The organism is Pseudomonas sp. D5(2026), from assembly GCF_057766845.1.
On sequence record NZ_CM173421.1, the window covers coordinates 2893233 to 2947985 of the forward strand.

The following is a 54753-nucleotide window of genomic DNA, read 5'->3' on the forward strand; positions in this document are numbered from 1 at the left end:
GCGTACCTGGACGGTACATACACCGAGCTCAACCCATCGGTTGGGCGCAACGCCCTTGGAATGGCCCGGCTCTTTCGGCAGTTTTCCTGGCCCTATGGCATAGGCAGCCATGTCGGCCCCCATGTGCCTGGCTCCATTCACGAAGGGGGCGAACTGGGCTATTCGCTGGCCCATGCCTATGGTGCCGCCCTGGACAATCCGCATCTGATCGTGGCGTGCGTCATTGGTGATGGTGAGGCCGAAACCGGGCCACTGGCTGCCAGCTGGCATTGCAACAAGTTCCTCAACCCCGCCCGCGATGGCGCAGTGCTGCCCATCCTGCATCTGAACGGCTACAAGATCGCCAACCCCAGCGTGCTGTCGATGATCAGCGAGGAGGAACTGACCAGCCTCATGTATGGCTATGGTTATGATCCCTATTTTGTCGAGGGTGACGAGCCGATGGACGTCCATCGTGCGTTGGCCAGGACGCTGGAAGTCATCTACGAGAAGATCAGCCAGATCCAGCGCCTCGCGCGGCATGCCGAAGACCCGCAGGTGATCGACAGGCCATTGTGGCCGGTGCTGATTCTTCGTACCCCAAAAGGGTGGACGGGGCCCAGGTACGTGGATGGGCAACGCGTAGAGGGCACCTGGCGGTCCCATCAGTTGCCGTTGTCGGACCTTGGCAAACCGCCGCACCTGCTGCAGCTGCAACAATGGCTGGAAAGTTACCGTCCCCATGAGCTTTTTGACGCACAGGGCGCGTTGCTGCCTGAGCTGGCCGCACTGACCCCGACTGGCCGGCGGCGCATGAGCGCAAACCCGCATGCCAACGGCGGCCTATTGTTGCGGGCACTGGACTTGCCGCACTACGCCGATTACTGCGTGCCGATGCCGGGCCCGGGTCAGGTGCGGGCCGAGTCGACCAGAGTGCTGGGCGGGTATGTGCGCGATGTGATGAAGAACAGCCTTGCGTCGCAGAATTTTCGCCTGTTCGGCCCTGACGAAACGGCGTCCAACCGGCTGGATGCAGTGTTCGAGGTTACCGACAAGGTGTGGCTGGATGCTCACGCCAGCGATGATGGACACCTTTCGGCACAAGGGCGAGTCATGGAGATCCTCAGTGAGCATATCTGCGAGGGCTGGCTGGAGGGGTATCTGCTGACGGGTCGCCATGGCCTGTTTTCCTGCTACGAAGCCTTCATCCATATTGTCGATTCGATGATCAACCAACATGCCAAATGGCTCAAGACAGCTGCCGAGGTGCCGTGGCGCAAGCCGATCGCATCATTGAATATCCTCCTGACTTCGCATGTCTGGCGGCAGGACCATAATGGTTTCTCGCACCAGGACCCGGGTCTGCTCGATCTGCTGGCAAACAAGAAGGCCAATCTGGCGCGGATCTATCTGCCACCTGACGCCAACTGCCTGCTGTCGGTGGCTGAGCATTGCCTGCGCAGCCGTGGGTACATCAATGTGATCGTCGCCGGCAAGCAGATGGAGTGGCAATGGCTCGATAGCGAAGCGGCCGCCGTGCATTGCCAATCAGGTATCGGACGCTGGGGCTGGGCCTCCCACGATGACGAGATGCCCGACGTGGTGCTTGCCTGCGCGGGCGATGTGCCGACCCTGGAGGTGCTGGCGGCAGTTACACTGCTGCAGGAGCAGGCTCCTGATGTGCGCGTGAGGGTGGTGAATGTCGTTGACCTCATGGCGCTGCAACTGTCACAACAGCACCCTCATGGGCTGTCCGACAGCGACTTCAATGGGCTGTTCACCGAAGATCGACCGGTCATCTTCGCCTTCCACGGCTACCCGGCGTTGATCCATCGCCTGATTTACAAGCGCGCCAATCCGCAACGGTTTCATGTGCGGGGCTTTCGCGAAGAGGGCGCAACCACCACGCCGTTCGACATGGCAGTCATCAACAACCTGGACCGCTACCAGTTGCTGCTCGATGTGTTCGAGCGCGTGCCACGCTTGCAGCCTCAGCTCGAGCAGGCCCGAGCCCGCTATTGGGCAACGATGGAGAAGCACAAGCTCTACCTCATCGAACATGGCGAAGACATGCCTGAAGTTGCGCAATGGCGATGGACTTCCCCCCCAGGTGCCTGACCAAGCGCTACTTGGCCTTCCAGTACTTCTGCATTTCCAGGAACAGGAAGGACGCGGTCCAGGTGATCAGTACCAGGCCCGTCAAGGCCTGCAGGCCGGTCAGGTACTTGAGATGGCCGGTGGGGGCGATGTCGCCGAAGCCTATTGTGGTATAGGTGGTGAAGGAGAAATACACGCAGTCCAGGTCATTCTTGTAGATGATCTTGTGCAGGTGGACTTTCAGGATCGCCAGGCGGCCCTTGCGGTCGGGCCGGTCGCTGACTTTCTGCTGATCGAGCAACTGCAGGAACTGGCTGTAAAGGATGGCGTGCACGGCCGGCTGGCTGAACAGGCCGAACTGCACGGCTGCGAGCACCGCCAGGCCGACTGCCAGTAAGTAGAGCTTCCAGGGCTGATCCTTGTTCATGGCCATCGCCCCTTGGCGCGGCGGCGCTAGGCGATCAACAGATAATCTTCGACCTTGCTGACGCCCGGCACCGACCAGGCCGCACGCTCGACCACTTTTCGAGTTTGTTCAGGCGTACCTCTATTCCCTCGGCCAGGCCGCGCACGCCTTTCATGTCCTTGACCGTGCGCTCGGCACTGACTTTGTGGGCGTAGCTGTTGACGTGCCCGGAGAGGGTGACTACACCGTCACACCGATGCTGGCAGCGTGATAACGGGTTTGAACTCCAGCTCTTCGAGCACAAGGTCTCGCAAGTCAAGGTCGTTCATGATCGGCTCCGGTAGCGGGCAGGGGAGGGGCTGAAGTGCCCTGAGTCCTTGTTTCTACACGTGTACCCCACAGCGCGATTGATAAAGGCCAAACCCGGTGAACAGGCCGCTTGCGGTTGACAAATGTCAGGCTGCGGCGCACGCCGCAATCGATACTCAGCGTGTCTTGGGCATGCACTAGGGTATGGAAATGCGACGTTATGTGCTTTGCGGGTGGGCAAGCCTGCTGCTGATTACCGCGTCCGGCTGCACGGCGTGGCGCGCTGAGGAGTACGATGCGCGCCTGGAATCGGCGGAGAACAATGCCGCCACTGCAAGGTTGCGCGCCGATCAAGTGTGTTACCGCATCGACCTGGTCGAGCAGACCGCCAACGAGGCGCTACGACGGGCAACCCAGGCTCAGGACGAGATGCAGCAATTGGCTGCGGTGGTCGCGCTGATGCTGGCCACCGGACGAGCCCTCGAAGCGTTCAGCGTGCGGCATGCCGAGCGCGAACTGCGCGCGCTGATCGACCGAGCGCCGCAACGTGCGTGGGTGCAGGAACAAGACGGGCTGCACGAGGTAGCGGTGGATCAGGTCAGGCCAGGTCAGACCGTGCCGGTACGCCTGCAGAGTCCCCAGGCCACCCTGGACGAAGCGGCACTGACCGGGGAGTCGTTACCCGTCACGCGCCATTGCGGCGAGCCGGTGGCCAGCGGGGTGTGCAACGCTGGCGCGCCGATGGTGCTGGTGGCCACGCAGACTGCGGCACAAAGCACTTATGCCGGCATCGTGAGCTTGGCCGAGGCGGCACGCCAGTCACGGGCGCCCTTCGTGCGCCTGGCACTTGAAAATGCGGTCTCGGTCGCCAGCATTTTGCTGCTGACCGAAGCCACCATAACCGATATCCCGGAAAAGACCGCACCCCTGATGCAACCCCCAATGCCTGAGTGATCAGGCCGACCCACCGTTGGAGGCAATCATGAGTCACTATCAACGCCTGTTGCTGATCATGCGCCCAATGCTGCACCAGGCGGTCGCCCTGGAGCAGGCCGTTGCACTGGCAAGGTCTGCATCGGCCAGCCTGCACATCGTCGCCTTGCTCGAATCATTGGACAAACTCTGGTTGCTGGAGTCCGGTAAGCATCAAACGGAGCGGGAGGCTTACCGGCAGGCTCAGCAGGAACAGTTGGAAGCCCAGGCAAACGTGCTGCGTGCCTCTGGCGTGCAGGTGACGGCCGAGGTGGCCTGGAGCAACGACCTGCAGGATGACATTCTGCAGCACGTGCTGGAGATGCAACCGAACCTGCTGCTCAAGCAGGTCGAGCATGAGCCTGCGCTCAAGCGCGCCTTCTTCACCCCGCTTGACTGGCAGCTGTTGCGCCACTGTCCGGTCCCGGTCTACTTGCTCGGTGCCAGCCTGCCGGCGTTGCCACGCCAGGTCGTGGCGGCGGTGGATGTGGCTGATACCTCGGATGAGGGGCAGGCCCGAAATGACAGTATCGTCCAGCAGGCCAGTGCATTGGCCTTGCAGACCGGGGCGCAACTGGACCTCCTGCACGCCTGCGATCTGTCGATGGCCTATATGGGCGATATGGGGTATGCCGCCTGGGCCATCGGGGACATTGCCGGGCCTTTGCGCCAAGCGTTGGAGGATGATTTCAAAAAACTGGCCGATCGCTTCGGAGCGCCATCGGAACGCCGCCACTTCGTGCTGGGCCGTCCGGTCGCGGTGCTCAGCGAATACGTCGAATCACAGCCGGTAGACGTGCTGGTCATGGGGCGGCCCATCGCACGGGGGCTGGACCGTCTGTTCGGCAGCACCACCGAGCATGTGTTGTACCAGGTGCCTTGCAATATCCTGGTGGTGTAGGGCTGTACGGCTGACCACGTCACGGCATAAGGCGTTGAGCAACCAGGGCGCTGGTGTCGAAGATGTCCAGCTGAGCCCGGCAAGCGGCGGGCAGGCGAAAGGGCGTGATGCTGTCGGCGACCAGGATGCGTTCGAACATCCCGCTTTCGAACAGCGCTCCTGCAGTGGTGAACAGACCGTGGGCGGCGGCAGCCAGAATGCGGGATGCGCCAGCGCCATGGCAGGCTTGTGCGGCCCGCAACAGTGTCTGGCCGGTACTGATGATGTCGTCAAACAGCACGACCGTGCTGCCAGCCACATTACCCACCAGGCACTCCCCGCTGAGCTGCGTGTGTTGCCGGTGCTTTTCCACCATGGCCATGGCAACCGGGCGCGCGAGCAGCTGGGCCAGTGCCTGGCGAAACTGTTCGGCACGCTTGATGCCGCCCATGTCCGGCGCCACCCGGTCGATGCCGCAGCTTTCCATCAGGCGAGCCACGTGGCGTGTAATGGTCGAGTCCTGAAATTCCACCTTGCGGTCCTTGCGCTCATAGCACAGATAGGGCGTCACCGCTGTCACCTGACTGGCGCCGGCGTCCTTGAGAGCGCCACAGAAGAACAGCAGATGGCACAAGCGGCGTGGCAGCGCTGGGTTTGACGATTATCAAGTGCAGCTTGGCCCATGGACGGACACTGTGCAGGTCAGCGCATGCCAAGGGCTGCGATTTTCACAATCCTTATAGCGAGCACGCCAATGGACAAGTATCAGAAAAGCCACAAGGACAAATTGTTCAAAACCCGTCCCTTCGACCCCTACGCCATACCCCTTCGCCCGGGCGGCAGCGCGCTTTGCCCGCAATGTGGCGCGGTCTATCACGAGGGTGAATGGCACCCGCACGGAGCAAACGGCCTCGGGCCACTGGAGTCAACTGTATGCCCCGCCTGTCGACGTATTGAGGACCATGCCGCGGCGGGCCAGGTGCGCGTGTCGGGCCGTTTCGTCACGACCCATGAGCAGGAGATTCGCCAGCTCATGCAGCATGCCGAACAGCAAGAGCGCCAGACCCACGTGCTCGAGCGGCTGATCGCCATCGACTGCAAGGACGACGAACTGTTGGCGACCACCACGGGCACGCACCTGGCCAACCGCATTGGACATGAACTGGAAGCCGCTTATGACGGCGTCTGCAGCTATCGCTACAGCGACAGTGAACGCTACCTGAGCGTCGATTGGCATCGCGATTGAGACGGGCCGCCGGTTTGCAAGGCACGGAGCATTGCAAACCGGCGGCCAATCAGCCGTGGATTGCCAGGATGCTCGACTGCACCTTGTACAAGGTCTGCTCGGTGGTACTGCCGATGACCTTGGCCAAGCCTTCATGGTAAAGGGTGCCCATGACAACCACATCGAAGCCATGCTGGTTGGCGTATTCGCTGATGACACTCCGGGCAGCCCCGCGTATCAGGTGCAAATGGTCCGGCTTGATGCCGTAGTTGTCCGCGAAGCGGGTCAGGCGTTCCCGTGCTCTACCTGTCACTTCTTCGATCACCTCATCGGTCCATGCCACTGGTGCGGCGGCGTAGGCCATGAAGCTAGGGCTCGGTTCATAGGCCTGGAGCACATGCAGTTGTGCCTTGCAGCGTTGCGCCAGCACCTGTGCAGCTTGCAGGACATGGTCGTTGCATTTGTGCACCGCAGCGTCGTGCTCGACGAGGTCCACGGCCGCCAGCACCCGCGCAGGCAGTGCCGCTTCAGCCTGAGCTACCAAGTGTAACGGTATCGGGCAACGGCGCAGCAACTGCCAGTCCAGCGGCGTGAGAAGGGCACGGCTGACGACAGTTTCGTGGCGGATGTCCTTGATCAGCATTTCCACGCGATGTAACTGCGCCAGGCGGATCAGGTCCTTGAGTGGATCATCGTCATCCAGCGTTTCGGCATAGGCGGTAATGCCCTGCTTGCCAAGCGCCTGTGCCTGTTCATTCAGCCATGCCTTGCGATGCTCGGCGTCTTGTTTGCGGGCGCTGCTGCGCAGTACCTGGTCAAGGGTGGTCAGGCGTGACGGTAGTTGGCTCAGCACCACCAGGTGCAAGGTGGCCCCTGTGGCCTTGGCCAACGCCTGCGCGCGCGCCAGGGCTGGTGAGGGGTGCAGGTCCGGATGGCAGATGAGTAGCAGTCGCGTCAAAGCGTTCATGATGGCCTCCGCAGCGATGGCCGTCGCAATGACGGCTTACGCGTAGGGTGCCGCGATGGCGCCTGGGGGCCTTGATTTTTATCAAGAACGAACCGGCAACGGCTACGATAATGCCAATCGTACGGCAACCAACAGCCGCGCCGGGAGGTGCCCGACGAACCGGATTCAGGGTTCTCGGTGGGTTGAGTATGGGCATGCAGGAGGCTGAGGTCATCCGCGTAGCGCTTGTCCTTGATCGGGTAGGGCGGTAATGGCGCAGCACCTCAGACGCAGGCAGGCCATGGCCGTTGCCGGCACGTGAGATCTTTATTACCTGCATTGTTGACCTAGGATAACTTCTGCCGCCTTTCAGATCGTCGCGTTGCGCGCGCAGTGATAGCGTTCGTATATACGCTTTTCATCCCGAGGCGTGGCCATGTATCAGAACCTGGCTGTTCTGGCCGCCTTGCTGGTGCTGTACGCCAGCCTGGCCGGCGCGCTTGAATCCAAACCTATCAACGGGCCGCTGTTGTTTCTGCTGGCGGGCCTGGTAACAGGTCCCTCCGGGCTTGGATTGTTGAACCTTTCGCTGGACCGCAACGATCTTCGCTTTCTGGCCGAGCTTACCCTTTCAATCGTCCTGTTCAATGATGCCGCCAAGGCCGATCTGGCCCAATTGCGGCAATCCCGTAGCCTGCCCTTGCGCCTGCTGACACTAGGCCTGCCGTTGACATTGATTGCGGGCTGGCTTGCCGCCTGGCTGATGTTCCCACAGATGCCCAGGCTGGAGATGGCGTTGTTGGCGACGATCCTGGCCCCGACCGATGCCGCCCTTGGCAAGGCAGTCGTGAGCAACCCCGAGGTGCCGGCCAATGTACGCGAGAGCCTGAATGTCGAAAGCGGCTTGAACGACGGCATTTGCGTGCCGGTACTGCTCCTGCTGTTGACATTGTTGATGGAGACCCACTCGACGATGCCTTTTGCCTTGGCGGGCTATTTCTTCCTGGAAGAACTGGGAATCGGTGTTCTCTCAGGGGCGGCGCTTGCGCTGTTGGTGGGCGGATTGTTACGTCTGTCACAACGCCATTGCCTGCAGATCGAGGCCTGGCAGCAATTGGTAATGCCCGCGCTGGCATTGCTGAGCTTCGCCTGCGCCCAGGCACTGGGGGGGAGCGGCTTTATCGCCGCCTTCTGCGCAGGGCTGCTGACAGGTTACCTGTTCAACCGGGAAACGCAGCCGTTGCTCGTCACCGGCGAGTCGAGCGGTGAGGCGCTGTCGCTGCTGACCTGGGTGGTGTTCGGAGCCTACGTGGCGCCCAAAGCTTCGCAGATAGTGGCACCCTCGGTCTGGTTCTACGCACTTTCGAGCCTGTCGCTGGTGCGGATGCTACCTGTTTGGCTCAGCCTGGCGGGGAGCACACTCAGCGCCGAGAGCCGCTTGTTCATCGGCTGGTTCGGCCCCCGTGGCCTCGCGTCCATCGTGTTCACGATATTGATACTGGATGCGCCGTTGCAAGAGGGTGGCACGATCATCGCGAGCACTATCGCGTGCGTCCTGCTCAGCGTGGTATTGCACGGCTTAAGTGCATTGCCGGGGGCGCGGAGGATGGGACGCCGCGTTCGGGAATGAGGGTGTGACAGGCGATCGAACGTAAAACACAGCGTTAAGATTAATTCGGCGCACTGATCGGCCTAGTCGCCCGACTGTACGTGGTGGCGAACGGGCGCATTGCCGGTATCAGCGGTCTGCTCGGCTCGCTGTTGCAACGCACGGGAGAAGGGCGAGGAGAGACGCTGTTCCTCTTGCTGGGCATTATTGCGGCGCCACTGTTGTGGCGAGCGGTCTCGGCGGTGCCTCCGGTGCGTTTCAGTACGGCCCCGGGGTTACTCATGGTCGCGGGGCTACTGGTGGGGGCGCTATGGCAGTGGCTGCACCTTGCCTTCGCGCATGGTGACGGCTTGTGTATTCGACGCAAAATCTGTGGCGACCAACGTCTCGGCGGCCGGACGGCGGGTTATTCGCCGATAAAACCAGCACCAGTGAGGCTATCACATGCAAATGCTTAAAACTGTAATATTTAATACGTTTAACGTATTATAATTTCATTTTCTGGCCATTTAGGTCGGATAAGATTTAATTATCAGACCTAAATGGGCGGAGAGTAGGGCATGGCAGTAGGCGTACCAGAAAACGATGTTTTTGCCGCGGCAGACGCAGTCCTTGCCCGTGGAGAGCGGCCTACGGTGGAGCGGGTACGCCTGGAGTTAGGGCGCGGCAGCCCGGCGCGGGTCGGTGCTTTGCTCGATCAGTGGTGGGAACAGCTTGCCGGGCGCCTGCGCGGCGAAACCCGCCTGCCCGGCTTGCCGGCGGAAGTGGCGCAAGCCTTCGTGGCCATCTGGCAGCAGGCCACGCTGATGGCGCAAAGTGTCGCCGAGCAGGCTCTTGATACCCAGCGGCAGGTGCTGGCCGAGGAGCGCGAAGCACTGGGAGCGCTGGAAGCCCGCGCCCGTCTGGAGGTAGTCCAGGCACAGCAGCAGACCGCTGAGGCAGTCACCACACGGCAACGCGTGGAAACCCGTCTAGCCGATCTGGAGCAGTTGCTGGTTCAGCGCCAGGCGCAAATCGACGATCTGCGCGCCCAACGCGACGAGTTGCAGGCGCAGCGTGACGAATCCCACGCGCATCTGGTCGAGGTCCGGCAGCAGTTGCACAACAGTCGGGAGCAGGCCGAGCAAGCGCGGATAGAGCAGCAGCGGTACACCCGCGATGTGGAGGACCGAGCCTATCGCGAGATCGATCGGGTGCGCGAGGAGTACAAGGTGGTCGCGGGCCAACTCAAGGACCTCAATCAGCGCCAGCACGGCCTTCAGCAAACCCTGCTGGCCGGTCAGATTGAGCTGACCGAAACGCGCGAACAGCGGGCCATGGCGCAAGCGCAAATTAAAGCCCTGCAGAGTGAGCAGGAACAGCGGCAACATGTAGTGGACGACTTGACTCAACGCATCGAGGCTTTGCAACAGCAGTTGCAACTGGCTCAGCAGGATTTACTCAGCTCTCGGGAACAGTCAGCAGCGGCTACGGCCCGAGCAGACGCGCTGGCTCAGCAACTCGGCACCGCCCGCACGGTGCCGAGTAAAAAGCGTGCGCCGCGCAAGCCCGCCTGACCGATAGACCTGCCTAGGCAGAGTGTTTGTTTTTTTGATTTTACTGGCAGCGGAAGACTGCCTTGCACTAGGAAGCGACATGGACATCAACTAAGTAAGAAGTTCGTAGCGGTTGGTCGGGGGGGCGTTAAACGACGGGTGACAGAATGAATGAGCGAGAGATTGTGAGGGTGCTGATTTTTAAAGGGTTCGCGGGTTTGTGGAAGCAGCTGCGTAGGTTAGTGGAGACAGACAACACACGTGAGTAATTATGACATGGCATACTATTTAACATAATATGCATTATGAGCACCTGCGTATGGAGTTACCGGGCCGTGGGTTGGCCAGATTGGAAGCCAGTTCGCAGTGCGAATTTCGCAGACGCGAAAAAATGACCAGTTCAGCCGGCTTCAGGTGTTGCTACCAGCAACACGCATCAGCTCCGAAGTAAGTCGCTGCAGACAGCTCTGCCGGTGGTTTTTCACGGTGAAAAAATCCACGGTGAAACTTCAGAGCCCAGATCGCACTACGATTTTCGCGGGCACCGAAATTACGGTCGCCGTTGGCTTTTCGGCCAACGTTGCGTCATTTGACCCAGTACCTCAAGTTGCGACGCGAGGTTCAACACGTCCAAGTCTACGCCTAGAACTGAATCGGCTTCGTACGGATACCGCGTGCCAGAGAACAGATTCGACGCAGTACTTATTCATTTGTCCAACTCAAAGCCTGGTGCCAGGCTCTGTGAATCGCACGAAACTGGCTGGCTAGGTCGCTAGGAATTGCGTTTTACAGATCAGACAAGCAGTGTCCATTACCACGTGGCTTCAGGCGCAGTCGCAGGTGCCCATCAGGATCATATTCAGATCTGGGGAACGCGGGTCAGCCTTAACCAGAAGCGACTTGAGAAACAGCTCTCAAGCGAGCGCCGAATTCCTCACAGCTGGCCAGTAACGCGTTCTATCTGGGGAACTTTTCGCTCTCACCTCAAGCACTTGAGCTGCTTGCAGAAATGTCTGGGCTTCCTCTATAACCCAAGTATTGGGCAGTGGGACGTCATCCTTCATATGGCGTCTTAAGTGGACCTTCGCTTGGAGCTGTGGCTGGTAGCAACAGCCAACGGCCGCATAGCATAGCGGGATAAGCTCTGGTACCCTGCCCTTATAATATGAATTTAAGAAATAACTCTACTAAATATTCATTTAGTAGAGTTGCACTCAGTAAGTGCCTGGTAATGAGTTCGATCAAGACTAATTTGTGTATCGTCAAACCCTGCCCTGACGACTGCGAAAGTTTTCCGCAACATTGAACAACCCCATACCGACGAGCATCGCGATCACGAACAGCCAGGCTTGCCAGTACCCCCCGGCGAGCAACACCAGCGCTGGCCCCGGACAAACGCCGGTAAGCCCCCAGCCTATGCCAAAGACGAGGCTCCCGCCGACAAGTCGACGGTCGATGTCACGCCTGGCAGGCAGCTGTATCTTACCTCCCAGCACAGCAGTGGTGTGACGCCGCGCCCAAGTCATAGGCAGCAGTGCGGCACCTATCGCACCCACCATGACCAGTGCAAGCGACGGGTCCCACTGCCCGGCAATGTCGAGAAAACCTAACACCTTGGCGGGGTTTGCCATGCCGGATAGCAGTATTCCCATGCCGAATAGCAACCCTGCAATGAAGCCACTGATCCGCTTCATTTCACGCTCCTGAAAAAAGATGCCTGACCACAAAGACCGTGGCAAAGCCGGCGGCCATGAAGCACAGAGTCGCCACTGCCGAACGGGGCGACAGGCGTGACAGGCCACAAACGCCATGGCCACTGGTGCAGCCACCGCCATAGCGAGTACCGAGACCTACCAGAACTCCCGCGACTATAAGCAGCCAAGGCGCCATACTGAAGTGAGCCGGAGGCATTGCCGAGAACAGTTGCCATAAAAGTGGCGCTGCAATGAGGCCCAACAAGAAGCACACTTTTTCACCCCGCCCTTCCCCGCCACTTTGCAGGAGAGAACCGAGCAAACCGCTGATGCCCGCGATGCGCCCGTTCGCAACGGCGAACAGCCCAGCGGCCAAACCGATCAGTGCCCCGCCTGCCAATGCCGACCACGGCGTGAAGGCAGCCATATCAACAAACATCTCAGCGCTCCATTGTCGAATTAGAGACAAAAACAGATTCCATCTTAACGCTAGAGAACGACCTCATGACACTTCCCTGCACGCGGTGCCCGCGTTCAAGCCTGCTGCGGAAACGATAGAAGCGAGACAATGAAGTCAGCTGACCGGCGCAGGCTTGATCGTCAGGATACTGCACGGTGCATGGCTTACAAGCCGCTCGGTGGTATCGCCGATCACCTTGGCCCAACGCCTGGCCTGCACAACGCCGACCACCACCACATCGATCTTCAGCGTGGCGATGTAGGACTTGATCACGCGCAGGGGCGCGCCTTCGCTGAAATGCCGTTGCGTATGGGCAACGCCATGTGCATCGGCCAACGCATCGAAAGGCAACTGCAGTGACTCGCGTAACTGGTTCGCCCAGGGGCCGGCAAGGTCAGGGTTGGCCAACATGGCGATGGGCAGGTCGTAAGCCGAGAGCAAGTGCAACTGGCCCTTGCATTGAGTCGCCAGTTGCTGACCTGCCGCGACCAAGGCATGGTTGAGGGCGTCGTTGTGTGGCGACGGGTTGGCGACATCCACTGCGACCAGAATGTTCTGGGGGATGGCTGGGGCATCCGCCGGTACGAACAGCAACGGCGTCTCACTTCCATGCAGCAACACTTGGTCTAGCGAGGTCCGGGCTATCTGGTCGAGCAGGGAATGGCCCGGGCAGTCCTTGATCACCAGATCAGGTGCGTAGCGGGCAATGCAGGCTGGCAGTTCATCGCGCGGATTGGAGGTTTCTACGGCCTCGAAACCTGGCCGAGCCCCAACGAATTGATGCTCATCCAGCAGCGCTTTGAGTTCGGTGCTGAAGTGCACGAATGAGACCGAAGGTAGCGAGTCCTCCTGCAATTCATGACGCAGGCGCAGTTCACCCGATTCGTGGATACCCAGTACTTGCAAGCTCGCCCCCGACGCCGCAGACAATGCCATGGCCCGGGGCAGCGCGGCATTGGCACGGGCCTCGGTCATGATTAGCAGAATCCGGCGATACGGCTTCATGGGACACCTCCCCGGCGCGGCTGTTGGGTTGCATGCGATTGTCATTATCGAAGCAGGTGCAGGTTCGTTTTTGATAAATATCAAGGCTCCCAGACGCCACCTCGCACCTGGTAGTGCTGAGCGTTGCTCTATTGCCATGGGCGGCGTCAAGCGCGCCGGGCTGTTTCGACAGGCACTGATTCAGCGCTTGTCCAGATAGCGATACAACGCTTCTTCCTGGTCGAAGTGCAATTGCGCAAGTGTGTCCAGACGGATGAGCTGGTGCTGGATATCGTCAGCGCTCGGGCTGGCCGCTGCCTGGACAAAATCTTTGCTCATGCGTGACAGCAACTGGATCTGACGGAAAATTTCGCGGTGGCAGTGGCTCATTGCCGAAAGGGGGTCATCACCAGCCATGTAGCGGCTCAACAATGGATACAAGCGTTGTTCATCATCCCGCTCGTGACGCTCCAGTAGCTCATGCAGGGCGGCGACGAGGTGATTCAGGTCGGTCCGGGCCTGCACGGTGGGTCGACTGGAAAAATCCCCGGCCATCTGGCTCAGTTCGGTCAGAAGCCCCTGCAGTTGCCGATGTTCGTCGCTCATGCGCTCCAGGTTCGCTACCCCAAGCCCGTTTCGCCCGTCCCCGGCCAAAGGGCCAAGGGCGCGTAACGCATTGACGATGACCAGCAAGTCGATGCCTTCCTGCAGTAGCGCTCCCATCACCGCTGGCAAGTAACCTGCAGCAGCGGCCAGCATGGCCAGCAACGACAGGGTCATGCCCACCCATACGCCCTGACGGGCGATGTGCACCGCATGCCGGGCGATGTCCAGCGCCTCGATCAAACGGTCCAGGCGGTCAACCAGCAAGACTACGCCGGCTGCCTGCGCCGAGGCGGTGACGCCGGCAGCACCCATGGCAACCCCGACATCGGCAGCAGCCAGCGCAGGCGCATCATTGATGCCATCACCAACCATCAAGGTCTGACCTTCGCGGCAGCCCTGCTGCACCAGCCGGATCTTGTCCCCAGGCGAGAGGCCTGAATGCAGCTCGTCGATGCCTGCCGTCAGCGCGATCATTTCGGCCGTTTGTGGGCGATCGCCCGTAAGCATCACGATCTTCTCGATGCCACGCGCACGGAGCCGACGCAGGGTCTGAGGCGTTTCCTGGCGCACATCATCGGCCAGCCGCAACAGCGCTTTCAATTCACCGTCCACCGCCACGAAACTACCGCTGCTGGCCAGATAGTCCAATTGTTGCAAGCGTGTCCGTGCCCACGCCTCCTCGTCCTTGCCATCCTGTACATAAGCCAGCGCGCCCACGCGCACGGCTTTGCCCTGAACTCGCCCGGCAAGCCCCTGGCCCGGGCTTTCCTGGACGTTTTCCGGCGTTGATAGTGGCAAGCCTCGCGAACGGGCAGCCTCAACGATGGCCTGTGAAATTGGATGGGTGGATGCCTGGGCCAACGATGCGGCCCGCTGCAGAATCTGCAGCGGTACCCCCTCCCCCTTGACCTCGATCGATTGCAGTCGGGCATGGCCACTGGTCAGGGTGCCGGTCTTGTCGAGAAACACCTGGCGAACCCCGGCGAGCGCTTCCAGCACTGCACCATCGCGCACCAGAATGTTCCGCCGTGCCGCACGCGAGATACCCGACAAGATGGCAATCGGCACCGCCAGAATCAGCGGGCATGGCGTGGCGACAACCAGAACGGCCAGTACCCGCTGGATGTCGCCGCTGATCCACCAGGCGAGCGCAGCGACCAGCATCGTCAGCGGAATGAGCGCCAGCGCGTAGCGGTCGGCCAGGCGCACGAAAGGTGCCCGTGACTGGCGTGCCGCCTCGGCCAGGCGCACGATGCCCGCATAAGTGCTTTGTGCCGCCGTGTGCGTGGCCAGCAGCCAAATCGGCGCGCCGGCGTTGCACACCCCGCTGGCTACGTGTTCGCCAGCATGGCGCGTTACAGGTAACGATTCGCCGGTCAGCGCGGCCTCGTCCAGGATGGCCTGGTCACTTTTCAACTGCCCGTCGACCGGCACGATGTCCCCCAGCCGCACCAGCAGGGTCTGCCCAGGCTGAACCTGATCCACCGCAACCTCGCGCAGCCCATCGTGTTCCTGGACCCAGGCACGCTGGGGCGCACGCTGGATCAGCGCGCGCAATTCGCGCTCGGCGTGGCGCAAGCTGAAGGCTTCCAACGCACGGCCGGTGGCCAGCATGAACGCAACCAGCGCGGCGACCAGCATCTGCTCGAGGATCAAGGCTGCGCCTATCGACAGCAGGGCTATCAGATCAATGCCCGCCTCCCCCCTGGCCAGGCGTCTGGCCATTTCCACCACCAGTACCAGTGCCATGAAGGCGCCGCCAGTCGCCCAGGCCAGCGCCGCCCAAGCGGGCTGTTGCGCCAGGTAGGCCAAGCCGCCAGTCAGCAAAGCCAGCACACACACCAACAACAGGCTGGAGTTCAACCAACGCTGTGCCATGGCGGCTACTTGCGTCTGGACTGCTGCAGCAGTTGTTGAACCTGGTCCTGAGCCAGGGTCGCCCTGCGCAGTGCCTCGTTGGCAGTCTGCTCTACCAGATCGATGCGGTAGCACACCTGATCGGCACGCAACCGCGCAGTGGCAGCATTGTCCTCTGCTGACGCCAGGCGCGCATCGTATTCCTCGGTGTGCCAAGGGCTGCAGCCTGACCCCGTCGCCAGTAACAGGCTCGTCAACCCCAAAAGCAGATAGCGTTGCATGTCCATACCCTCGTGCGTGCCAAGTCACCCTGAGTATCGGTAACGCCGCCTGCAGCAGCCTGACATTTGTCAATCGTGTGCTGAGTTCCTGCCGTTGCTGCGGCAGGCCAATGAGCTACCATCCATGCGTTGGTCGACAACTTGAAATGAACCGCCAATCAGGGCAGGAGTACCTGCGATGCTCACTGTCACGCTGATCAACATGCTGGTCGTGATCCTGGTGGTGATCATTCACTACGAATGCCTGCTGCGCCTGAATGACTGGCTACCACGGCTCAAACTCTGGAGCCGGTTTCGCATCGTAGCGGGCGTGTTCGGCGCACTACTGGCCCATGCGCTTGAGGTCTGGTGCTTTGCCCTGGTGTATTACCTGATGGCCCATGCCGACGGCTGGGGCACGCTCAGCGGCAACTTCGACGGGAGTTTCCTGGACTGCGTGTACTTTTCCTTCACCACCTATACCACCATTGGTTTCGGCGACATCACCCCGAGCGGGCACCTCAAGTACCTTACTGGCCTGCAGGCATTGACCGGCCTGGTGTTGATCACCTGGACCGCTTCGTTCCTCTTCCTGGAAATGCAGAAGTACTGGAAAGCCAAATAATGGAGTACCGGGTGCGGCGGTGACCACAAGCCGGCTGCCTGTTTACCATCGGCCAATTGGGCTGTGCGAACCGGTAACATCCGCTCTTCCCTCAAATTGACAGCAAAATCCAGTTGTCAGCCGAGCAATTGACAACTATCAAGTCGGTGCAAGGCCACGCAACGAAACTGTATCTCCACTGTTCATTCCAGACGTGTGAGGATACCGCCATGGCTCCAGTCAACCCCTCCCCTCAACCTGCCCCCACCTCATTTCCGGTGCCCGCCGGCGAGCATTGGATCGATGCTTTGGACAATGGTACCCATGTACTGATCAGGCCGTTGCAAGCCAAGGACAGGCAGCGCGAAAGAGCCTTCATCGAACGGTTGTCACCTGAATCACGGCACTTTCGCTTCCTGTGCCAGATCAAGGAGCCCGGTGAAGCCATGCTCGACCAGTTGATGGCGGTCGATCAGGACCGACAAGCGGCCTTCGTCGCCCTCGCGCATGTCGACGGCGAACTGCAAGAAGTGGGCATTTCCCGTTACGCTGCCTGTGACGCCAAGGATGAATGCGAATGTGCGGTCACGGTCCTCGACAGCTGGCAACACCATGGCCTCGGCCGCTTGCTGCTCAAGCACCTGACTGATCATGCACGGGCAAAAGGATTTCGGCAGATGTATTCGATCGATTCCGCCGCCAATCAGGCAATGCGTGACATGGCCAAGGCAGCAGGATTTACCACGACCACCGACCCTGATGATCCGAGCCAGGTAATCCACCGGCTTGTACTGAGCTGAACCAAAGCCGCCGCGGCATGACTTGTCCTGACGCGGCGGCCAGCATCTGATTCAAGGCATGGTTGCCTGAGGCTCCTCGGGCAACAGGTCGAACTGTTTGAGGCAGCGCTGCTCATCATCGGGTGTGAGTACCTTCAAGCCGCTCACCTCCTGCATGGGCGTTTCGAACAAAGCCATGCGTAGCACCCCGTTGCGCTTCATGAAGGTCTGTGCCAGACACGTGCACACCGGTTTGCCGACAAGTGTGGAGAGTTTTTCATATTCGGGTACGTCCACTTGAGCCTGCAGGTTGGCCTCGCAGTTCGCCACGATCTGCGTCACTGAGCGTCCTGCCAACCACAAGGCGCCTGTGCCCAGCAGCCCCAGGCACAACAGCACCACCAGCAGGATGTTCGACTCCCGGGCCACCGAGCGAAGGAACGCCAGCCTGGCCTGCCAGCCTGTCTCCTGGCCGTTGAAAATGGCCCTGCCGACAGTGCGCTTCACGCCTCGCTGCACCGCCCAGCCTAGCGCCACACTCAGGGCCAGCAAGGCCAGTATCACGGCCGGATCGTGCATGGGCAGGCGCCAGGTCGGGCTCAGCCCGTGGTAGGCCGATGCGGCGAGTAGCAAGACCAGAATCGCCACGATCCAACCCAGGCTGCCCTTTGGACGATGCATCCAGGCTCTGAGTTTTGCCCTTGCTTGTGTGTTCATGAATACCTCCCGCGCCGACCCAGGCTCTGTATGAGAAGCCTTGAAACTCGTTGATGCTGCGTTGAAAGCAGCCCCTAGCGCACTGGGTCGATGGCAACCGTTTCCTGATACTCAGGCACGCACACCTGCCAGCCGAGTTCGAGGCTGATCCGCCGCCGCAAGGTATCGGCAGCGTGTGGCTCGCCATGAATGACATAGGTCTGACGGGGCGGCCGGGTGAACCCGCGCAACCATTCCATGATTTCGTCGGCATCGGCGTGCGCAGAAAGATTCTCCATCGCATGCACCTGTGCACGGATGGGCACATCCTCGCCGTGCAACCGCACACTGTGGGCACCCGCTACAATATCGGCTCCCCGCGTACCCCCGGCTTGAAAGCCCGAGAACAGAATGCTGTTGCGTGGGTTGGGGGCCAGCGCCTTGAGGTGGTGAAGCACCCGTCCGCCGGTCGCCATACCACTGGCGGCGATGATCACTGCGGGCTCGCGCAGTTGGTCCAGGTGCCTGGACTCATCGACCGTCCGGATGATGTGCGTGCCTATGCACATGGCGGCGCACTCGGCTGCGGTCAGCCGGTGTTCACTGCGGTACTGCTGGTACAAGACGGTGGCGTCGGTGGCCATCGGGCTGTTCAGGTAGACCGGGATATCAGGGATCAGCCGGTCGCGCTTGAGCGTGTACAGGTAGTACATGAGCAGTTGGGCACGGCCGACGGCGAATGACGGCACGAGGGTAATGCCGTGGCGCAGGAGCGTTTCGTTGATGATCTTGGCCAAATACTGCTCGGTCGATTCGGCGGGATGCTGGCGATCCCCATAGGTAGATTCGATCAACAGCACGTCGGCCGTCCTGACCAGCTCAGGCGCACGCATGATCGGATCCTGAGGGCGCCCGAGATCACCCGAAAACAGCACGGTCTGCCCCTCGGCGCTGATCTGGACCGTGGCCGCCCCCAGAATATGCCCGGCGGTACGCAACAGCAACTCCATGCCCTCGGCGATCATGGTCACCTGATGCAACTCTACGGGGTGAAACAATGCCAGGACCCTTTTGGCATCCTGCTCTGTATAGAGCGGTTGCGCCGGTGCATGCTTGGAGTAACCGTGGCGATTGGCATGGTCGGCCTGCTCCTCCTGCAGCCGCGCACTGTCGAGCAAGAGGATTTCCGCCAGGGCGCAAGTCGCCGGCGTGGCGTAGATCGGCCCGCGGTAGCCTTCCCGAACCAGCACCGGCAGATAACCACTGTGGTCAAGGTGGGCGTGGGTCAGTACCACGGCATCGAGTGCCCGCAACGCCGGGGGCAGTGGCTGCCAGTTGCGCAGGCGCAGTTGCTTGAACCCCTGGAAGAGTCCGCAGTCGACCAATATCCGCGTGCTGTCACGGGTCAACAGGAATTTGCTGCCGGTAACGGTGCCGGTACCGCCAAGAAAAGTCAGTTGCATGGCCAAGGCTCCCAACTTTCGGCTATTTGGGGATGAACGGCGAGCACGCTGCACGGTGGGCGGCTGACGATACGCTCGGTGGTGTCTCCCAACAGTTTGTCCAGGCCTTTGGGCTGCACCACGCCCATCACCACCGCGTCGATGTCCAAGGCCGCGACCTGTTCACGGATCACCTGTACCGGGCCTCCTTCCATGAAATGTCGGCGGTCCGGCGCGACGCCTTCGGCATCGGCCAGCGCCTCGAAAGGCTCCTGCAGTGCCTCACGCATCTCGTCGATCCACGCCTGGGTGACATTCATGTCCGAGGCGAATACCCCTGCCAGGTTGTAGGCCGATAGCAGATGCAGGTGCGCGTCACACTGCAAGGCCAACGCCTGGGCAGCACGAATCAGTCCACGGTTGAAGCACGCCTGCACAGCAGGCGTCTCGCTGAACGCCGTATCCACTGCGACCAGGACACGCCGCGGCAATGAGATGGCCCCCGCCGGCACGAAATGGCTGACGCCTTTGAAACCTCGCATCAGCGCACAATCCAGTGGGGTGCCGAACACGCGCGCCAGGGCCGATGCGGCCTCGCTGTCCTTGATGACCATATCGGGCTGCAGTTCACTGATGTAATCGATCGCCTGGCTGCGGATATCCTCCGCATTCAGGCTGTCGACCGTCAGCGTTATACCGCTGCCGCGATGCCGCTCGACCAATCCCGTCAACTGAACGCGATAGTGTTCGTACTGGCGCTTGATATCGGCCTCATTCAGCCGCTCTTCGCGCAGAAGGTGCTGATCGCTCGGCTCGAACAAACCCAGTACATGCACGCTGGCGCCGCTGACATGCGCCAAGGCAAGGGCTCTGCGCAAAGCGGCGGAATGCGGATCTACCTCGGTCAGCAGCACCAGCAATTGTCGATATTGCCCCATGGTGAACCTCCGCGCTTGCGTCAGTGGATGTGATGCTGACGATGTTCCGCGCGCAGGGTCGATGTTGCTTGATGCAGATCAGAAAACCGCTACCCAGGCTGAACTTGATGATTGTCAGAACCGAAACGGCCCGCCACGTTAAAACGGCTGCACCAGGTACTGATCAAGCAACGGGAGGCGTCATGAACGGGCAGCAAACAGCACAGCCACAGACCTGCGAACACTGGGTCGAAAACCTCGAGGACGGTTCGGCGGTGCTGATCCGCCCACTGCGCGAAGAAGACCGCGAACGGGACAAGCGTTTTCTGAGCACCATCGCTTATGAATCACGGCGTTTTCGTTTCATTGCCGGGCTCAGCGGCGGCTTGCCTAGCTTGGACACGCAAGACATGCCCGTGGACTATCACCAGCGCATGGCCTATGTCGCCTTGGTTCATGTAGACGGTCAATTGCAACAAATCGGCGTCAGCCGCTATGCAGGCATACCTGGCAGTCAGCGGTGCGAATGTGCAGTAGCGGTCAGCGAAGACTGGCAGCGCAAGGGGTTGGGCAAGCGCCTGATGCAACACCTGATTGAAGCCGCACGACGAAATGGCTTTCAGTGCATGGTCTCCAGGGATCTGGCCAGCAACTATGCCATGCACCGGCTGGTCAAGGCTCTGGGCTTCACTTCAAGATACCCTGGCGGGGATGTGAGCGAGATCCTGCACGAACTTGACCTGCGGCCATGAAAAAACAAGGCCCTTGCGTAATGCCGGTCAGTTAAGCCAAATGGGGCTGCTTTGCAGCCCTTCGCGGGCAAGCCCGCTCCCACAGGATTGCGCAAAATCTCAAGCTTGCGCTGTACCTGTGGGAGCGGGCTTGCCCGCGAAGGGCCGCAAAGCGGCCCCAGTTAATGAGGATGAAACCTTAACTGACTGGCATTAGGCCCTTGCGGGCCTTGTGCTTCAGCCTTTGGAGCGCTCCGGAGAAATCACCAGCACACTGCTGGACAACCGATGCAAAACCCGCTCGGCAGTACTGCCGATGAACCAGCCGATGCCATGGTGGTGATAACTGCCCATGACCAGCACGTCGATATCATTGTTATCCATGAAGATCGCCAGGGCCTTTGCCGGGTCGCCTATGCGCATATGGCGGTGCTCGGCGGCGATCCCGTTGCGTTCGGCAAGCTCCTGGAAGGCAGCACTCTGAGCGTCATGCAAGGTCTGGGCGTGGTTCGAATCGAACAGAAACGAATGTTCCCGGCTGCCGCCTGCGTCCAGGTACATGGAACCCAAGTCGTAGGCATACAGCAGCTCGATCTGGGCATTGCACTGCAATGTCAGTTTCAACGCTTCGCTGATGATCTGGTCGTTGAAACCTTCGAACTGATCCTCAGGCCTGGACAGGTCCACCGCCGCAAGAATCCTTCGTGGCAACGCGTGGCTGGCCTTGTGTACCAAGTGCAAGGGGGTTCGCGTTTCACGCAGCAACTGGATATCCAGCGAGGTGAACATTGCGCGCATCCACCAGGGCTCATGCTCGAACGCCTTGATCAGCATGGCGAACGGCTGCTCACGCAAGTGCACCAGGATCTCGTTCAAGGGGTGCTGCACCCACACCACCTCGGTTGTGACGATGACACCGCTGCGGCGCATCGATGTCGCCTGGGTTTCCAGCCACTCGCGGTGCTGCTGCACATACCCCTCGCGCATGACTGCCAGCGCCTGGTCATTCACCAGGCCCGCCGTTGCAAGCCCTTCCACGTAGTCGAAAGCGACAATGTGCAGCGCCATCCCCTTGGCCTTGGCCAGCGCGGCAGCCCTGTCATAGACCGGAGTTCGGCGCATCAGGGGGGAGGCAATCAGCAGCAGTCTTTGCGGAGTTTCCATGGCACACCTCTGAGGTTGCGATATGTAGCTCAAGCATCTGCCACGCAGGTCTTGCGAATTTGATGTTTATCAACTGGAGCGCCTTCTGACAAACGGCATTGCCCATGGCGCAAGAACCTGACGCAGATCAATGTCTCGACCCTTCGCTGGCGCACCCTGTACCCAGATCAACAACAACTTCAGGCGCCGCAGGCGTGCCATGGCGATAACGCCCTGAGCTTCACCTCCGCTGCCGGCAGGGACGCCTTCATTCTGCATTGTCTATCGATACATGCTTTGGAGGCCCTGATGAACATTTACGTCGAGAAGAACACTGAGCAGGGACGCTGTTGGGTGCGCATGGATCACTGGCGGGTGAGTTTCAGTACGGCTGCCGAAGCCGAGCGGTTTGTCGAGCGACTTACAATCCGCCTCAATGCCCCCCACTCGCGTGACATGCTGGCCGATTGGTCGCCCCATACCGGGGATGCCGCCGGGCACGGTGCGCTTAATGGCGCGGGGGCCCAAAGCGGCCTCCGAAGTGCAAAGGAGGCCTGAAGATGCCTGGCCAGCTGAAGGTCGTACTACTCGACTCGTCCAACGAATCGTGCAAGGCAAACCCTATTCACCTGAAACCGCTGGCGACCCACTGCATGGATTGCCGGGTCAGCGGCCTGTGCCTCCCCACCGGCCTGCCGGTTCACGACAACAGCTGTCTGGACGCGTTGATAGGCCCACGCATACGCATTCGCAAGGGCGCCGCGCTATTCAACGCCAACGATCCGCTGACCATGCTCTATGCCGTACGCTGCGGCAGTTTCAAGACCAGCCTGAACACCGCTGAGGGGCAAGGCGTGGTGATCAACTTCTGGATGCCGGGCGATGTACTCGGCCTCGATGCCATTGCCACAGAGCACCATGTCTGCGACGCCATTGCCCTGGAAGACAGCGAAGTCTGCCCAGTCCCCTATCGCCGCTTGCAAACCCTGGCGCGTGACTTTCCGGTCCTGCAGCAAAGCCTCAATCGCTTGATGAGCCGGGAGATCGTGCGTGAGCACGGGCGTGTACTGATGCTGTGCAACCTCACAGCAGAACAGCGGCTGGCCAGCTTTCTGGTGGGGCTCTCCAGGCGCTTCGTCAGCCGCGGTTATTCTGCCCATGGCTTCATGTTGCGGATGTCCCGAGAAGACATGGCTTCGTACCTGGGATTACGCCTGGAAACCGTGTGCCGATCCATCGCGCACCTGCGGGCGCTGGGTCTCGTCGACCTGCATGGCAGGTTGGTGGAAATTCTCGATATGCCTGCACTCATGGCACTGGAACAAGGCGGCGGTGAATGTGAGGTCAAGGGCCCCTGAAGGCACCCGGTTCGACGCCGTAGATGTTGGCCACGGCGCTGTCACGCAAGCACTCCCCTCAGGCCAAACCGCCAAAACGCTTGTAGAAACTCTCGCTCACATCCGGCAATGGACCGTCTGCCGTCTCCAGCGCTGCATTCAACCATTCTTCGGCCTTGGCAAACACCAGTCGGTAGAGGTTACGGCACAACTGTCGCGCTGCCCTTCCCTCCCAGTCCCCTGGCAGTAGCTCGTCGGGTAGTTGCGGGTCGCGCAGCAGCAGGCGGCGGTATTCGTGAATCAGCAGCGTACGCGCCAGGAAGCAATCTTGAGCATCAAGCAACGGCTGCTCTTTCAAACCTTGCCACAGTGGCCTGAACAGCTGGATAAACTCGCTGTATTGCTGCCCCAGTTCGTCGATACGCCAGCTTTCCCGCACCTGGGCGCGCATGGCCTTGGACGCGAGTACCTCCTGGGTGTGGGTTTCGAAGACGATGCTGTCGTCGCCGGCCTCAAGGTCACGCAGCGTGGCCACCAGGTCGGCACGGTCTGCCCGCGGGCAACCTAGCAGGTTCGGCGCCATGACACCAAAGCCCTGCCACTCCAGCTCTTCACGCACGGCCTTGCGTTTACCCGCCTCGAGTTGCGACAGCAACACCAGCGTCCAGGCCCCGTCCCAGGCTGGCTGGCTCGGGCTATAGACGCGCTTGAAGGCTTTTTCGAAGCGCCGACGGCCAGTGCCTGTCAGGCTGTAATAACTGCGTCGCCCCACCTTTTCTGAAGTGAGCCAACCTTCTTTGGTAAGGCGAAAGATCGACGTGCGTATCAGCCGTTCATTGATGCCTATCGGTTCCAGCAGGTTGATCAGGCTACCGAGCCAGACTGTACCGCCGTGCGGCTCGATGGCATCGCCGTACAACGTGATGATCAGGGAGCTGGCGCGGATTGGCGTCTGCTCCTGAAAGCGGGTGATCAAGTGGTTCAGTGGGGCGAGATTGCTCATGGGCGAACTGTGCGCGGATAAAGCACCGACTATACCTGTGCGGTGGGCCGCCTGGCCATTGCGTGTCGCTGCCAGGCTCATGCGCTCGCCTGGCCCTTGGGCCTGACCCCGGTGTCTTCCATGCGCGGGCGTCCCGGCTCTGCCTCGGTCAGCGGCGGACATTCGACCATGCTGTTCATGCAGCGCTGCGCCAGGTGCTGGTACTCCGCCGTCCCGCGCTGTTTCCAGGCCAGTTCCTGATCGGTCAGCGGGCGTTTGACCTGGGCTGGCGACCCCATCACCAGGCTCTGCGCCGCACATTCGAAGCCAGCTTTGACGAATGCGGTGGCCGCGACAATGCTGCGTGGTGCTACATGGGCGCCGTCCATCACCACGGCATTCATGCCGATCAATGAATCTTCGCCCACGCGACAGCCGTGCAGCACGGCGCCATGGCCGACATGCCCATTACGTTCCACTACGGTGTCGCCCCCCGGGAAACCATGCATCACGCAGGTGTCCTGCAAGTTGGCGCCCTCCTCCAGCACGATGCGGCCGAAATCGCCCCTGAGCGATGCCAGCGGGCCAATGTAGCAGCGGGGGCCGACGATGACGTCGCCGATCAGGACTGCGCTGGGGTGCACGTAGGCTGTCGGGTGAACCACAGGCGTCAGGCCGTCCAGTCGATAGCAAGGCATGGCAACACTCTTGAAATGATTTGAAATGTCAGTCGATCTTGTATCATAACCTAGTTGGTCGTCAATCGTGTATCACTTGTGCCGAGTCAATACTGCAAGGCAGAAACCCTCTGTAAATACTCAAAAACGCCTAGATTAAACGATTCTTCTGCAACTACTGCACTGGAGTCGTGATCACAGGAAAACGAAAAAGAGATACGTAAAATAGCATTTAGGCTTGCATAGCTGTATCACATGGAGCATATACTGACCTCACCTGGTCGTGATCCCGCATTACGCCCCTGCAAACAATTCCAAAAAATGCCGGCCACGCGATGTGCCGTGCGTGCAGCCAGAGGAACCCGAGATGCCGCGATATATCGATGTGCAGGCGCCCGAACACGGCGTTCAGCTCATTACCCTGCAACGGCCCGAGGCCTTGAATGCCCTGTGCACCGAGCTACTGGCAGAACTGGCTGCTGCGCTGCAGGCTGCCGGGGACGACGAGCCTGTCCGAGCTGTAGTGATTACGGGCAGTGCCAAGGCATTCGCCGCAGGCGCCGACATCCGCGAGATGGCTGATCGCGACCTGGTCGGCATCCTCAATGACCCGCGCGTAGCGCATTGGCAAAGCATCGCCGCATTCGCCAAACCGCTGATTGCCGCAGTCAACGGCTATGCCCTGGGTGGCGGCTGCGAACTGGCAATGTGCGCCGACATCGTCATCGCCAGTACCGACGCCCGTTTCGGCCAGCCGGAAATCAACCTTGGCATCATCCCTGGTGCTGGCGGCACCCAGCGCTTGATGCGTGCCGTCGGTAAGCCATTGGCCATGCAAATGGTACTGACGGGGGAAGCCATCACTGCCCACCGTGCCCAACAGGCCGGCCTGGTCAGCGAAATCACCCAGCCCGAACTCACCGTAGAACGCGCCATGCAGGTTGCCCGCAGCATCGCCGCCAAAGCGCCGCTGGCCGTTCGCCTGGCCAAGGAGGCATTACTGAAGGCCGGTGATACCGACCTGGCCAGCGGCCTGCGCTTCGAGCGCCATGCCTTCACCCTGCTGGCTGGCACCGCCGACCGCGATGAAGGCATCCGCGCCTTCCAGGAAAAGCGCCAGGCCCGTTTCCAGGGGCGCTGATCATCATTCTCTCGACTGACGGAGCGAGTCTGTCATGACTTTCCAGCACATCCTGTTTTCCATCGAGGACGGCGTTGCCTTCCTTTCATTGAACCGCCCCGAGCAGCTGAACAGCTTCAATACGGCCATGCACCTGGAGGTGCGCGAAGCGCTCAGGCAAGTGCGCCAGAGCAGTGAAGCGCGGGTACTGCTGCTGACGGCTGAAGGCCGCGGTTTCTGTGCCGGCCAGGACCTGTCCGACCGCAACGTTGCCCCAGGCGCCGAAATGCCAGACCTGGGCCAATCGATCGACAAGTTATACAACCCGCTGGTGCGCACCCTGCGCGATCTGCCTTTGCCGGTGATCTGCGCAGTCAACGGCGTGGCGGCCGGTGCCGGCGCCAACATTCCGTTGGCCTGCGACCTGGTGCTGGCCGCCCGCTCGGCCAGTTTCATCCAGGCCTTCTGCAAGATTGGCCTGGTGCCGGATTCCGGCGGTACCTGGCTGCTGCCGCGCTTGGTCGGCATGGCCCGGGCCAAGGCGCTGGCCATGCTGGGCGAGCGCCTTGGCGCCGAACAGGCCGAGCAATGGGGGCTGATCCATCGTGTGGTGGATGATGCCGCGCTGCGTGACGAAGCCTTCACTCTCGCCCGCCAGCTCGCCGCCCAGCCTACCTACGGCCTGGCACTGATCAAGCGCAGCCTCAATGCCAGTTTCGACAACGGGTTCGAGGAGCAGCTGGAGCTGGAGCGCGACCTGCAGCGCCTGGCCGGGCGCAGCGAGGACTACCGCGAAGGCGTAAGCGCCTTCATGAACAAACGCACGCCAGCCTTCAAGGGGCGCTGAACATGGGCGCACTCGCAAGCAATGTGCAGGTGGCGGTGATCGGTGCCGGCGCCATGGGCGCCGGTATCGCCCAGGTCGCGGCCCAGGCCGGCCACCCCGTCAAACTCTACGACAACCGCCCGGGTGCTGCCGCCCAGGCGGTGACGGGTATCGATCGGCAACTGGCCCGACTGGTGGACAAAGGAAAGTTACTGGCCGCTGAACGCGAAACGATCAATGCCCGCCTGTGCCCGGTCGATACACTCGAATCCTTGGCAGATGCCGGCCTGGTGATTGAAGCCATCGTCGAAAACCTGCAGGTGAAGCAGGCGTTGTTCAACCAGCTCGAAACCCTGTGCGCAGCCGACTGTATCCTTGCCAGCAACACTTCGTCACTGTCCATCACCAGCCTCGCCGCTGGCCTTGAACGCCCGCAGCACGTGGTCGGTATGCACTTCTTCAACCCGGCACCGCTGATGGCGCTTGTCGAGGTGGTGTCGGGCCTGGCAACCGACCCGGCAGTGGCCGCATGCATCTACGCCACTGCCCAGGCCTGGGGCAAGCAGCCGGTACATGCACGCTCTACACCGGGTTTCATCGTCAACCGTGTAGCGCGGCCGTTCTATGCCGAAAGCCTGCGCCTGATGCAGGAAGGTGCCGCCGATTGCGCCAGCCTGGATGCGCTGATGCGTGACGCTGGCGGCTTTCGCATGGGGGCGTTCGAGCTGACCGACCTGATTGGCCATGACGTCAATTACGCGGTCACCTGTTCCGTATTCGATGCTTTCTATGGCGATTTCCGCTTCCAGCCTTCGCTGGTGCAGAAGGAACTGGTGGACGCCGGTCGCCTGGGGCGCAAGACCGGCCAAGGCTTTTACCGCTATGCCGAAGGCGTCGAGCCTCCGCAGCCGGCCGAACTGCACAGCTCCGCCTGCGCAGAGGCCTGCGTTGTCGAGGGCAACCTGGGGGTGATGCAGCCGCTGGTCGAGCGCCTGCGCCAAAGCGGCATTGCCGTGACCCAACGCGCCGGTAGTGGCTTGATTCAGGTGGGCGATGCCACCCTGGCCCTGTCCGATGGCCGTCTGGCCAGCCAGCGCGCCCGCGAAGACGGCCTGCGCAACCTTGTGCTGCTCGACCTGGCGCTGGACTACAGCAGCGCCACCCGCCTTGCCATCAGCTGGTCCGCCGATACCACTGACAGCGCCCGTGACCAGGCCGTAGCCCTGTTGCAGCGCGCCGGCCTGAAAGTGACCGGCATCGCCGACCTGCCCGGCCTAGTGGTCCTGCGTACCGTGGCAATGCTTGCCAACGAGGCCGCCGATGCGGTGCTTCAGGGCGTCGGCAGCGCCGCCGACATCGACCTGGCCATGCGCGCCGGCGTCAATTACCCCTGCGGCCCGCTGGCGTGGGCGGCGAACATCGGTATTGCCCATACCCTGCGCGTGCTCGACAACCTGCAGCGCAGCTACGGTGAAAGCCGCTATCGCCCTTCCCTGCTGTTACGTCGCTGCGAAGCCAAAGGAGGCACCCTTCATGACTGAAGTGCAACTGGCACAAGCCTGTGCCGACGCCATGTACGCCCGCGACCCGGCCACTCAGGGCCTGGGCATCAGCCTGCTGGATGCCGGCCCAGGCCGGGCCAGCCTGCGCATGCCGGTGCGTGCCGACATGATCCAGGGCCATGGCACCTGCCATGGCGGTTTCCTGTTCGCTTTGGCTGATTCGGCGTTTGCCTTCGCCTGTAACAGCTACGACCAGGCCACGGTGGCGCTGGGGTGCAGCATCGACTACCTGGCCCCGGCGCTGCGCGATGACGTGCTCACCGCCCACGCCAGCGAAGTCAGCCGCAAAGGCCGCACCGGCCTGTACGACGTGCGCATCGACAACCAGCGCGGTGAGCTGGTGGCGATGTTCCATGGCAAATCCTACAAAGTGCGCGGCACCGTGCTGGCGCAGGAGACGCAAGATGAATGAACCGACCCACGCCGATGCCTTGATCATCGACGCCGTGCGCACCCCCATTGGCCGCTATGCCGGGGCCCTGAGCAGCGTGCGCGCCGACGACCTGGCGGCCATCCCGCTCAAAGCCTTGATCCAGCGCCACCCCGAACTGGACTGGAAAGCCATTGATGACGTCATCTTCGGCTGTGCCAACCAGGCCGGCGAAGACAACCGCAACGTGGCTCACATGGCGAGCCTGCTGGCCGGGCTACCACTCGAAGTACCAGGGACCACGATCAACCGCCTGTGCGGTTCCGGCCTGGATGCCATCGGCAATGCGGCGCGCGCCCTGCGCTGTGGTGAAGCGGGGCTTATGCTGGCCGGTGGCGTGGAATCCATGTCGCGTGCACCGTTTGTGATGGGTAAGTCGGAACAGGCATTCGGCCGTGCGGCCGAGCTTGTCGACACCACGATAGGCTGGCGTTTCGTCAACCCGCTGATGAAGGCCGCCTACGGCATCGATTCGATGCCGGAAACCGCCGAAAACGTGGCCGAACAGTTCGGCATCTCGCGCGCCGACCAGGATGCGTTTGCCCTGCGCAGCCAGCACAAGGCTGCAGCCGCTCAGGCCCGCGGCCGCCTGGCACAGGAAATCGTGCCGGTCGAAATCCCGCAACGCAAAGGCCCGGCCAAAGTGGTCGAGCATGACGAGCACCCACGCGGCGACACCACGCTGGAGCAGTTGGCTCGGCTCGGCACGCCGTTTCGTGAAGGCGGCAGTGTAACGGCTGGTAATGCCTCCGGCGTGAATGACGGCGCTTGCGCCCTGCTGCTGGCCAGCAGCGCCGCAGCCCGCCGCCATGGCTTGAAAGCGCGCGGGCGCATCGTCGGCATGGCGGTGGCCGGGGTCGAGCCCAGGCTGATGGGCATCGGTCCGGTGCCTGCGACCCGCAAGGTGCTGGCACTCACCGGCCTGACACTGGCTGACATGGATGTCATCGAACTCAATGAGGCCTTTGCCGCCCAAGGGCTGGCCGTGTTGCGCGAGCTGGGCCTGGCCGACGACGACCCGCGAATCAACCGCAACGGCGGCGCCATCGCCCTGGGCCATCCCCTGGGCATGAGCGGTGCCCGGTTGGTGACCACTGCCTTGCACGAGCTTGAAGAAACGGCCGGCCGCTACGCCCTGTGCACCATGTGCATCGGCGTAGGCCAAGGCATTGCCATGATCATCGAGCGCCTCTGAGCGGTTCAGACCCTGCGCTTGTTACCGAACTGAACGCAGCCGTATATGCTGCCTCCATGACACTCACCGCGTGGCCTGCAACCGCTGGCGCGCGGCGTACAAGAACAATTCGAGTGAAGCCATGAACATGTACCATGATGCCGATCGTGCCCTGCTGGACCCGATGGAAACCGCCAGCGTCGATGCCCTGCGCCAGCACCAGCTGGAACGTCTGCGCTGGAGCCTGAAGCACGCCTACGACAATGTGCCGTTGTACCGCCAGCGCTTTGCCGAGTACGGCATCCACCCTGATGACCTCAAGTGCCTGGAAGACCTGGCGAAGTTCCCCTTCACCGGCAAGAACGACCTGCGCGACAACTACCCCTACGGCATGTTTGCCGTGCCCCAGGAAGAAGTGGTGCGCCTGCATGCCTCCAGTGGCACCACCGGGAAGCCGACGGTAGTCGGCTACACCCAGAACGATATCGACACCTGGGCCAATGTGGTTGCCCGTTCGATTCGTGCGGCCGGCGGGCGCAAAGGTGACAAGGTGCATGTGTCCTACGGCTACGGGCTGTTCACCGGCGGGCTCGGCGCGCACTACGGTGCCGAACGCCTGGGCTGCACCGTGATCCCCATGTCCGGTGGCCAGACCGAAAAGCAGGTGCAGCTGATTCGCGACTTCCAGCCCGACATCATCATGGTCACCCCGTCCTACATGCTCAACCTGGCTGATGAAATCGAGCGCCAGGGCATCGACCCGCACGACCTCAAGCTGCGCCTGGGCATTTTTGGTGCCGAGCCATGGACCGACGAGCTGCGCCGCTCGATTGAGCAGCGTCTGGGCATCAATGCCCTCGATATCTACGGCCTTTCGGAAATCATGGGGCCCGGGGTGGCAATGGAGTGCATAGAGACCAAGGACGGCCCGACCATCTGGGAAGACCACTTCTATCCCGAAATCATCGACCCTGCCACCGGCGAGGTGCTGCAGGATGGCCAACTGGGCGAGCTGGTATTCACCTCGCTGAGCAAAGAGGCATTGCCGATGGTGCGCTACCGCACCCGCGACCTCACCCGGCTGCTGCCCGGCACCGCTCGGCCGATGCGGCGGATCGGCAAGATCACCGGCCGCAGTGACGACATGCTGATCATTCGCGGGGTCAACGTGTTTCCGACCCAGATCGAGGAACAGGTCCTAAAAATAAAACAGCTATCTGAGCTTTATGAGATTCATCTGTATCGCAACGGCAACCTGGATAGCGTCGAGGTGCATGTGGAATTGCGTGGCGAGTGCCAGCACCTTGATGAGGGCCAGCGCAAGCTGGTGATCGGCGAGCTGAGCAAACAGATCAAGACTTACATTGGCATCAGCACCCAGGTTCATCTGCAGCCCTGCGGCACGCTCAAGCGCTCCGAGGGCAAGGCGTGCCACGTGTTCGACAGACGGTTGGCCAGCTGACCCATTCGGCTGCCATTTCGGCCCCGGCATTGTCCGGGGCCTTTTTTTTTTGCCTGCGTTCTGCTGGGCACACGCTGCTGCCCGACAGCCCTCTTGGCTGTCAATGTGATACATAAATCTTACTTGATACACATAAATGTGTTTGACGTTATGTTTTGTATCGCTTACAAATGACTCATGCCTTAGCAGGAGTCGCAGCACATGTACGCACAGCTAGTGGAAACCGGAGTCAAGCGCGTCAAGACGCTGGAAGAAATGTCCCCCGAGGAACGCAACTTCCAGGAAAAGATCGACGCCGAAATCAAGATCGAAGCCAAGAACTGGATGCCCGAGGCCTACCGCCAGACCCTCATCCGGCAGATCTCCCAGCACGCCCACTCTGAAATCGTCGGCATGCTGCCCGAAGGCAACTGGGTCACCCGTGCCCCCAGCCTCAAGCGCAAACTGCAGCTGATGGCCAAGATCCAGGATGAAGCCGGCCATGGCCTGTACCTGTACAGCGCCATGGAAACCCTGGGGGCTGACCGCGACGAAGAAATCGCCAAACTGCACAGCGGCAAGGCCAAGTACTCGAGCATCTTCAACTACCCCACCCTCAGCTGGGCCGACATGGGCGCTGTGGGCTGGCTGGTGGATGGCGCCGCCATCGTCAACCAGGTGGTACTGCAGCGCACCTCTTACGGCCCCTACTCCCGCGCGATGATCCGTATCTGCAAGGAAGAGAGCTTCCACCAGCGCCAGGGCTACGAAATGCTCCTGACCATGATGCGCCAGGGCACCCAAACCCAGCGCGACATGGTTCAGGACGCCATCAACCGCCTGTGGTGGCCGGCACTGATGATGTTCGGCCCTAGCGATGAACACTCGCCCAACAGCGCCCAGTCGATGGCCTGGAAGATCAAACGCCAGACCAACGACGAACTGCGCCAGCGCTTCATCGACCAGACCGTGCCGCAGCTGGAACTGCTTGGCTGCACTGCGCCTGACCCTGAGCTGAAGTGGAACGCCGAGCGCGGCCACTACGACTTCGGTGAAATCCAGTGGGACGAGTTCTACGAAGTGATCAAGGGCAATGGCCCGTGCAACCTGGAACGTGTCGCCACCCGGCGCAAGGCCATCGAGGATGGCGCCTGGGTACGCGAGGCCGCCGTGGCCTATGCGCGCAAGCAACAGAACAAGAACGCCGCCTGAGCGGCGATTGATGCGGAGATCGAAAATGTCTGTCTGGACCCTCTACGAAGTGTTCGTGCGCAGCAAGCACGGCCTTAACCACAAACATGTCGGCAGCGTGCACGCCGCCGATGCCGCCATGGCCATCGAGAACGCCCGCGAGCTCTACACCCGCCGTAGCGAAGGTGTGAGCCTGTGGGTGGTGCCTTCGGCGCTGATCACCGCCTCCTCCCCCGACGAGAAAGACCCGCTGTTCGCCCCCTCGGACGACAAGGTCTATCGCCATGCCAGCTTCTACGAACTGCCCGACGAAGTCGGACACATGTGAGGTGGGACATGCATAAAGAAGCCCTAATCCCCTATCTGCTGTTGCTCGGCGACAGCGCCCTGGTCCAGGGCCAGCGCCTCTGTGAGTGGTGTGGCCGCGCCCCGGCCATCGAGGAAGAGCTGGCCCTGATGAACGTCGGCCTCGATCTGGTCGGCCAGGCCCGCAACTGGCTGGAGTATGCCGCCGAGCTGCTCGACGATGGCCGGGATGCCGATGCCCTGGCGTTCCGCCGTGACGAGCGCGCCTACCGCAACCTGCTGCTGGTCGAGCAACCCAACGGTGATTTCGCCGTGACCATGAGCAAGCAGTTCCTCTACGACGCGTGGCACTTCGCCGTGCTGCAGGGGTTGGTCGAGTCCAGCGACGCGCGAATCGCGGGGATTGCCGCCAAGGCCCTGAAGGAAGTCACCTACCACCTGCGCCGGTCCAGCGAGTGGGTACAACGGCTGGGCGGTGGTACCGATGTCAGCCGCCAGCGCATGCTCGCCGCTATCCCGGCACTGTGGCGCTTCACCGTCGAACTCGCTGCTGGCAGCGACAACGAAGTCCGTCTGGCGGAATGCGGTATCGCCGCCGACCCAGCGACCGTCGGCGCCACCTGGCTGAAGCAGGTCACGGAGACCTTTGCTTCGGTCGAACTGCCGCTGCCCAAGGCCGCCAGCCACTTCTACCTGGATGGCCGCAAAGGCCTGCACACCGAGCATCTGGGCCTGCTGCTGGCCGAAATGCAGTTCCTGCCAAGGGCCTACCCCGATGCAACCTGGTGAACTGATTGCCGGTGACCGCGGCGCGCGGGCACAGCAAGGTGACGACCTGACCCGGGCCTGGGCGGTACTGGGCCAGGTCATGGACCCTGAAGTGCCGGTGGTCAGCGTGGTCGACCTGGGGATCGTGCGCGATGTCGATTGGCGCGCTGGCCACCTGCACTTGGTGGTTACCCCTACCTACTCTGGCTGCCCGGCCACCGAAGTCATCGAAGGGGATATCCGCCAGGCGCTGGAGCAGGCCGGTTTCACCGCGCCAGACCTGGAGCGCCGGCTGACCCCGGCCTGGAGCACTGACTGGATCACCGAACTGGGCCGCGAGCGCCTGCGCGCTTATGGCATTGCGCCGCCGCAAGGCAGCGCCAGCAAGCGCAGCCTGCTCGGCGAAGCGCCCCAGGTGTGCTGCCCGCAATGCGGCAGCGCCCATACCGAATTGCTCAGCCAGTTCGGCTCCACGGCCTGCAAGGCGCTGTACCGCTGCCGCGAGTGCCTGGAGCCATTCGACTATTTCAAATGCATTTGAGCCGTGGAGACCACCATGAGCCAGTTTCACAGCCTGACCATCAAGCAAGTGCGCAATGAGACCCGTGATGCGGTATCGATTGCCTTCGATGTGCCCGAGCACCTGCAGGACCAGTTCCGCTTCACTCAGGGCCAGTACCTGGTCATGCGTACCCAGCTGGACAACGAAGAAGTCCGCCGTTCCTACTCCATCTGCAGCGCCGTGCAGGACGGCGAGCTGCGCGTGGCCGTCAAGCGCGTGCCGGGCGGGCGCTTCTCGGCGTTTGCCAATGAAGTGCTCAAGGCCGGCCAGCAGCTGGAAGTGATGCCGCCATCGGGTAGCTTCTTCGTGCCTCTGGACCCGGCTCGCCAGGGCAATTATCTGGGGGTGGCTGCCGGCAGCGGCATCACCCCGATACTGTCGATCATCGCCACCACGCTGGCCAGCGAGCCGCGCAGCCGTTTCACCCTGCTGTACGGCAACCGATCCAGTTCGGGTGCGCTGTTCCGCGACAAGCTCGAAGACCTGAAGAACCGTTACCTCGACCGCTTGAACCTGATTTTCGTGTTCAGCCGCGAACAGCAGGACGTCGACCTGTACAACGGCCGCATCGACGCCGACAAATGCGGCCAGCTGTTTTCGCGCTGGCTGGACGTTGCCGGCCTGGACGCAGCATTCATCTGCGGCCCGCAGGCGATGACCGAGACCGTGCGTGACAGCCTGCAGGCCAACGGCATGGCCAAGGAACGCATCCATTTCGAGCTGTTCGCCGCCGCCGGCAGCGAGGCCCGCCGCGAAGCCCGTGAGGCGGCACGCCAGGCGGATTCGGCGCTTAGCCATATCACCGTGATCAGCGATGGCCGGGCACTGAGCTTCGACCTGCCGCGCAACACACAGAACGTGCTGGACGCCGGCAACGCCATTGGCGCCGAGCTGCCGTACTCGTGCAAGGCCGGTGTGTGCTCCACCTGCAAGTGCCGGGTGATCGAGGGCGAAGTGGAGATGGACAGCAACCATGCCCTCGAAGATTACGAAGTGGCGGCCGGGTATGTGCTGTCGTGCCAGACCTACCCGGTGAGCGACAAGGTGGTGCTTGACTTCGACCAGTTGTAGACCGAATCGACTGCTTCGCGGGTAAACCCGCCCCTGCAAGGCCTGCGCAAGGCCTTGGGGCAGCATCCTACCTGCGAAGAGGGCCTTAGCAACAACGCAATACCCCGCGTGACCTCAACAAAACAATTACAAAACCAAGAGATCGCTTGCCATGACACCCGAACGCATAGAAAGCATCGCCAACCACCCCGATTTCCAGCACCTGGTACGACGCAAACGCCGCCTGAACGGCAGCCTGACCCTGGCCATGCTGGTGGTCTACTACGGCTTCGTCCTGCTGGTCGCGTTCTCGCCCAGCACCCTCGGCCAGTCCCTCAGCGGCGGCGTGACCACGGTCGGCATGCTGGTGGGCGTGCTGATGGTGCTGCTGTCCTTTGCCCTGACCGGCATCTACGTGCACCGCGCCAACAACGTGCTCGACCCGCTCAACGACAAGGTCAAGCAGGAGTGCGCACAATGAATTGGACAGCCATTTCGATGTTCATGGTGTTTGTCTGCTTCACCCTGCTGGTCACCCGCTGGGCTGCCCTGCGTACCCGCTCGGCCAGCGACTTCTACACCGCCGGCGGCGGCCTGACCGGCATGCAGAACGGCCTGGCGATCGCTGGGGACATGATCAGTGCCGCTTCGTTCCTGGGCATTTCCGCGATGATGTTCATGAACGGCTACGACGGCCTGTTGTATGCCCTCGGTGTCCTGGCAGGCTGGCCGATCATCCTGTTCCTGATTGCCGAGCGCCTGCGCAACCTGGGCAAGTACACCTTTGCCGATGTGGTCAGCTACCGGCTGGCGCAAACCCCGGTGCGCTTGACCTCGGCTTTCGGCACTCTGGTTGTGGCGCTGATGTACCTGGTGGCGCAAATGGTCGGTGCCGGCAAGCTGATCGAGTTGCTGTTCGGCATCAGCTACCTGTACGCCGTGATGCTGGTTGGCGTGCTGATGGTTGCCTATGTCACCTTCGGTGGCATGCTCGCCACCACCTGGGTGCAGATCATCAAGGCGGTATTGCTGCTGTCGGGTACCAGTTTCATGGCTTTCATGGTGCTCAAGCACTTCGGCTTCAGCACCGAGGCCATGTTTGCCAGCGCCGTGGCCGTGCATGCCAAGGGCCAGGCGATCATGGCCCCAGGCGGCTTGTTGTCCAACCCGGTGGACGCTATTTCACTGGGGCTGGGCATGATGTTCGGTACCGCTGGCCTGCCGCATATCCTGATGCGCTTCTTCACTGTCAGTGATGCCAAGGAAGCACGCAAGAGCGTGTTCTACGCCACCGGTTTCATTGGTTACTTCTACCTGCTGCTGATCGTTGTCGGCTTTGGCGCCATCGTCATGGTCGGCACCGAGCCGTCCTACCGCGACGCCACCGGCGCAATCATCGGCGGCGGCAACATGGTCGCCGTGCACCTGGCCCAGGCCGTGGGTGGCAACCTGTTCCTCGGCTTCATCTCTGCCGTGGCCTTCGCCACCATTCTGGCGGTGGTCGCCGGCCTGGCGCTGTCCGGGGCTTCGGCAGTGTCCCACGACCTGTATGCCTGCGTGATGCGCAAAGGCAAGGCTACCGAGCAAGAGGAAATGCGCGTGTCGCGCATTGCCACACTGGTCATCGGCCTGCTGGCAGTGATCCTGGGCCTGATGTTCGAGTCGCAGAACATTGCCTTCCTCTCCGGCCTGGTACTGGCGGTGGCCGCTTCGGTCAACTTCCCGGTGCTGCTCCTTTCGATGTTCTGGAAAGGCCTGACCACTCGCGGCGCGGTGTGCGGCAGCATGGCCGGGCTGGTCTCGGCGGTGCTGTTGGTGGTGCTGGGCCCGGCGGTGTGGGTCAACGTGCTGCACAACGAAACGGCGCTGTTCCCCTACAGCAACCCGGCGCTGTTCTCCATGAGCCTGGCTTTCCTCAGTGCCTGGGTATTCTCGGTTACCGACAGCTCCGAACGTGCCGTTGAAGAGCGTGGTCGCTACCTGGGCCAGTTCATCCGCTCCATGACCGGTATCGGCGCAGCTGGCGCCAGCAAACACTGACTTCAAGGACGAACAGACATGTCGGGTAAAACAACAACAATGAACCGCACACACTTCCTGTCAGCCGCCTGGCTGGCCACCCTCGCCCTGCCCATGCCCGCGCTGGCCGACTTCATCGGCGACAGCCATGCTCGCCTGGAGCTGCGCAACCACTACTTGAACCGCGACTTCCGCCAAAGCAACGCACCGCAGGCCAAGGCCGAGGAATGGGGCCAGGGCTTTACCGCCAAGCTGGAGTCGGGCTTCACTGAGGGCCCGGTCGGCCTTGGCGTGGACGCCTTGGGCCAGTTGGGCATCAAGCTCGACTCAAGCCGCGACCGTCGTAACACCGGCCTGCTGCCGTTTGGCCCGAACAGCCACGAACCGGTCGACGACTACAGTGAGCTGGGCCTGACCGGCAAGGTTCGTGTGTCCAAGAGCACCTTGCGCCTGGGCACCTTGCAGCCGATCCTGCCGGTGGTGGTGTACAACGACACCCGCCTGCTGGCGTCCACCTTCCAGGGGGGGCTGCTCACCAGTCAGGACCTTGATGGCCTCACCTTCAATGCCGGACGCCTGACCAAGGCCAATCTGCGCGATTCCTCTGGTCGCGATGATATCGGCTATGGCGCAGCCAGCAGTGACCACCTGGACTTTGGTGGTGGCAGCTACGCCATCACCCCGCAAACCACGGTCAGCTATTACTACGCCAAGCTTCAGGACATCTACCGTCAGCAGTTTGTCGGGCTGATCGATACCCGCCCACTGGCAGAAGGTGTGAGCCTGCGCAGTGACCTGCGCTACTTCGACAGCCGCAACGACGGTGCCGAGCGTGCCGGCAATATCGACAACCGTAACTTCAACGCCATGTTCACCCTGGGCGTGCGGGCGCACAAGTTCACCGCCACCTGGCAGCAGATGTCCGGTGACAGCGCCTTCCCGTTCGTCAACGGCGGCGACCCGTTCACCGTCAACCTGGTCACCTACAACACCTTCACCCGGGCCGGGCTGGACTCTTGGCAGGTGCGCTACGACTACGACTTCGTAGCCATGGGCCTCCCCGGCCTGAGTTTCATGACCCGCTACACCGACGGTCGCCACGCCGAAACTGCCACCGTGACCAATGGCCGCGAGCGCGAGCGCGATACCGACATCGCTTATGTCATTCAGAGCGGTCCGCTCAAGGACGTCAGCCTGCGCTGGCGCAATGTCACCTTCCGCTCCGGCAACGGCCTGACCAACGCCGTGGACGAAAACCGCCTGATCATCGGCTACACCCTGGCGCTGTGGTAACAGCGCCCCTCACATTTTGAACAGCATGGAGAACAGCATGTCTGCCGCCCCTACTCTGCAAAGTTTCATCGCCGGCCGTTGGCTCGGCCAGCACGGCGCCCAGGCCCTGCGTAGCGCCCTCGACGGCCACGTGTTGGCCTACAGCCATGAAGAGCGCCCTGACTTCGCCGAAGCCGTGGACTACGCGCGTGCACGCGGTCTTGCCTCGCTGATGGGCATGGATTTCCAACAACGTGCCCAACGCCTCAAAGCCCTGGCCCTGTACCTGGCCGAGCACAAGGAGCAGCTCTACGCCCTGTCGCACCACAGCGGCGCCACCCGGGCCGACAGTTGGATCGACATCGAAGGCGGCAACGCCACGCTGTTCTCCTATGCCGGCATCGGCAGCCGCGAGCTGCCTTCGGGTAACCTGGTGCACGAAGGGCCTGCTATACCCTTGGGCAAACAAGGCCATTTCGCCGGCAGTCACATCCTGGTGCCACGGGCAGGCGTTGCGGTGCACATCAACGCGTTCAATTTCCCCATCTGGGGCATGCTGGAAAAGTTTGCCCCGACGTTCCTCGCCGGTATGCCCTGCATCGTCAAGCCGGCGACCTCGACCAGCTATTTGACCGAGGCCGTGGTGCGCCTGATGAATGCCTCCGGCCTGCTGCCCGAAGGCAGCCTGCAGCTTGTGATAGGCAGCACCGGCGATCTGCTTGATCGCCTGCAAGGCCAGGACGTGGTTACCTTCACCGGTTCTGCCGATACCGCTGCCAAATTGCGCGTGACGCCCAACCTGATTCGCAACTCGGTGCCGTTCACTGCCGAGGCCGACTCGCTCAACTGCGCCATCCTCGGCCCGGACGTGACACCGGACAGCGAAGAGTTCGACCTGTACATCAAGGAAGTGGTGCGTGAAATGACCACTAAAGCCGGGCAGAAATGCACCGCCATCCGCCGCGCGATCGTTCCGGCCAGGCACCTGGATGCCGTTGCCACCCGCCTGCGCGAGCGCCTGAGCAAGGTCGTGGTTGGCGACCCGTCGCTGGAAGGCGTGCGCATGGGAGCCCTGGCCTCACATGACCAGCAGCGCGACGTTGGCGAGCGGGTGCGCAGCCTGCTGCAGAGTTGTGATCAACTGTTTGGCGCCAGCGATGGCTTTGCCCCACGTGGTGAAGGCGTGGCTGAAGGCGCGTTCTTTGCCCCGACCTTGTTGCAGGCCCGCGACCCACATGCCGAGGGCGGCGCCCACGACATCGAAGCGTTCGGCCCGGTCAGTACGCTGATGGCCTATGACGACCTCGACGAGGCCTTGGTACTGGCTGCCCGTGGCAAAGGCAGCCTGGTGGCGACCCTGGTCACCGCCGACCGCAGCGTGGCCGCCAAGGCTATCCCGGTGGCTGCTGCCTGGCATGGCCGATTGCTGGTGCTCGATAGCCAGGCTGCCAAAGAGTCCACCGGTCACGGCTCGCCACTGCCGCAGCTCAAGCACGGTGGCCCGGGCCGCGCCGGTGGTGGTGAAGAGCTGGGTGGCCTGCGTGCGGTCAAGCACTACCTGCAGCGCGCGGCAGTACAAGGCTCGCCGAGCATGCTCACGGCGGTCACCGGCGAGTACGTGCGCGGCGGCGAAGTGATCGAAACCGAAGTGCACCCGTTCCGTCGCTACTTCGAGCAGCTGCGTGTCGGCGAGTCGCTGCTCACCCATCGCCGCACCGTGACAGAAGCTGACCTGGTCAATTTCGGCTGCCTGTCAGGCGACCATTTCTACATGCACTTCGACGAAATCGCCGCCAAGGCCTCGCAGTTCGGTAAACGCATTGCCCATGGTTACTTCGTACTGTCGGCAGCGGCCGGGCTGTTCGTGTCGCCCGGCGCCGGACCGGTATTGGCCAACTATGGGCTGGACACCCTGCGCTTCATCAACCCGGTGGGCATTGGCGATACCATCCAGGCGCGCCTGACCTGCAAGCGCAAGATCGACCAGGGCAAGACCAGCCCGCTGGGGCAGCCGCAGGGGGTGGTGGCATGGGATGTGGAGGTAACCAATCAGCTGGGTGAACTGGTGGCCAGCTATGACATCCTGACCTTGGTGCTGAAAAAGCCAGAATGATGGGTTGAAGCTACCGGCCTCTTCCCGGGCAAGCCGCCTTTGCCCGGTACTGCACAGCGCCCTCTTAGGAGCGGGTTCACCCGCGAAGAGGCCAGTAGCTGCCCAAGGCACTTGGGAAGTGCGCGTACGTGGTTGTAGTGAAGTACTCAGGCAACTGAAACCGTTGGTCAGCGACTGCCATTGCCCAGTGGATCTCTGGCGTGCACCTGTCGATCACAATTCATGAGGATCATGAACGAGGACTGCACAATGGATTTCCTACTGCGAATGGGCGGCGGCAATGTTGAAGATGATTGGCCGGAGCTGGAGCCTGATAGACGCAACGATCGGGCAGACGATCCTGATGCCGACCCCAATGTGACGGATGACGATGAAAACCGCCCTGGCGTCCCAGCCAGCGACCCTGAGTCCGGCGCATGACAACATGAGCATCATCGTATCCTGCAGGAGCGGGCACGTCCGCTCCTGCAGTTTCCTGTTCCAAGTGCAGGCGAGGTATTAAACCACCGCCGCCGGACCACCCACCGACTGGTTGGGCTTGCTCCCCGAAATCCGCCAACTCACGGCGGTAACGCCATAACGCTCGGCCATCGGCCGACTGACTTTCCTGATCTTCTCGCGACCGAACTTGGGAATGATGCCGATGCCCGCATCACAACTTGCCCAATGCCAGGCCTCGGCATTATCCAGGCGTTCCAGGCGAATAATGAAACTGCGCGGCTGGCCATGCAGTTTGTAATCAATTATGTACAGCTGTGGGCTAGGCATCGCAGGGGGCCTCCTCTTCTCCATGGATGACATTCTGATTGATCGGGCCGTGACCAGAAGATTCAAAATTTTGTCGAACCTTTGGTACCAGTGGCCGAACGTGTGCCCTGCCTAGGTTCCGAGAGTCCAGCTCCTCGTTGCGCTCATTGCCTTTGCAGTCAGCTGACCGATGGCACGAAAAACACGCAGGCAAGATGTTTGCGTCACGGAGGTGACCGTTCGTCAGCTTCAACGCAACGTTTATTGCCAGCCAGGGCCGAAACTTCATGCAATAAAGGAATTGCCCAGGAGCCGGAATGAAGCCAGTCAAGCATCGCGCCACCATCATTTGCCGACATGGCAAGCAGCGCCATAAATGGTTGTGGGTGAGAAAGCCCAACGCGCCCTGGACCCTTCCAGGCGGCAAGATCGAGGCCGGCGAGACGCCAATGCAGGCCGCTGAGCGGGAGTTGCTGGAAGAGACCGGCCTGCAGGCTGAGTCGCTGATTTTGCTGATGCGCCACGAAACGCCAGAGCGGATGCATTACGTGTTCGCAGCGGAATTTGCCGACGCACCGCAACCCAAGGCCCGGCATGAAATTTCCGATTGCCGCTTTGCTCACTTGGACCAGGTGGCTACGGTAAAGGGCGAGATCAAGTCCCTGATCCGCTCCTTGCTGGCTTGTGACCCGGGCACTGCGGCGTCAGTTCGTTAAACTAAGCGTGCACACTCCATTGAGTTGCATCCGTCTCGATCGGCATTTCATCGATTGTATGGATCATCCCGGCTTCCAGCGCCTCCTGCGGCCCCAGTATCCGTGGATAGGCCATTAGATACCGCGTTACATCCAGTACCTCGGTCGCGCCTTTTGTACGCTCGGCCACGATCTGCGCATACAGACGCAAGTCGTAATCCAGGCTCATTGCATACTCGGACATCCGCGAATGGTCTACCGAGCCATGCAAGGTCCAATGAAACGGGTGGAAAAGAAACTTGCTGAAACTGCAAGCCGTGCGTCGCTCTCCGGCCAGGAAGAGGATATTGCCCATGGATTCCACCGTGCCCAGGTTGTGGGTATGCACCTCCACGGGTAACGCCCGCAGATAGTTGTACAGGGTAAACCCATAGCTGCACTCGCCGCCCATCGTGGCGATGTTCAGTTGCAGTGTTTCGGCACCCTGTTGCAATGCTCGCGAGCAGGTATTGATCAGGTTGCCGCAGGTGGACGAATTGATCGGTCCGGTGAAGTGGATGATATGTCTGGCCATGCTTGCCTCCAGGGGTGGCAGATCATTGCTTGTTCTTCTGCACATCGTCACCCTGCCCGGCCATTTGCCAGAAGGCGAAACGGTCGAACTTGGTCCTGGCACCCTGCCATGAAGCGGGTATGCGGTGGAGACGCCAGTTGCCGCAAAGTTCAACTCGGCGTCAGCAGTTCCGTTGGTCAAGCGTTGTGAACCCTTGCCGGCCCTTGCCGGTCGCACTTTCAGAGCGACCGAACAAGGAACCGGCAGTGAGGACGGCAGCGTGAGCGATATTCGCATCGGTATCTCCGGGTGGCGCTATGGCCCCTGGCGCAAGGATTTCTACCCCAAAGGCCTGAAGCAGGACGATGAACTGGCATTCGCTTCACGGGCGGTGAACAGCATCGAGATCAATGGCTCGTTCTACAGCCTGCAAACGCCCGAGCGTTATCTGGGCTGGCGTGAACAAACACCGGACGGCTTCGTGTTCGCGGTCAAGGGGCCGCGCTATATCACCCATGTGCGGCGGCTGAAGGACATCGAAGAGCCAGCAGCCAACTTTTTTGCCTCCGGGCCGCTGCTGTTGGGCGAAAAGCTCGGGCCATTCCTGTGGCAGTTCCCTCCCAGCATGAAGTTCGATGAAGACCGTTTTGCCCGGTTTTTCGAGCTGCTGCCTCACACCCGCAAAGCGGCCCGTGAACGCGCCCAAGGCTGCGCCGAACGCCTCAAGGGCAATGGCAGCCTTGCCATCAAGGGCAATGCACGCTTGCGTCACGCCGTGGAAATCCGCCACGAGAGTTTCCTCTGCGAAGCCTTCATCAAGCTCTTACGCAAGCATCGCGTAGCGCTGGTAGTCGCCGACAGCGCAGGCAAATGGCCCTGTGTCGAAGACGTGACCGCCGACTTCGTCTACATGCGCCTGCACGGGGATGTGGAGTTGTACAGCAGCGGATATACCGCACGCGCGCTGCGGCGCTGGAAGCAGCGTATCCAGCAATGGAGCGAAGGTACCCAGGCGGACGATGCCCACCTGGTCGTGCCGGGGCCGCCGCCTCGGCGTGCGGCACGGGATGTATACTGCTACTTCGACAACGACCAGAAGGCTCACGCGCCATACGACGCCAGGCGCTTGCTGCAAAAGCTGTCGTTGGATCATGAGCTGATGACCGAGCCTGGCATGGTGCCGGAGGTGGCCTTGTGAACAAGCCCCTGCCCACCCCACGCTGCATCATCGACAAGGTAACCGCTGTACGCCGGCTCAATGTGTTGACGCTGAACGTGCACAAAGGCTTCACCTTCTTCAACCGGCGCTTCATCTTGCCCGAGTTGCGCGAGGCCGTAAGGGCCACCGGCGCCGACCTGGTGTTTTTGCAAGAGGTGCACGGCAGTCATCAGCAGCATGCCCTGCGCCACCCTGCCTGGCCAGAAACGCCGCAATACGAGTTTCTGGCCGACAGCATGTGGCCGCAGTTCGCCTATGGCCGCAATGCCGTGTATCCCCATGGCGATCACGGCAACGCGCTGCTGTCAAAATTCCCCATCAGCCGCTTCGACAACCTGGATGTCTCGGTGCAGGGCAATGAACAGCGTGGCCTGCTGCATTGCCAGCTGGAGGTGCCGGGCCATGACGAGGTGCATGCGGTATGCGTACACCTGGGCCTGCGGGAGGCCCACCGGCAGAGCCAGGTAAAGCTGATGCTGGACCTGCTGGCCAGCCTGCCGCCCAAAGCACCGGTCATCATCGCCGGCGATTTCAACGACTGGCGGCTGAAGGCGGACGCGGTGCTGAGCGAACACCTGACAGAGGCCTTCGGCACCCCGGCGCGCAGTTTCCCGGCGCGCCTGCCGTTGTTGCGCCTGGACCGCATCTACGTGCGTAACGCCATACCGGGCGCTGCTCAGGTGCTGTCCAAATACCCGTGGTCGCATCTGTCCGACCACGTACCACTGGCTGCGGAGATCAACTTGTGAACCGACCTTGGGTAGAAGGCAACAGCGTGCAGTTGCTCATCAACGGCGAACAGTACTACCCCCGCGTATTCGAGGCCATGGCCAAGGCGCGGGAAGAAATACTGCTGGAAACCTTCATCATCTTCGACGACAAGGTGGGTCAGCAATTGCAGCAGGTGTTGATCGACGCTGCCCGACGCGGGGTGCGCGTGGAAGTGGCCGCGGACGGTTACGGCACAGCCGACCTGCCGGCGGCCTTCATTTCAGCGATGACCGACGCGGGCGTAAGCTTTCACGCGTTCGATCCACAACCCCGGTTATTGGGCATGCGCACCAACCTGTTCCGCCGTTTGCACCGCAAGATCGTGGTGGTCGATGGTGAGCGGGCCTTCATCGGCGGTATCAACTACAGCGCCGACCATTTGGGCGACTTTGGTGCCATGGCCAAGCAGGACTATGCCGTGGAGGTCACCGGCCCGGTGGTCGCGCAGGTACATGCCTCCAGCAAGCGCCTGATGTCCCCCGTGCTGCAGCCCCCCAGTGCTGTACGCCCGGTTACCGAGCCTGCCGGGGGTAGCGACGCTGTGCTGATCGAGCGCGACAACGGGATGCGCAGTAACGATATAGAAGCGCACTACCTTCAGGCTTTTCGCAAGGCCAGGCAACGCATCGTGGTCGCCAATGCGTACTTCTTTCCAGGCTATCGGTTGATGCGTGAGTTGCGTAACGCGGCCCGGCGTGGCGTGGAGGTTCACTTGATCTTGCAGGGCCAGCCTGACATGCGCTGGGTACGGGCATTGTCGCGCCTGCTGTACAACTACCTGCTGCGCGACGGCGTGATGATTCATGAGTACTGCCAGCGGCCGTTGCACGGCAAGGTGGCACTGGTGGACGACCAATGGGTCACCGTTGGCTCCAGCAACCTCGATCCTCTGAGCCTGTCGTTCAACCTGGAGGCCAACCTGTTCATTCGTGATCGGGCCTTCAACCAGCAACTGCACCAGCATTTGCAGGCTCTGGCCAGCGAGCAATGCAAACCGGTCACCTTGGAGCGCATGATTCGCGGCTACTGGTGGCGGGCACCGTTGATCTTCGCGTGCTTCCACGTGATCCGCCACTTCCCGCGCATTGCGGGCTGGTTCCCTGCGCACCGGCAGCGTTTGCGCTCGGTGCAGCCGGAGGTCGAACCCCAGGGCAAACTGCACGAGGGCAACTCCTGATGGCGCGCAAAAGCTGGCAAACCTGGGGCAAACGCTTGTTTACGCTTGCGTTCCTGATCCTGATCCCTGTGCTGTTGTACCTGCTGGCGCGTAATCTGGACTGGAATGAAGTACGCCAGTCTTTGCTGGCCTACAAACCTGGCACCCTGGCCATCGGCTTGGCGATCGCGTTGTGCAGTTATCTCGCGTTCGCCAGTTACGACCTGCTGGCCCGGGCTTATACCGGCCATACACTACCTGCCCGACAGGTATTGCCAGTCGCGTTCGTGTGCTATGCCTTCAACCTCAACTTCACAACCTGGGTAGGCGGGGTCGCCTTGCGCTACCGGCTCTATGGCCGACTGGGCCTGGATACCGCGACCATTACGCGAATCCTCACCTTGGGGCTGTTGACCAACTGGATGGGCTATATGCTGCTGGCCGGCACCGTATTTGCCCTGGGCCTGGTCGAGATGCCCGGCAATTGGGCGGTAGGCACTACAGGCCTGCGCCTGATCGGGCTGCTGTTGCTGGCAATTGCGGGCGGCTACCTGCTGGCCTGTGGTGTTGCCAAGAAGCGCACCTGGAGCTGGCGCGATCACGAAGTGACGCTGCCTTCGCTGCGACTGGCGCTGTGCCAGGTGGTGTTGGGTGCCAGCAACTGGGCACTGATGGCGCTGCTGATCTTCTGGTTGCTGCCGGGCGAAGCGTTCTACCCGTCGATTCTGGGCATATTGCTGATCAGCTGCGTCGCTGGCGTGGTGGCGCATATTCCGGCGGGGCTGGGTGTGCTGGAAGCGGTGTTTCTGGCCTTGCTGCACGGGCAGATGGCCCAAGGCACGCTGGTGGCTGCCCTGCTCGGCTACCGCACGCTGTACTACCTGATTCCGCTGCTGTTGGCGGTGGTGACCTACCTGATCCTGGAAAAGCGCGCCAAGGCCATGCGCCGGCGCGACAAGCCTGCTCAGACCTCTCAGACCTGATGTGCCCTGGGGCAAATGTGACGCGTTGCGTGGCACCGGCAAAGCCGGTGCCAGAGCACCTTGTCCCCTGATGGGCGATCGCCTGGAAGGGCAGTCCGCCTATCGGCTTCAGGGCGAGATCGGATCACTCGCCGGGAAGGTTTCATCCAGCGCATTGTCCACCGCGCTCTCGCCCGGCTTGTCACCACAATGGCAGTCCTGCATCCGGCATGGCTCACCATTGCGGTGGCCGGTGGCGCAGGCCTCGCAGCAATATGCCTTGCCGTCGCGCTCCAAGGCATTGGCATCCACCGTGCTGGAACAGTGCGTGCACGCGCAGCGTTGATCGTTCATGGCTTGCTCTCCTCGTCGTCAATCACATCATCGGTCCAGGGCACCCCATCCAGCGGCGCGGATCGGGCCAGTTCGGCCTCGTCCAGGCCAATGCCGCCACCAATCTCATCGGCACCCACCTGCCGCAGGCGTTGGTCTGTCGGGCCGCCTCTGCCGCCCGGCTCGTGGGGATCGCGGGCACCGGTTTCGTCAAGCAGCGTGTCCGGGCTCAAATCGTCATAGGTGACATTGTCCTCATGCTGGCTGTCACTCAGCGCCTCGCCGCCGGTCATGCCACTCTGCGCCACGCGTCGGGGGGGAAACTCACGGGCGACTTCGGCGGCCGGTCGTTCGTCGCCCACACGCCCTTCACGCTCATCCAGGCGTTCATCGAAATCCAGCTCATGCACGCTGCCCATGCGGTCTTCGGTGTCATCGATTTCGGTGGGTGTGTACGGCTTAGGTTCATCGGGTCGGGCCATGTGCGTTCTCCATCAGTTGGCTTCATTCGGTCGACTGCGCCAGCTCACGGAAGATTCAGAGTTTTTTGAACTACCGCCTCGGCCGACGCCTCCCACCTTAGAGACTGTGATCTGCCCGGAGCCCGCCATGGCCAAGCCCCTGCAGGAATACACGCGCAAGCGCAACTTCAACGCCACACCCGAGCCCAGCGGCAAACGCATCCGGGGCAAGCGGGCTCATGCGCTGCAGTTCTGCATCCAGAAACACGACGCCAGCCACTTGCACTACGACTTCCGCCTGGAACTCGATGGCACCTTGAAAAGCTGGGCGATCCCCAAAGGCCCATCGCTGGACCCCAAGGTGCGTCGCCTTGCAGTGCATGTGGAGGACCACCCGTTGGACTACGCCGATTTCGAGGGGCATATCCCTGAAGGCCACTATGGTGCAGGCGATGTGATCGTCTGGGACCGTGGCATTTGGGAGCCTGAAGGCGATGCGCATGAAGCCTACGCCAAAGGCAAGCTGCGTTTCCGCCTGCAAGGTGAGAAGCTTGGCGGCGTGTGGAACCTATTCCGCACCCAGTTGGCCGGCAAGAAAGAGCAATGGATGCTGGTCAAGTCACACGATGCCCAGGCGCGCAGCGAAGCGGAGTACAGCATTGTCGAGGCCCTGCCCGACAGCGTGCTCAGCGAGCGCACGCTGGTGCCGCGCAAACCCGCTGCAAAAAAAGCCGCTACACCGCGCAGTAGTCGTAAACGCCCCGGCAAAGCTCAGACTGCACCGTTGCCAGCGCAGTTGCAGCCGCAGCTGGCCACGCTAGTGGATTCTCCACCCAGCGGCGACTGGCGCTACGAAGTCAAGTTCGATGGCTACCGTATCCTGGCCCGCATCAAGGGCCAGGACATCCGCCTGTTCACCCGCAACGGCCATGACTGGAGCAGCAAGATGCCCCGGCAGGTTGCCGCCCTGCGCGCGCTCGGTATCGACTCGGCCTGGCTCGACGGTGAAATGGTGGTGGCTGATGAGAATGGCATGGCTGACTTCCAGGCGTTGCAGAACGCCTTCGATACCGAGCACGACGAACACATCACCTATTACCTGTTCGACCTGCCATTTCTGGGCGGTCAGGACCTGCGGCAGCTAACGCTACAAAATCGCCGCGATACATTGCGCCAACTGCTTGAGCACAACCATTCCGACGTCATCAAGTATTCCGCCGACTTCGACGAACCTGTCGAGTCACTGCTCGAAAGTGCCTGCCGGCTGAAGCTGGAAGGCCTGATCGGCAAGCGTGCTGACAGTGTTTACAGCGGCCGCCGCAGCCCGGACTGGATCAAGCTCAAGTGCAAGCAACGCCAGGAATTCGTGATCGTCGGTTACACCGACCCCAAAGGCAGCCGGAGCGGCTTTGGGGCCCTGCTGCTGGCCCTGCACGACAATGACAGTGGCGAGCTGCGCTATGCCGGGAAGGTAGGCACCGGCTTCAATTCCACGACACTGGCCAGCATCCACGCGCGGCTCAAGCCCCTGGAAATCGCCAAGCCAGCCCTGCCCTCGCCGCCCGCCGGTGCCCAGGCGCGTGGTGTGCACTGGCTGCGGCCGCAGCTGTTGGCCGAAGTTGCCTATGCCCAAATGACCCGTGACGGCATCGTGCGCCATTCGGTATTCCACGGCCTGCGCGATGACAAGGCAGCAACCGCCATTGACCTGGAGCGCGCCATGCCCGCCAAGACTGTATCCAACCGCAACAAGCAGGCCAAGGCGCCTGAAAACTTGGGTGAACTGCGGCTGACCCACCCCGACCGGGTCATCGATCCTTCAACTGGGGCGACCAAGCGCGAGGTTGCCGAGTATTACGCCGGCATCAGCCAGTGGATCCTGCCCCAGCTCAAGCACCGCCCGGTGGCATTGGTGCGCGCCCCGGACGGCTTGGGCGGAGAGCTGTTCTTCCAGAAAAACGCGGGCCAGCTGCATATACCCAACGTACTCAGCTACGAAAAGGACGAGGCAGGCCAGGCGGCGATGGTCATCAATCGCCCGGACACGCTGCTGGGCGCGGTGCAGATGAACATGCTGGAACTGCACACCTGGAACGCCACGGACAAGAATTTCGACAAACCGGACCGTTTCGTGCTCGACCTGGACCCTGACCCCGCGCTGCCCTGGAAGGCGATGGTGGAGGCGACCCAACTGACCCTCACCCTGCTAGACGAACTGGGCCTGAAGGTGTTCCTGAAAACCAGTGGTGGCAAGGGTATTCACGTCGTTGTCCCCTTGACCCGGCGAGCCGGCTGGGACGAGGTCAAAGACTTCAGCCACGCCATCGTCGGTTACCTGGCCAAGCTGTTTCCGGAGCGCCTGAGCGCGGTGTCGGGGCCGAAAAATCGCGTGGGACGCATCTTCATCGACTACCTGCGCAACGGCAAGGGCGCCACCACGGCGTGCGCCTACTCACTGCGTGCCCGTGAGGGGCTGCCTGTATCGGTGCCTATCTGGCGTGATGAGCTGGCGCACATCAAAGCCGCCAACCAATGGAACATCACCAACCTGCGCGAGCGCCTGGCGGAGGTCGACGACCCTTGGGCCGACATGGGCAAGGTACGCCAGTCGATCACCGCGCGCATGCGCAAGCAGCTAGGGCTCGAATGATGACGACCAAGCGATTGGACACGACCCGGGAGGCCCGACCATGAGCATCGTTCAGGACTTCAACCTGACCACCCTTGACCGCCTTCTACGCACCTTTGGCGAACGCCAGTTACCGCTCAATCTGGATACCCAATTGCCGCAACTGATCCAGGCGCTGCAAGCTGATCACCTCGACCTGCTGCCGCTGCCGGGGCAAGGCAACACCTTGCGTCGCTGGCAGACCTTGGCACGGGTGGCCGGTTGCGACCTGGCGCTGGCCAAGCTCTATGAGGGCCATACCGATGCCCTGGCGATCCTGGCGGAATGTGGCGCAGCGCACCACGCCAACGACGGCATTTGGGGCGTGTGGGCGGCAGAGCCGCCCGATGCACGGGTCCACATCACTGCGCGTGAAGGCGACCAGGTGCGCCTGAACGGCACCAAAGCCTGGTGTTCAGGTGCCTTGCAGATCGATCGCGCGCTGATTACCGCCTGGGATGAGGCCGAGCAGCCGCAATTGGTGGCAATCGAGCTGTCACAGCCAAGCCAGGGGCTGAACATCGAACACTGGCAGGCCGTTGGCATGGCCACCACCGCCAGTGTCGAGGTGGCTTTCAACGATACTCCAGGCACGCTCATTGGCACGCCAGGCCAATACCTCTCGCGTCCTGGTTTCTGGCAAGGCGGTGCGGGTATCGCCGCTTGCTGGTACGGCGCGGCCGAGGCGCTGGCGGATTACCTGCGTGAGCATTGCCGCAAACCCCGCCCAGACCCACATGCCGATGCGCATCTGGGGGCTGTGGACGCTGCGTTGCATGGCGCCCGTGCATCACTGCGTGAATGTGCTGCCTGGATCGATCAACAGCCCGGCGTGGATGCCAGTTTCGAAGTTCGCCGCACCCGCGCCCAGGTAGAACAGGCCGTAGAGCAGGTTATCAGCCACGTCGGTCGTGCCTTGGGGGCCACGCCGTTCTGTCGCAGCAGTCATTTTGCCCGGCTGAGCGCCGACCTGCCGGTGTTCCTTCGCCAGAGCCATGCCGAGCGCGATCTGGCGATGCTGGGCCAGCAGTTGGCCCATTTGCCAGCGGGGGTATGGCAGCTATGAACCAGAACCTGATCCAGTCCGCCGGTGGCACGCCCTGGACAGCCTGGCAGCATAGCGCGCACCTGGCGCGTGCAACCTGGCTCGACGCACGCCAACTGTGCCCGCCGGGGCGCCGGCTGGTATTGATTGCGCCGCATCCGGATGACGAAATTCTCATGGCCGGCGGCCTGCTGGCAGGCTTCAAAGGGCGCGAGGATGAGCTGGTGCTGGTCTCCGCCACCGACGGCGAAGGCAGCCACCCCGGCTCCAGCCATTGGACCGAGCATCGCTTGCGCCGCCAACGCCCTCAGGAAAGCCGACAGGCCCTGCAACAGCTCGACCTCGACCTTGAGCGCCTGGACTGGCGCAGGCTCCATCTGAAGGACGGCCAGTTGCCGCGCGAAGAAGCGTTTCTGGCCAGTCACCTCACGCAGTTACTTCGCCCCAATGATCTGCTGATGGCCACCTGGCGCAGTGACGGCCATTGCGATCACGAGGCCGTCGGCCGCGCCGCTGCGCAGGCGGCTGCAGCCCGTGGGGTGCAATTGGCTGAGGTACCGGTCTGGGCCTGGCACTGGGCTGAGCCTGACGACCCGCGCCTGCCATGGCCCCGTGCGCACCGTCTGCAGCTCGATGAAAGCCATTTGGCACGCAAGCGCAAAGCTTTGGCCGCTCACGTCAGCCAGCTGCAGCCGGACGGCGAGCAGCCGCCGGTGCTACCGCCGCACCTGTTGGATTGCCTTCTGCAACCTTTCGAACTGGTGTTCCTTTGAATGGAGCTGTCATGAGCCTCGATCCTCAGTATTTTGCCGAGCTATACGCCACCAATGAAGATCCTTGGGCCTTTCGCACCCGCTGGTATGAGAAGCGCAAACGCGAGCTGGTGATGGCCAGCTTGCCACGGCAGTGCTATCAGCGTGTGTTCGAGCCAGCCTGCGCGAATGGCGAGCTCAGTGCGCTGCTGGCCGAGCGCTGCGCTGACCTGCTATGCCAGGACCTGGACCCGACGGCCGTAGGCCTGGCCCGGGAACGCCTGGCGCACCTGCACAATGCTACGGTCGAGCGGGCCCGGCTACCAGGGGACTGGCCGGGCGGCCGCTTTGACCTGATCGTGCTCAGCGAGGTCGGCTATTACCTTGATCCCACCGACTGGCTGCAGGTGATCGAACAGTCGGTGGCCAGCCTTGGCTACGACGGCACGCTACTGGCCTGCCACTGGAAGCACCCTATCGCGGGTTGCCCGCAGGATGGTCGCGAGGTGCACCGTATGTTGACCCGGCATTTGCCGTTGCATCAGCAGTTCCGGCATGAGGAGGCGGACTTTTTGCTGGAGTGCTGGTCATGCCAGCCAAGCGTTGTCGATCTCGATGAGACGTGCCCATGATCGCCGTTGTCATCCCTGCGCATAACGAAGCCCGCCGCCTTGGGCGATGCCTGCGGGCGGTGCTGGTGGCTGCCCGGCAGACGCAGCAAGCGGGACTGCGCGTGGAAGTGCTGGTGGTGCTGGACCGCTGCAGCGACGGCAGCGCCGCCGTGGCGCGGCGTTTCGGTGTACACACGCTGGAGGTGGATGCCGGTAATGTCGGCATGGCACGTCGTGTTGGGGCGGCGCACATGGTCGAGCGTGGCGCCACGTGGCTGGCGTGCACTGATGCGGACAGCCGAGTCCCTGCGCACTGGCTGCTGTCGCAGCTGGCCTGTAGCGCCGAGGTGGTTTGCGGCACCGTGCATGTCGATTACTGGCAACCCTGGCAGACCGCCGCGCTGCGCAAGCTGTACCAGAGCCGCTACCAGGCGTGTGAAGGGCATCGGCATGTGCACGGCGCGAATCTGGGGGTATGTACCGATGCTTATGAGCGTGTAGGTGGCTTCCAGCCCCTGGCGGCGCATGAAGATGTGCAACTGGTCAGCGACCTGCAGGCCAGCGGTGCCCAGATCGTCTGGACCGCCAGGCATAGTGTGGCCACCAGCAGCCGGCGCGATAGCCGCGCCCGCGAGGGGTTTGGGGATTATTTAGCCGGGTTACAGGCGCAGTCCTGAAATCACTGGGATTTCGGCAGTGTTCATGAAGCTTTGCGCGCTTTTTTCACCGGTTTCTTGCCACCCAGGCTGCGCTTGAGCAGTTCGGTAAGGTCGAGGATGTCCGCACCTTTCTCGGCCCCACCTGCGTCGCCCTTCTCCACCGCCTCGATCTTGCCCTTGCTGGCTTTCTCTTCCACCAGGTCCATGATCGTCTGGCGGAAGGCGTCATGATAATCCTCAGGCTTCCAGGGCCCGCTCATGTCCTCTACCAGGCGCTTGGCCATCTCCAGCTCGCGCTTCTCCACCTTACTGTCGGTGACGCTGGAGTCCAGCTCCAGCGTTTCCAGCCCTCGCACCTCCTCAGGCCAGCGCAAGGTGATCATCACCAGCGCATCGTCCAGGGGCCGCAGCAGCGCCAGGTGCTGCCGGGTATGCAATACCACGGTGGCCAGGGCCACCTTGCCGGTCTTTTCCAGCGTCTCGCGCAGCAAGGCATACACCTTGCCGCCACGGCGGTCCGGTGTCAGGTAGTACGGCGTATCGAAATGCTGCAGCGGAATGTCGCCCGCTTCTACAAAGGAAAAGATATCGATGGTCTGGGTCGCTTCGGGCCGGGCCTTACGGATCTCCTCCTCACTGATCACCACGTAGCGGCCCTTCTCGAACTCTACGCCCTTGACGATATTGTCCTTGTCGATTTCCTTGCCGGTCACCTTGTTCACCCGCTTGTAGCCGACCGGCTCCATGCTGCGCTTGTCCAGCCAGTCGAAATCCACACGCTCGGTGCGCACGGCGGTATTGAGTGCCACGGGGATGTGCACAAGGCCAAAACTGATGGCGCCTTTCCAGATTGCCCGAGCCATGAGGGTGCTCCCAGGGTTGCCTGCTGATACCAGAAGTGACTGCGCCCGGCGACAAAGGTTTAGCTGCCCTGCCCTGCGGCAACCGTTACGCCTGGCTGAACAGCACCCGCTTGAACGCTTCGGCCGCCAGGTGCACCTGTACCGCCCAATCCCCCGCGGCTTCGCTGCCCGCATCATCGGAAATGTATTTCAGGCACACGAACGGAATACCTTCGTCACGCGCGATCAATGCCAGCACGTAGGCTTCCATGTCGACCACGTCGTAAGGCGCGTCGCCATGGTTGATTTCGAAGCTGT

55 protein-coding genes and 6 pseudogenes (2 of these 61 running past the window's edge) are annotated in these 54753 nt (G+C 61.8%); 39 read left to right on the plus strand and 22 right to left on the minus strand.

Annotation, left to right across the window (positions count from 1 at the left end):
* Positions 1–2097, plus strand: the 3' portion of a protein-coding gene (locus tag AC3B5Q_RS13330; protein ID WP_103470316.1) for a phosphoketolase family protein. It extends 279 nt beyond the left edge of the window; 2097 of the gene's 2376 nt are visible here — the last part of the coding sequence; the start codon falls outside the window, past its left edge; its stop codon occupies positions 2095–2097.
* Between the two features lie 7 nt (positions 2098–2104).
* On the opposite strand, the gene AC3B5Q_RS13335 is transcribed toward AC3B5Q_RS13330, so the two are convergent.
* Both AC3B5Q_RS13335 and AC3B5Q_RS13340 read right to left on the minus strand, forming a co-directional pair.
* A complete protein-coding gene (locus AC3B5Q_RS13335) occupies positions 2105–2503 on the minus strand; it encodes an ion channel (protein ID WP_021784674.1) in 399 nt (132 codons plus the stop codon).
* Positions 2504–2600: 97 nt separating this feature from the next.
* Positions 2601–2811, minus strand: a pseudogene (locus tag AC3B5Q_RS13340) (BON domain-containing protein); the annotation flags it as partial.
* 190 nt (positions 2812–3001) lie between these two features.
* Between AC3B5Q_RS13340 and AC3B5Q_RS13345 the strand changes: the two are divergent.
* The 3 genes and pseudogenes from AC3B5Q_RS13345 to AC3B5Q_RS13355 all read left to right on the plus strand — a co-directional run.
* Positions 3002–3232: pseudogene (locus AC3B5Q_RS13345) on the plus strand (outer membrane lipoprotein OprI); the annotation flags it as partial.
* A pseudogene (locus AC3B5Q_RS13350) lies at positions 3218–3685 on the plus strand (P-type ATPase actuator domain-containing protein); the annotation flags it as partial. The pseudogenes AC3B5Q_RS13345 and AC3B5Q_RS13350, both read left to right, overlap by 15 nt.
* 88 nt (positions 3686–3773) lie before the next feature.
* Positions 3774–4664 carry a universal stress protein gene (locus AC3B5Q_RS13355; protein ID WP_021784676.1) on the plus strand — a complete coding sequence of 297 codons (891 nt, stop codon included), beginning with the start codon at positions 3774–3776 and terminating at the stop codon, positions 4662–4664.
* Positions 4665–4683: 19 nt separating this feature from the next.
* Here AC3B5Q_RS13355 and AC3B5Q_RS13360 read toward each other — a convergent pair.
* Positions 4684–5280 (minus strand): annotated as a pseudogene (locus AC3B5Q_RS13360) (ribose-phosphate pyrophosphokinase-like domain-containing protein); the annotation flags it as partial.
* Between the two features lie 117 nt (positions 5281–5397).
* On the opposite strand from AC3B5Q_RS13360, the gene AC3B5Q_RS13365 reads away from it, so the two are divergent.
* A complete protein-coding gene (locus AC3B5Q_RS13365) occupies positions 5398–5889 on the plus strand; it encodes a BCAM0308 family protein (RefSeq protein ID WP_028697428.1) in 492 nt (163 codons plus the stop codon).
* 49 nt (positions 5890–5938) lie between these two features.
* Here the strand turns inward: AC3B5Q_RS13365 and AC3B5Q_RS13370 are convergent, their stop codons facing one another.
* Positions 5939–6835 carry a universal stress protein gene (locus AC3B5Q_RS13370; RefSeq protein WP_021784679.1) on the minus strand — a complete coding sequence of 299 codons (897 nt, stop codon included), beginning with the start codon at positions 6833–6835 and terminating at the stop codon, positions 5939–5941.
* A gap of 164 nt (positions 6836–6999) precedes the next feature.
* Positions 7000–7098: pseudogene (locus tag AC3B5Q_RS13375) on the minus strand (phosphoribosyltransferase); the annotation flags it as partial.
* Positions 7099–7250: 152 nt separating this feature from the next.
* Here AC3B5Q_RS13375 and AC3B5Q_RS13380 point away from each other — a divergent pair.
* The 3 genes from AC3B5Q_RS13380 to AC3B5Q_RS13390 all read left to right on the plus strand — a co-directional run bounded on the left by AC3B5Q_RS13380 (position 7251) and on the right by AC3B5Q_RS13390 (position 9979).
* Positions 7251–8444: a cation:proton antiporter domain-containing protein gene (locus AC3B5Q_RS13380; RefSeq protein ID WP_021784680.1), complete on the plus strand. Its 1194-nt coding sequence runs from the start codon at positions 7251–7253 to the stop codon at positions 8442–8444.
* Between the two features lie 53 nt (positions 8445–8497).
* Positions 8498–8881 carry a YeeE/YedE family protein gene (locus AC3B5Q_RS13385; RefSeq protein ID WP_374755455.1) on the plus strand — a complete coding sequence of 128 codons (384 nt, stop codon included), beginning with the start codon at positions 8498–8500 and terminating at the stop codon, positions 8879–8881.
* 102 nt (positions 8882–8983) lie between these two features.
* A complete protein-coding gene (locus AC3B5Q_RS13390; protein WP_028697429.1) occupies positions 8984–9979 on the plus strand; it encodes a DNA-binding protein in 996 nt (331 codons plus the stop codon).
* Between the two features lie 1241 nt (positions 9980–11220).
* Here the strand turns inward: AC3B5Q_RS13390 and AC3B5Q_RS13395 are convergent.
* The 5 genes from AC3B5Q_RS13395 to AC3B5Q_RS13415 form a co-directional block, all read right to left on the minus strand.
* Positions 11221–11652, minus strand: a complete 432-nt coding sequence (locus AC3B5Q_RS13395) for a DUF6691 family protein (RefSeq protein ID WP_021784682.1) — start codon at positions 11650–11652, stop codon at positions 11221–11223.
* 1 nt (position 11653) lies between these two features.
* Positions 11654–12091 (minus strand): YeeE/YedE family protein, encoded by a 438-nt coding sequence (locus tag AC3B5Q_RS13400; protein ID WP_021784683.1) that lies wholly within the window; start codon positions 12089–12091, stop codon positions 11654–11656.
* 135 nt (positions 12092–12226) lie between these two features.
* Positions 12227–13117 carry a universal stress protein gene (locus tag AC3B5Q_RS13405; RefSeq protein ID WP_021784684.1) on the minus strand — a complete coding sequence of 297 codons (891 nt, stop codon included), beginning with the start codon at positions 13115–13117 and terminating at the stop codon, positions 12227–12229.
* Positions 13118–13297: 180 nt separating this feature from the next.
* Entirely contained in the window at positions 13298–15580 is a 2283-nt protein-coding gene (locus AC3B5Q_RS13410; RefSeq protein WP_021784685.1) for a heavy metal translocating P-type ATPase, read from the minus strand.
* Positions 15581–15585: 5 nt separating this feature from the next.
* Positions 15586–15840 carry a hypothetical protein gene (locus AC3B5Q_RS13415; protein WP_028697431.1) on the minus strand — a complete coding sequence of 85 codons (255 nt, stop codon included), beginning with the start codon at positions 15838–15840 and terminating at the stop codon, positions 15586–15588.
* A gap of 178 nt (positions 15841–16018) precedes the next feature.
* Between AC3B5Q_RS13415 and AC3B5Q_RS13420 the strand changes: the two genes are divergently transcribed.
* Together AC3B5Q_RS13420 and AC3B5Q_RS13425 are read left to right on the plus strand one after the other, a co-directional pair.
* On the plus strand, positions 16019–16444 hold the full coding sequence (locus AC3B5Q_RS13420; RefSeq protein WP_021784687.1) for a potassium channel family protein: 426 nt from the start codon (positions 16019–16021) through the stop codon (positions 16442–16444).
* A 209-nt stretch (positions 16445–16653) separates the two neighbouring features.
* Positions 16654–17223: a GNAT family N-acetyltransferase gene (locus AC3B5Q_RS13425; RefSeq protein WP_021784688.1), complete on the plus strand. Its 570-nt coding sequence runs from the start codon at positions 16654–16656 to the stop codon at positions 17221–17223.
* Positions 17224–17274: 51 nt separating this feature from the next.
* On the opposite strand, the gene AC3B5Q_RS13430 is transcribed toward AC3B5Q_RS13425, so the two are convergent.
* From AC3B5Q_RS13430 to AC3B5Q_RS13440, 3 genes are all read right to left on the minus strand, one after another.
* On the minus strand, positions 17275–17883 hold the full coding sequence (locus AC3B5Q_RS13430) for a hypothetical protein (RefSeq protein ID WP_021784689.1): 609 nt from the start codon (positions 17881–17883) through the stop codon (positions 17275–17277).
* A 110-nt stretch (positions 17884–17993) separates the two neighbouring features.
* Positions 17994–19361 (minus strand): MBL fold metallo-hydrolase RNA specificity domain-containing protein, encoded by a 1368-nt coding sequence (locus AC3B5Q_RS13435; protein WP_021784690.1) that lies wholly within the window; start codon positions 19359–19361, stop codon positions 17994–17996.
* Positions 19352–20278 (minus strand): universal stress protein, encoded by a 927-nt coding sequence (locus AC3B5Q_RS13440; RefSeq protein WP_021784691.1) that lies wholly within the window; start codon positions 20276–20278, stop codon positions 19352–19354. The genes AC3B5Q_RS13435 and AC3B5Q_RS13440 overlap by 10 nt, the downstream gene beginning before the upstream one ends.
* Before the next feature lie 182 nt (positions 20279–20460).
* Here AC3B5Q_RS13440 and AC3B5Q_RS13445 point away from each other — a divergent pair, with 182 nt between their 5' ends.
* Entirely contained in the window at positions 20461–21009 is a 549-nt protein-coding gene (locus tag AC3B5Q_RS13445) for a GNAT family N-acetyltransferase (RefSeq protein ID WP_004374560.1), read from the plus strand.
* A 216-nt stretch (positions 21010–21225) separates the two neighbouring features.
* Here the strand turns inward: AC3B5Q_RS13445 and AC3B5Q_RS13450 are convergent, their stop codons facing one another.
* Positions 21226–22152, minus strand: coding sequence for a universal stress protein (locus AC3B5Q_RS13450; RefSeq protein WP_021784692.1), 927 nt, complete (start codon positions 22150–22152; stop codon positions 21226–21228).
* Between the two features lie 288 nt (positions 22153–22440).
* Here AC3B5Q_RS13450 and AC3B5Q_RS13455 point away from each other — a divergent pair, with 288 nt between their 5' ends.
* Complete coding sequence (locus AC3B5Q_RS13455) at positions 22441–22689, plus strand: hypothetical protein (RefSeq protein ID WP_021784693.1); 249 nt, start codon at positions 22441–22443, stop codon at positions 22687–22689.
* Positions 22690–22691: 2 nt separating this feature from the next.
* The gene (locus AC3B5Q_RS13460; protein WP_021784694.1) at positions 22692–23489 is read left to right on the plus strand and encodes a helix-turn-helix domain-containing protein; all 798 of its coding nucleotides are present in this window, start codon (positions 22692–22694) and stop codon (positions 23487–23489) included.
* A gap of 58 nt (positions 23490–23547) precedes the next feature.
* Here the strand turns inward: AC3B5Q_RS13460 and paaX are convergent, their stop codons facing one another.
* The gene (gene paaX / locus AC3B5Q_RS13465; protein ID WP_181004846.1) at positions 23548–24471 is read right to left on the minus strand and encodes a phenylacetic acid degradation operon negative regulatory protein PaaX; all 924 of its coding nucleotides are present in this window, start codon (positions 24469–24471) and stop codon (positions 23548–23550) included.
* A 77-nt stretch (positions 24472–24548) separates the two neighbouring features.
* Positions 24549–25148, minus strand: coding sequence for a phenylacetic acid degradation protein PaaY (gene paaY, locus AC3B5Q_RS13470; RefSeq protein ID WP_021784696.1), 600 nt, complete (start codon positions 25146–25148; stop codon positions 24549–24551).
* A gap of 346 nt (positions 25149–25494) precedes the next feature.
* Here paaY and paaF point away from each other — a divergent pair, with 346 nt between their 5' ends.
* From paaF to AC3B5Q_RS13550, 16 genes and pseudogenes are all read left to right on the plus strand, one after another.
* Positions 25495–26268, plus strand: coding sequence for a 2,3-dehydroadipyl-CoA hydratase PaaF (gene paaF, locus AC3B5Q_RS13475; protein ID WP_021784697.1), 774 nt, complete (start codon positions 25495–25497; stop codon positions 26266–26268).
* A gap of 34 nt (positions 26269–26302) precedes the next feature.
* Positions 26303–27094: a 2-(1,2-epoxy-1,2-dihydrophenyl)acetyl-CoA isomerase PaaG gene (gene paaG / locus AC3B5Q_RS13480; RefSeq protein WP_488392625.1), complete on the plus strand. Its 792-nt coding sequence runs from the start codon at positions 26303–26305 to the stop codon at positions 27092–27094.
* Positions 27095–27096: 2 nt separating this feature from the next.
* Positions 27097–28614 (plus strand): 3-hydroxyacyl-CoA dehydrogenase PaaH, encoded by a 1518-nt coding sequence (gene paaH, locus AC3B5Q_RS13485; protein WP_021784699.1) that lies wholly within the window; start codon positions 27097–27099, stop codon positions 28612–28614.
* Positions 28607–29047, plus strand: a complete 441-nt coding sequence (paaI, locus tag AC3B5Q_RS13490) for a hydroxyphenylacetyl-CoA thioesterase PaaI (RefSeq protein ID WP_021784700.1) — start codon at positions 28607–28609, stop codon at positions 29045–29047. Before paaH ends, paaI begins: the two co-directional genes overlap by 8 nt.
* Positions 29040–30260: a 3-oxoadipyl-CoA thiolase gene (gene pcaF, locus AC3B5Q_RS13495; RefSeq protein ID WP_103470319.1), complete on the plus strand. Its 1221-nt coding sequence runs from the start codon at positions 29040–29042 to the stop codon at positions 30258–30260. Before paaI ends, pcaF begins: the two co-directional genes overlap by 8 nt.
* A 121-nt stretch (positions 30261–30381) precedes the next feature.
* Positions 30382–31701, plus strand: coding sequence for a phenylacetate--CoA ligase PaaK (gene paaK / locus AC3B5Q_RS13500; protein ID WP_103470347.1), 1320 nt, complete (start codon positions 30382–30384; stop codon positions 31699–31701).
* Between the two features lie 201 nt (positions 31702–31902).
* Positions 31903–32892, plus strand: a complete 990-nt coding sequence (gene paaA / locus AC3B5Q_RS13505; RefSeq protein WP_021784703.1) for a 1,2-phenylacetyl-CoA epoxidase subunit PaaA — start codon at positions 31903–31905, stop codon at positions 32890–32892.
* 25 nt (positions 32893–32917) lie between these two features.
* Positions 32918–33199, plus strand: a complete 282-nt coding sequence (paaB, locus tag AC3B5Q_RS13510; RefSeq protein WP_004374528.1) for a 1,2-phenylacetyl-CoA epoxidase subunit PaaB — start codon at positions 32918–32920, stop codon at positions 33197–33199.
* An 8-nt stretch (positions 33200–33207) separates the two neighbouring features.
* Positions 33208–33966 carry a 1,2-phenylacetyl-CoA epoxidase subunit PaaC gene (gene paaC, locus AC3B5Q_RS13515; RefSeq protein ID WP_021784704.1) on the plus strand — a complete coding sequence of 253 codons (759 nt, stop codon included), beginning with the start codon at positions 33208–33210 and terminating at the stop codon, positions 33964–33966.
* Positions 33953–34486 carry a 1,2-phenylacetyl-CoA epoxidase subunit PaaD gene (paaD, locus tag AC3B5Q_RS13520; protein ID WP_021784705.1) on the plus strand — a complete coding sequence of 178 codons (534 nt, stop codon included), beginning with the start codon at positions 33953–33955 and terminating at the stop codon, positions 34484–34486. Before paaC ends, paaD begins: the two co-directional genes overlap by 14 nt.
* Positions 34487–34501: 15 nt before the next feature.
* Entirely contained in the window at positions 34502–35578 is a 1077-nt protein-coding gene (gene paaE, locus AC3B5Q_RS13525; RefSeq protein ID WP_021784706.1) for a 1,2-phenylacetyl-CoA epoxidase subunit PaaE, read from the plus strand.
* A gap of 151 nt (positions 35579–35729) precedes the next feature.
* Positions 35730–36038 carry a DUF485 domain-containing protein gene (locus AC3B5Q_RS13530; protein ID WP_004374508.1) on the plus strand — a complete coding sequence of 103 codons (309 nt, stop codon included), beginning with the start codon at positions 35730–35732 and terminating at the stop codon, positions 36036–36038.
* A pseudogene (locus tag AC3B5Q_RS13535) lies at positions 36029–37597 on the plus strand (cation acetate symporter); the annotation flags it as partial. The gene AC3B5Q_RS13530 and the pseudogene AC3B5Q_RS13535, both read left to right, overlap by 10 nt.
* 39 nt (positions 37598–37636) lie before the next feature.
* Entirely contained in the window at positions 37637–38869 is a 1233-nt protein-coding gene (locus tag AC3B5Q_RS13540) for an OprD family porin (RefSeq protein WP_021784708.1), read from the plus strand.
* Positions 38870–38906: 37 nt separating this feature from the next.
* Positions 38907–40961, plus strand: a complete 2055-nt coding sequence (gene paaZ / locus AC3B5Q_RS13545) for a phenylacetic acid degradation bifunctional protein PaaZ (protein WP_488392626.1) — start codon at positions 38907–38909, stop codon at positions 40959–40961.
* A 249-nt stretch (positions 40962–41210) separates the two neighbouring features.
* Complete coding sequence (locus AC3B5Q_RS13550; RefSeq protein ID WP_153811166.1) at positions 41211–41381, plus strand: hypothetical protein; 171 nt, start codon at positions 41211–41213, stop codon at positions 41379–41381.
* Positions 41382–41459: 78 nt separating this feature from the next.
* On the opposite strand, the gene AC3B5Q_RS13555 is transcribed toward AC3B5Q_RS13550, so the two are convergent.
* Positions 41460–41729: a DUF6555 family protein gene (locus tag AC3B5Q_RS13555; RefSeq protein ID WP_021784711.1), complete on the minus strand. Its 270-nt coding sequence runs from the start codon at positions 41727–41729 to the stop codon at positions 41460–41462.
* 296 nt (positions 41730–42025) lie between these two features.
* On the opposite strand from AC3B5Q_RS13555, the gene AC3B5Q_RS13560 reads away from it, so the two are divergent.
* Positions 42026–42424: an NUDIX hydrolase gene (locus AC3B5Q_RS13560; protein WP_021784712.1), complete on the plus strand. Its 399-nt coding sequence runs from the start codon at positions 42026–42028 to the stop codon at positions 42422–42424.
* Position 42425: 1 nt separating this feature from the next.
* Here AC3B5Q_RS13560 and AC3B5Q_RS13565 read toward each other — a convergent pair whose 3' ends face one another.
* Entirely contained in the window at positions 42426–42977 is a 552-nt protein-coding gene (locus AC3B5Q_RS13565) for an ATP-dependent Clp protease proteolytic subunit (protein ID WP_488392627.1), read from the minus strand.
* A 124-nt stretch (positions 42978–43101) separates the two neighbouring features.
* Here AC3B5Q_RS13565 and AC3B5Q_RS13570 point away from each other — a divergent pair, with 124 nt between their 5' ends.
* The 4 genes from AC3B5Q_RS13570 to AC3B5Q_RS13585 are packed head-to-tail and all read left to right on the plus strand — an operon-like array spanning position 43102 to position 47085.
* Positions 43102–44154, plus strand: coding sequence for a DUF72 domain-containing protein (locus AC3B5Q_RS13570; protein WP_488392628.1), 1053 nt, complete (start codon positions 43102–43104; stop codon positions 44152–44154).
* Positions 44151–44924, plus strand: coding sequence for an endonuclease/exonuclease/phosphatase family protein (locus AC3B5Q_RS13575; RefSeq protein ID WP_252461365.1), 774 nt, complete (start codon positions 44151–44153; stop codon positions 44922–44924). The genes AC3B5Q_RS13570 and AC3B5Q_RS13575 overlap by 4 nt, the downstream gene beginning before the upstream one ends.
* Entirely contained in the window at positions 44921–46123 is a 1203-nt protein-coding gene (gene clsB, locus AC3B5Q_RS13580; protein WP_021784716.1) for a cardiolipin synthase ClsB, read from the plus strand. Before AC3B5Q_RS13575 ends, clsB begins: the two co-directional genes overlap by 4 nt.
* The gene (locus AC3B5Q_RS13585) at positions 46123–47085 is read left to right on the plus strand and encodes a lysylphosphatidylglycerol synthase domain-containing protein (protein WP_488392629.1); all 963 of its coding nucleotides are present in this window, start codon (positions 46123–46125) and stop codon (positions 47083–47085) included. Before clsB ends, AC3B5Q_RS13585 begins: the two co-directional genes overlap by 1 nt.
* Positions 47086–47193: 108 nt before the next feature.
* On the opposite strand, the gene AC3B5Q_RS13590 is transcribed toward AC3B5Q_RS13585, so the two are convergent.
* On the minus strand, positions 47194–47418 hold the full coding sequence (locus AC3B5Q_RS13590) for a metallothionein (RefSeq protein ID WP_488392630.1): 225 nt from the start codon (positions 47416–47418) through the stop codon (positions 47194–47196).
* Positions 47415–47879, minus strand: coding sequence for a phosphotransferase system, HPr-related protein (locus AC3B5Q_RS13595; protein WP_103444396.1), 465 nt, complete (start codon positions 47877–47879; stop codon positions 47415–47417). The genes AC3B5Q_RS13590 and AC3B5Q_RS13595 overlap by 4 nt, the downstream gene beginning before the upstream one ends.
* A 127-nt stretch (positions 47880–48006) precedes the next feature.
* Here AC3B5Q_RS13595 and ligD point away from each other — a divergent pair, with 127 nt between their 5' ends.
* From ligD to AC3B5Q_RS13620, 5 genes are read left to right on the plus strand one after another with little or no spacing between them, the layout of a single operon-like run.
* On the plus strand, positions 48007–50508 hold the full coding sequence (ligD, locus tag AC3B5Q_RS13600) for a DNA ligase D (RefSeq protein ID WP_103470321.1): 2502 nt from the start codon (positions 48007–48009) through the stop codon (positions 50506–50508).
* A gap of 40 nt (positions 50509–50548) precedes the next feature.
* Positions 50549–51592, plus strand: coding sequence for an acyl-CoA dehydrogenase family protein (locus AC3B5Q_RS13605; RefSeq protein ID WP_103444394.1), 1044 nt, complete (start codon positions 50549–50551; stop codon positions 51590–51592).
* Positions 51589–52344 (plus strand): PIG-L deacetylase family protein, encoded by a 756-nt coding sequence (locus AC3B5Q_RS13610; RefSeq protein ID WP_103444393.1) that lies wholly within the window; start codon positions 51589–51591, stop codon positions 52342–52344. The genes AC3B5Q_RS13605 and AC3B5Q_RS13610 overlap by 4 nt, the downstream gene beginning before the upstream one ends.
* An 11-nt stretch (positions 52345–52355) precedes the next feature.
* Positions 52356–52955, plus strand: a complete 600-nt coding sequence (locus AC3B5Q_RS13615) for a class I SAM-dependent methyltransferase (RefSeq protein WP_021784723.1) — start codon at positions 52356–52358, stop codon at positions 52953–52955.
* Complete coding sequence (locus AC3B5Q_RS13620) at positions 52952–53611, plus strand: glycosyltransferase family 2 protein (RefSeq protein ID WP_275966888.1); 660 nt, start codon at positions 52952–52954, stop codon at positions 53609–53611. Before AC3B5Q_RS13615 ends, AC3B5Q_RS13620 begins: the two co-directional genes overlap by 4 nt.
* Before the next feature lie 23 nt (positions 53612–53634).
* On the opposite strand, the gene ku is transcribed toward AC3B5Q_RS13620, so the two are convergent.
* A complete protein-coding gene (gene ku / locus AC3B5Q_RS13625; RefSeq protein ID WP_021784725.1) occupies positions 53635–54456 on the minus strand; it encodes a non-homologous end joining protein Ku in 822 nt (273 codons plus the stop codon).
* A gap of 85 nt (positions 54457–54541) precedes the next feature.
* Positions 54542–54753 carry the end of a phosphorylase family protein gene (locus AC3B5Q_RS13630; RefSeq protein ID WP_021784726.1) on the minus strand. The gene runs 376 nt beyond the window's last position, so 212 of the gene's 588 nt are visible here — the last part of the coding sequence; its start codon lies beyond the right edge, outside the window; its stop codon occupies positions 54542–54544.

Coding starts and splice junctions, on each gene's coding strand:
- paaC (WP_021784704.1), top strand. CDS start 33,208: ATGCATAAAGAAGCCCTAATCCCCTATCTGCTGTTGCTCGGCGACAGC.
- paaK (WP_103470347.1), top strand. CDS start 30,382: ATGAACATGTACCATGATGCCGATCGTGCCCTGCTGGACCCGATGGAA.
- AC3B5Q_RS13440 (WP_021784691.1), bottom strand. CDS start 20,278: ATGGGGCAATATCGACAATTGCTGGTGCTGCTGACCGAGGTAGATCCG.
- AC3B5Q_RS13565 (WP_488392627.1), bottom strand. CDS start 42,977: ATGGCCAGACATATCATCCACTTCACCGGACCGATCAATTCGTCCACC.
- AC3B5Q_RS13450 (WP_021784692.1), bottom strand. CDS start 22,152: ATGGAAACTCCGCAAAGACTGCTGCTGATTGCCTCCCCCCTGATGCGC.
- paaX (WP_181004846.1), bottom strand. CDS start 24,471: ATGAGCAATCTCGCCCCACTGAACCACTTGATCACCCGCTTTCAGGAG.
- paaD (WP_021784705.1), top strand. CDS start 33,953: ATGCAACCTGGTGAACTGATTGCCGGTGACCGCGGCGCGCGGGCACAG.
- AC3B5Q_RS13365 (WP_028697428.1), top strand. CDS start 5,398: ATGGACAAGTATCAGAAAAGCCACAAGGACAAATTGTTCAAAACCCGT.
- pcaF (WP_103470319.1), top strand. CDS start 29,040: ATGAATGAACCGACCCACGCCGATGCCTTGATCATCGACGCCGTGCGC.
- paaI (WP_021784700.1), top strand. CDS start 28,607: ATGACTGAAGTGCAACTGGCACAAGCCTGTGCCGACGCCATGTACGCC.
- paaF (WP_021784697.1), top strand. CDS start 25,495: ATGCCGCGATATATCGATGTGCAGGCGCCCGAACACGGCGTTCAGCTC.
- AC3B5Q_RS13540 (WP_021784708.1), top strand. CDS start 37,637: ATGAACCGCACACACTTCCTGTCAGCCGCCTGGCTGGCCACCCTCGCC.
- AC3B5Q_RS13400 (WP_021784683.1), bottom strand. CDS start 12,091: ATGTTTGTTGATATGGCTGCCTTCACGCCGTGGTCGGCATTGGCAGGC.
- AC3B5Q_RS13405 (WP_021784684.1), bottom strand. CDS start 13,117: ATGAAGCCGTATCGCCGGATTCTGCTAATCATGACCGAGGCCCGTGCC.
- AC3B5Q_RS13435 (WP_021784690.1), bottom strand. CDS start 19,361: ATGCAACTGACTTTTCTTGGCGGTACCGGCACCGTTACCGGCAGCAAA.
- paaA (WP_021784703.1), top strand. CDS start 31,903: ATGTACGCACAGCTAGTGGAAACCGGAGTCAAGCGCGTCAAGACGCTG.
- AC3B5Q_RS13460 (WP_021784694.1), top strand. CDS start 22,692: ATGCCTGGCCAGCTGAAGGTCGTACTACTCGACTCGTCCAACGAATCG.
- AC3B5Q_RS13355 (WP_021784676.1), top strand. CDS start 3,774: ATGAGTCACTATCAACGCCTGTTGCTGATCATGCGCCCAATGCTGCAC.
- AC3B5Q_RS13620 (WP_275966888.1), top strand. CDS start 52,952: ATGATCGCCGTTGTCATCCCTGCGCATAACGAAGCCCGCCGCCTTGGG.
- AC3B5Q_RS13590 (WP_488392630.1), bottom strand. CDS start 47,418: ATGAACGATCAACGCTGCGCGTGCACGCACTGTTCCAGCACGGTGGAT.
- AC3B5Q_RS13455 (WP_021784693.1), top strand. CDS start 22,441: ATGAACATTTACGTCGAGAAGAACACTGAGCAGGGACGCTGTTGGGTG.
- AC3B5Q_RS13595 (WP_103444396.1), bottom strand. CDS start 47,879: ATGGCCCGACCCGATGAACCTAAGCCGTACACACCCACCGAAATCGAT.
- AC3B5Q_RS13380 (WP_021784680.1), top strand. CDS start 7,251: ATGTATCAGAACCTGGCTGTTCTGGCCGCCTTGCTGGTGCTGTACGCC.
- AC3B5Q_RS13550 (WP_153811166.1), top strand. CDS start 41,211: ATGGATTTCCTACTGCGAATGGGCGGCGGCAATGTTGAAGATGATTGG.
- AC3B5Q_RS13370 (WP_021784679.1), bottom strand. CDS start 6,835: ATGAACGCTTTGACGCGACTGCTACTCATCTGCCATCCGGACCTGCAC.
- paaB (WP_004374528.1), top strand. CDS start 32,918: ATGTCTGTCTGGACCCTCTACGAAGTGTTCGTGCGCAGCAAGCACGGC.
- AC3B5Q_RS13445 (WP_004374560.1), top strand. CDS start 20,461: ATGAACGGGCAGCAAACAGCACAGCCACAGACCTGCGAACACTGGGTC.
- AC3B5Q_RS13560 (WP_021784712.1), top strand. CDS start 42,026: ATGAAGCCAGTCAAGCATCGCGCCACCATCATTTGCCGACATGGCAAG.
- ku (WP_021784725.1), bottom strand. CDS start 54,456: ATGGCTCGGGCAATCTGGAAAGGCGCCATCAGTTTTGGCCTTGTGCAC.
- paaE (WP_021784706.1), top strand. CDS start 34,502: ATGAGCCAGTTTCACAGCCTGACCATCAAGCAAGTGCGCAATGAGACC.
- AC3B5Q_RS13610 (WP_103444393.1), top strand. CDS start 51,589: ATGAACCAGAACCTGATCCAGTCCGCCGGTGGCACGCCCTGGACAGCC.
- paaH (WP_021784699.1), top strand. CDS start 27,097: ATGGGCGCACTCGCAAGCAATGTGCAGGTGGCGGTGATCGGTGCCGGC.
- ligD (WP_103470321.1), top strand. CDS start 48,007: ATGGCCAAGCCCCTGCAGGAATACACGCGCAAGCGCAACTTCAACGCC.
- AC3B5Q_RS13335 (WP_021784674.1), bottom strand. CDS start 2,503: ATGAACAAGGATCAGCCCTGGAAGCTCTACTTACTGGCAGTCGGCCTG.
- AC3B5Q_RS13410 (WP_021784685.1), bottom strand. CDS start 15,580: ATGGCACAGCGTTGGTTGAACTCCAGCCTGTTGTTGGTGTGTGTGCTG.
- AC3B5Q_RS13430 (WP_021784689.1), bottom strand. CDS start 17,883: ATGCATCGTCCAAAGGGCAGCCTGGGTTGGATCGTGGCGATTCTGGTC.
- AC3B5Q_RS13605 (WP_103444394.1), top strand. CDS start 50,549: ATGAGCATCGTTCAGGACTTCAACCTGACCACCCTTGACCGCCTTCTA.
- AC3B5Q_RS13425 (WP_021784688.1), top strand. CDS start 16,654: ATGGCTCCAGTCAACCCCTCCCCTCAACCTGCCCCCACCTCATTTCCG.
- AC3B5Q_RS13530 (WP_004374508.1), top strand. CDS start 35,730: ATGACACCCGAACGCATAGAAAGCATCGCCAACCACCCCGATTTCCAG.
- paaZ (WP_488392626.1), top strand. CDS start 38,907: ATGTCTGCCGCCCCTACTCTGCAAAGTTTCATCGCCGGCCGTTGGCTC.
- AC3B5Q_RS13555 (WP_021784711.1), bottom strand. CDS start 41,729: ATGCCTAGCCCACAGCTGTACATAATTGATTACAAACTGCATGGCCAG.
- AC3B5Q_RS13390 (WP_028697429.1), top strand. CDS start 8,984: ATGGCAGTAGGCGTACCAGAAAACGATGTTTTTGCCGCGGCAGACGCA.
- paaG (WP_488392625.1), top strand. CDS start 26,303: ATGACTTTCCAGCACATCCTGTTTTCCATCGAGGACGGCGTTGCCTTC.
- AC3B5Q_RS13415 (WP_028697431.1), bottom strand. CDS start 15,840: ATGCAACGCTATCTGCTTTTGGGGTTGACGAGCCTGTTACTGGCGACG.
- AC3B5Q_RS13585 (WP_488392629.1), top strand. CDS start 46,123: ATGGCGCGCAAAAGCTGGCAAACCTGGGGCAAACGCTTGTTTACGCTT.
- AC3B5Q_RS13420 (WP_021784687.1), top strand. CDS start 16,019: ATGCTCACTGTCACGCTGATCAACATGCTGGTCGTGATCCTGGTGGTG.
- AC3B5Q_RS13395 (WP_021784682.1), bottom strand. CDS start 11,652: ATGAAGCGGATCAGTGGCTTCATTGCAGGGTTGCTATTCGGCATGGGA.
- paaY (WP_021784696.1), bottom strand. CDS start 25,148: ATGCCTTGCTATCGACTGGACGGCCTGACGCCTGTGGTTCACCCGACA.
- AC3B5Q_RS13615 (WP_021784723.1), top strand. CDS start 52,356: ATGAGCCTCGATCCTCAGTATTTTGCCGAGCTATACGCCACCAATGAA.